The sequence below is a fragment of the Bifidobacterium kimbladii genome (assembly GCF_032193675.1).
Lineage (GTDB): Bacteria > Actinomycetota > Actinomycetes > Actinomycetales > Bifidobacteriaceae > Bombiscardovia > Bombiscardovia kimbladii.
This window is the reverse complement of the sequence record NZ_JASTZZ010000002.1, coordinates 115,344-173,014: the sequence shown is the minus strand read 5'-3', so window position 1 is coordinate 173,014 and position 57,671 is coordinate 115,344. Positions and strand designations below refer to the sequence as shown.

General features: G+C 58.9%; 48 protein-coding genes and 2 tRNA genes (2 of these 50 cut by a window edge). 26 read left to right on the top strand and 24 right to left on the bottom strand.

Annotated features, from left to right (window positions below; translation table 11 throughout):
* Window positions 1-74: the end of an MFS transporter gene (locus tag QRX41_RS04040; RefSeq protein WP_313838866.1), read on the top strand. The gene continues 1,330 nt to the left of window position 1, outside the view; the window shows 74 of its 1,404 coding nt (coding positions 1,331-1,404); the start codon falls outside the window, past its left edge; its stop codon occupies window positions 72-74.
* Window positions 75-104: 30 nt separating this feature from the next.
* Here QRX41_RS04040 and QRX41_RS04035 read toward each other — a convergent pair whose 3' ends face one another.
* Complete coding sequence (locus QRX41_RS04035) at window positions 105-1,121, bottom strand: YdcF family protein (protein ID WP_313838864.1); 1,017 nt, start codon at window positions 1,119-1,121, stop codon at window positions 105-107.
* Window positions 1,122-1,477: 356 nt separating this feature from the next.
* Here QRX41_RS04035 and QRX41_RS04030 point away from each other — a divergent pair, with 356 nt between their 5' ends.
* From QRX41_RS04030 to QRX41_RS04020, 3 genes are read left to right on the top strand one after another with little or no spacing between them, the layout of a single operon-like run.
* Window positions 1,478-2,296 (top strand): (Fe-S)-binding protein, encoded by an 819-nt coding sequence (locus QRX41_RS04030; protein ID WP_313838863.1) that lies wholly within the window; start codon window positions 1,478-1,480, stop codon window positions 2,294-2,296.
* Window positions 2,293-3,798, top strand: coding sequence for a LutB/LldF family L-lactate oxidation iron-sulfur protein (locus QRX41_RS04025; protein ID WP_081709296.1), 1,506 nt, complete (start codon window positions 2,293-2,295; stop codon window positions 3,796-3,798). Before QRX41_RS04030 ends, QRX41_RS04025 begins: the two co-directional genes overlap by 4 nt.
* Complete coding sequence (locus QRX41_RS04020; protein WP_045923943.1) at window positions 3,795-4,499, top strand: LutC/YkgG family protein; 705 nt, start codon at window positions 3,795-3,797, stop codon at window positions 4,497-4,499. The genes QRX41_RS04025 and QRX41_RS04020 overlap by 4 nt, the downstream gene beginning before the upstream one ends.
* A gap of 108 nt (window positions 4,500-4,607) precedes the next feature.
* Here the strand turns inward: QRX41_RS04020 and rimM are convergent, their stop codons facing one another.
* The 5 genes from rimM to QRX41_RS03995 form a co-directional block, all read right to left on the bottom strand.
* On the bottom strand, window positions 4,608-5,213 hold the full coding sequence (gene rimM / locus QRX41_RS04015) for a ribosome maturation factor RimM (protein ID WP_045923944.1): 606 nt from the start codon (window positions 5,211-5,213) through the stop codon (window positions 4,608-4,610).
* Entirely contained in the window at window positions 5,210-5,443 is a 234-nt protein-coding gene (locus tag QRX41_RS04010) for an RNA-binding protein (protein ID WP_015021362.1), read from the bottom strand. Before QRX41_RS04010 ends, rimM begins: the two co-directional genes overlap by 4 nt.
* A 35-nt stretch (window positions 5,444-5,478) precedes the next feature.
* On the bottom strand, window positions 5,479-5,937 hold the full coding sequence (rpsP, locus tag QRX41_RS04005; protein WP_045923945.1) for a 30S ribosomal protein S16: 459 nt from the start codon (window positions 5,935-5,937) through the stop codon (window positions 5,479-5,481).
* A gap of 215 nt (window positions 5,938-6,152) precedes the next feature.
* The gene (locus tag QRX41_RS04000) at window positions 6,153-8,468 is read right to left on the bottom strand and encodes a glycoside hydrolase family 31 protein (RefSeq protein ID WP_045923946.1); all 2,316 of its coding nucleotides are present in this window, start codon (window positions 8,466-8,468) and stop codon (window positions 6,153-6,155) included.
* Window positions 8,469-8,496: 28 nt separating this feature from the next.
* Window positions 8,497-9,876, bottom strand: a complete 1,380-nt coding sequence (locus tag QRX41_RS03995; RefSeq protein ID WP_197071124.1) for an SLC45 family MFS transporter — start codon at window positions 9,874-9,876, stop codon at window positions 8,497-8,499.
* A 158-nt stretch (window positions 9,877-10,034) separates the two neighbouring features.
* Here QRX41_RS03995 and QRX41_RS03990 point away from each other — a divergent pair, with 158 nt between their 5' ends.
* A complete protein-coding gene (locus tag QRX41_RS03990; RefSeq protein ID WP_045924248.1) occupies window positions 10,035-11,057 on the top strand; it encodes a LacI family DNA-binding transcriptional regulator in 1,023 nt (340 codons plus the stop codon).
* A gap of 17 nt (window positions 11,058-11,074) precedes the next feature.
* Here the strand turns inward: QRX41_RS03990 and QRX41_RS03985 are convergent, their stop codons facing one another.
* Together QRX41_RS03985 and ffh are read right to left on the bottom strand one after the other, a co-directional pair.
* Window positions 11,075-12,082 (bottom strand): endonuclease/exonuclease/phosphatase family protein, encoded by a 1,008-nt coding sequence (locus QRX41_RS03985; RefSeq protein ID WP_313838857.1) that lies wholly within the window; start codon window positions 12,080-12,082, stop codon window positions 11,075-11,077.
* A 165-nt stretch (window positions 12,083-12,247) separates the two neighbouring features.
* Complete coding sequence (ffh, locus tag QRX41_RS03980; RefSeq protein ID WP_045923949.1) at window positions 12,248-13,864, bottom strand: signal recognition particle protein; 1,617 nt, start codon at window positions 13,862-13,864, stop codon at window positions 12,248-12,250.
* Window positions 13,865-14,447: 583 nt separating this feature from the next.
* Here ffh and QRX41_RS03975 point away from each other — a divergent pair.
* From QRX41_RS03975 to QRX41_RS03960, 4 genes are all read left to right on the top strand, one after another.
* Entirely contained in the window at window positions 14,448-15,761 is a 1,314-nt protein-coding gene (locus tag QRX41_RS03975; RefSeq protein ID WP_045924249.1) for an ABC transporter substrate-binding protein, read from the top strand.
* 107 nt (window positions 15,762-15,868) lie between these two features.
* Complete coding sequence (locus tag QRX41_RS03970) at window positions 15,869-16,807, top strand: carbohydrate ABC transporter permease (protein WP_045923950.1); 939 nt, start codon at window positions 15,869-15,871, stop codon at window positions 16,805-16,807.
* 32 nt (window positions 16,808-16,839) lie between these two features.
* Window positions 16,840-17,709 carry a carbohydrate ABC transporter permease gene (locus tag QRX41_RS03965; protein ID WP_156147915.1) on the top strand — a complete coding sequence of 290 codons (870 nt, stop codon included), beginning with the start codon at window positions 16,840-16,842 and terminating at the stop codon, window positions 17,707-17,709.
* Between the two features lie 49 nt (window positions 17,710-17,758).
* A complete protein-coding gene (locus tag QRX41_RS03960; protein ID WP_045924250.1) occupies window positions 17,759-18,892 on the top strand; it encodes a glycoside hydrolase family 172 protein in 1,134 nt (377 codons plus the stop codon).
* A gap of 52 nt (window positions 18,893-18,944) precedes the next feature.
* Here QRX41_RS03960 and QRX41_RS03955 read toward each other — a convergent pair whose 3' ends face one another.
* On the bottom strand, window positions 18,945-19,961 hold the full coding sequence (locus tag QRX41_RS03955; protein WP_045923952.1) for a LacI family DNA-binding transcriptional regulator: 1,017 nt from the start codon (window positions 19,959-19,961) through the stop codon (window positions 18,945-18,947).
* Window positions 19,962-20,038: 77 nt separating this feature from the next.
* Window positions 20,039-21,637, bottom strand: a complete 1,599-nt coding sequence (cysS, locus tag QRX41_RS03950) for a cysteine--tRNA ligase (RefSeq protein WP_313838855.1) — start codon at window positions 21,635-21,637, stop codon at window positions 20,039-20,041.
* Between the two features lie 91 nt (window positions 21,638-21,728).
* Between cysS and QRX41_RS03945 the strand changes: the two genes are divergently transcribed.
* Window positions 21,729-22,454: a type 1 glutamine amidotransferase gene (locus QRX41_RS03945; RefSeq protein ID WP_313838854.1), complete on the top strand. Its 726-nt coding sequence runs from the start codon at window positions 21,729-21,731 to the stop codon at window positions 22,452-22,454.
* A 2-nt stretch (window positions 22,455-22,456) separates the two neighbouring features.
* On the opposite strand, the gene QRX41_RS03940 is transcribed toward QRX41_RS03945, so the two are convergent.
* The 9 genes from QRX41_RS03940 to coaD all read right to left on the bottom strand — a co-directional run bounded on the left by QRX41_RS03940 (window position 22,457) and on the right by coaD (window position 30,853).
* Window positions 22,457-24,403: an ABC-F family ATP-binding cassette domain-containing protein gene (locus QRX41_RS03940; protein WP_313838852.1), complete on the bottom strand. Its 1,947-nt coding sequence runs from the start codon at window positions 24,401-24,403 to the stop codon at window positions 22,457-22,459.
* A gap of 54 nt (window positions 24,404-24,457) precedes the next feature.
* Complete coding sequence (locus QRX41_RS03935) at window positions 24,458-25,117, bottom strand: sugar O-acetyltransferase (RefSeq protein WP_313838850.1); 660 nt, start codon at window positions 25,115-25,117, stop codon at window positions 24,458-24,460.
* A 30-nt stretch (window positions 25,118-25,147) separates the two neighbouring features.
* A complete protein-coding gene (ilvN, locus tag QRX41_RS03930; protein ID WP_015021375.1) occupies window positions 25,148-25,702 on the bottom strand; it encodes an acetolactate synthase small subunit in 555 nt (184 codons plus the stop codon).
* Window positions 25,703-25,716: 14 nt separating this feature from the next.
* Window positions 25,717-27,657 carry an acetolactate synthase large subunit gene (locus QRX41_RS03925; RefSeq protein ID WP_198189623.1) on the bottom strand — a complete coding sequence of 647 codons (1,941 nt, stop codon included), beginning with the start codon at window positions 27,655-27,657 and terminating at the stop codon, window positions 25,717-25,719.
* A 217-nt stretch (window positions 27,658-27,874) separates the two neighbouring features.
* Window positions 27,875-28,636 (bottom strand): ribonuclease III, encoded by a 762-nt coding sequence (gene rnc / locus QRX41_RS03920; RefSeq protein WP_313838848.1) that lies wholly within the window; start codon window positions 28,634-28,636, stop codon window positions 27,875-27,877.
* 142 nt (window positions 28,637-28,778) lie between these two features.
* On the bottom strand, window positions 28,779-28,973 hold the full coding sequence (gene rpmF, locus QRX41_RS03915) for a 50S ribosomal protein L32 (RefSeq protein WP_015021378.1): 195 nt from the start codon (window positions 28,971-28,973) through the stop codon (window positions 28,779-28,781).
* A 64-nt stretch (window positions 28,974-29,037) separates the two neighbouring features.
* Entirely contained in the window at window positions 29,038-29,658 is a 621-nt protein-coding gene (locus QRX41_RS03910; protein WP_144085334.1) for a YceD family protein, read from the bottom strand.
* Window positions 29,655-30,347 carry an SPFH domain-containing protein gene (locus QRX41_RS03905; RefSeq protein ID WP_313838845.1) on the bottom strand — a complete coding sequence of 231 codons (693 nt, stop codon included), beginning with the start codon at window positions 30,345-30,347 and terminating at the stop codon, window positions 29,655-29,657. The genes QRX41_RS03910 and QRX41_RS03905 overlap by 4 nt, the downstream gene beginning before the upstream one ends.
* The gene (coaD, locus tag QRX41_RS03900; protein ID WP_045923959.1) at window positions 30,344-30,853 is read right to left on the bottom strand and encodes a pantetheine-phosphate adenylyltransferase; all 510 of its coding nucleotides are present in this window, start codon (window positions 30,851-30,853) and stop codon (window positions 30,344-30,346) included. The genes QRX41_RS03905 and coaD overlap by 4 nt, the downstream gene beginning before the upstream one ends.
* A gap of 62 nt (window positions 30,854-30,915) precedes the next feature.
* On the opposite strand from coaD, the gene QRX41_RS03895 reads away from it, so the two are divergent.
* Window positions 30,916-31,227 (top strand): DUF3039 domain-containing protein, encoded by a 312-nt coding sequence (locus tag QRX41_RS03895; protein ID WP_024627652.1) that lies wholly within the window; start codon window positions 30,916-30,918, stop codon window positions 31,225-31,227.
* 25 nt (window positions 31,228-31,252) lie between these two features.
* On the opposite strand, the gene QRX41_RS03890 is transcribed toward QRX41_RS03895, so the two are convergent.
* Both QRX41_RS03890 and QRX41_RS03885 read right to left on the bottom strand, forming a co-directional pair.
* The gene (locus QRX41_RS03890; RefSeq protein ID WP_313838842.1) at window positions 31,253-32,272 is read right to left on the bottom strand and encodes an aldo/keto reductase; all 1,020 of its coding nucleotides are present in this window, start codon (window positions 32,270-32,272) and stop codon (window positions 31,253-31,255) included.
* Window positions 32,272-33,618, bottom strand: a complete 1,347-nt coding sequence (locus tag QRX41_RS03885; RefSeq protein ID WP_313838841.1) for a nicotinate phosphoribosyltransferase — start codon at window positions 33,616-33,618, stop codon at window positions 32,272-32,274. Before QRX41_RS03885 ends, QRX41_RS03890 begins: the two co-directional genes overlap by 1 nt.
* Window positions 33,619-33,724: 106 nt before the next feature.
* Here QRX41_RS03885 and QRX41_RS03880 point away from each other — a divergent pair, with 106 nt between their 5' ends.
* From QRX41_RS03880 to QRX41_RS03865, 4 genes are all read left to right on the top strand, one after another.
* Window positions 33,725-34,363, top strand: coding sequence for a Pr6Pr family membrane protein (locus tag QRX41_RS03880; protein WP_033511228.1), 639 nt, complete (start codon window positions 33,725-33,727; stop codon window positions 34,361-34,363).
* Between the two features lie 66 nt (window positions 34,364-34,429).
* Window positions 34,430-35,194: a ribonuclease PH gene (gene rph, locus QRX41_RS03875; protein WP_313838835.1), complete on the top strand. Its 765-nt coding sequence runs from the start codon at window positions 34,430-34,432 to the stop codon at window positions 35,192-35,194.
* Between the two features lie 36 nt (window positions 35,195-35,230).
* A complete protein-coding gene (rdgB, locus tag QRX41_RS03870; RefSeq protein WP_313838833.1) occupies window positions 35,231-35,917 on the top strand; it encodes an RdgB/HAM1 family non-canonical purine NTP pyrophosphatase in 687 nt (228 codons plus the stop codon).
* 457 nt (window positions 35,918-36,374) lie between these two features.
* The gene (locus QRX41_RS03865; RefSeq protein ID WP_313838831.1) at window positions 36,375-39,062 is read left to right on the top strand and encodes a hypothetical protein; all 2,688 of its coding nucleotides are present in this window, start codon (window positions 36,375-36,377) and stop codon (window positions 39,060-39,062) included.
* A gap of 42 nt (window positions 39,063-39,104) precedes the next feature.
* On the opposite strand, the gene QRX41_RS03860 is transcribed toward QRX41_RS03865, so the two are convergent.
* Complete coding sequence (locus QRX41_RS03860; RefSeq protein WP_313838830.1) at window positions 39,105-39,407, bottom strand: hypothetical protein; 303 nt, start codon at window positions 39,405-39,407, stop codon at window positions 39,105-39,107.
* A gap of 71 nt (window positions 39,408-39,478) precedes the next feature.
* Between QRX41_RS03860 and QRX41_RS03855 the strand changes: the two genes are divergently transcribed.
* The 3 genes from QRX41_RS03855 (at window position 39,479) to QRX41_RS03845 (ending at window position 48,900) form a co-directional block, all read left to right on the top strand.
* Complete coding sequence (locus tag QRX41_RS03855) at window positions 39,479-42,340, top strand: hypothetical protein (protein WP_313838828.1); 2,862 nt, start codon at window positions 39,479-39,481, stop codon at window positions 42,338-42,340.
* 1,447 nt (window positions 42,341-43,787) lie between these two features.
* Window positions 43,788-45,554: a hypothetical protein gene (locus QRX41_RS03850; RefSeq protein WP_313838826.1), complete on the top strand. Its 1,767-nt coding sequence runs from the start codon at window positions 43,788-43,790 to the stop codon at window positions 45,552-45,554.
* 460 nt (window positions 45,555-46,014) lie between these two features.
* Window positions 46,015-48,900 carry a hypothetical protein gene (locus QRX41_RS03845; protein WP_313838824.1) on the top strand — a complete coding sequence of 962 codons (2,886 nt, stop codon included), beginning with the start codon at window positions 46,015-46,017 and terminating at the stop codon, window positions 48,898-48,900.
* Between the two features lie 53 nt (window positions 48,901-48,953).
* On the opposite strand, the gene QRX41_RS03840 is transcribed toward QRX41_RS03845, so the two are convergent.
* Together QRX41_RS03840 and QRX41_RS03835 are read right to left on the bottom strand one after the other, a co-directional pair.
* Window positions 48,954-49,034: transfer RNA gene (locus tag QRX41_RS03840), tRNA-Leu, on the bottom strand.
* 40 nt (window positions 49,035-49,074) lie between these two features.
* Window positions 49,075-49,147: transfer RNA gene (locus QRX41_RS03835), tRNA-Thr, on the bottom strand.
* A 122-nt stretch (window positions 49,148-49,269) separates the two neighbouring features.
* On the opposite strand from QRX41_RS03835, the gene QRX41_RS03830 reads away from it, so the two are divergent.
* The 8 genes from QRX41_RS03830 to QRX41_RS03795 all read left to right on the top strand — a co-directional run.
* Window positions 49,270-50,394 (top strand): mannose-1-phosphate guanylyltransferase, encoded by a 1,125-nt coding sequence (locus QRX41_RS03830; RefSeq protein WP_313838822.1) that lies wholly within the window; start codon window positions 49,270-49,272, stop codon window positions 50,392-50,394.
* Between the two features lie 129 nt (window positions 50,395-50,523).
* Window positions 50,524-52,221, top strand: a complete 1,698-nt coding sequence (gene pgi, locus QRX41_RS03825; protein WP_024627418.1) for a glucose-6-phosphate isomerase — start codon at window positions 50,524-50,526, stop codon at window positions 52,219-52,221.
* A gap of 222 nt (window positions 52,222-52,443) precedes the next feature.
* Window positions 52,444-52,815 carry a 50S ribosomal protein L19 gene (gene rplS / locus QRX41_RS03820; RefSeq protein ID WP_313838820.1) on the top strand — a complete coding sequence of 124 codons (372 nt, stop codon included), beginning with the start codon at window positions 52,444-52,446 and terminating at the stop codon, window positions 52,813-52,815.
* Between the two features lie 145 nt (window positions 52,816-52,960).
* Window positions 52,961-53,725, top strand: coding sequence for a signal peptidase I (gene lepB / locus QRX41_RS03815; protein ID WP_052692699.1), 765 nt, complete (start codon window positions 52,961-52,963; stop codon window positions 53,723-53,725).
* A gap of 7 nt (window positions 53,726-53,732) precedes the next feature.
* Window positions 53,733-54,440: a ribonuclease HII gene (locus tag QRX41_RS03810; RefSeq protein WP_313838818.1), complete on the top strand. Its 708-nt coding sequence runs from the start codon at window positions 53,733-53,735 to the stop codon at window positions 54,438-54,440.
* Window positions 54,441-54,489: 49 nt separating this feature from the next.
* Window positions 54,490-55,611, top strand: coding sequence for a LacI family DNA-binding transcriptional regulator (locus QRX41_RS03805; protein WP_313838816.1), 1,122 nt, complete (start codon window positions 54,490-54,492; stop codon window positions 55,609-55,611).
* 102 nt (window positions 55,612-55,713) lie between these two features.
* On the top strand, window positions 55,714-57,327 hold the full coding sequence (locus QRX41_RS03800) for a xylulokinase (protein WP_313838815.1): 1,614 nt from the start codon (window positions 55,714-55,716) through the stop codon (window positions 57,325-57,327).
* A 64-nt stretch (window positions 57,328-57,391) separates the two neighbouring features.
* Window positions 57,392-57,671, top strand: partial view of an L-ribulose-5-phosphate 4-epimerase gene (locus tag QRX41_RS03795; RefSeq protein ID WP_045923976.1) — the 5' portion only. The gene runs 413 nt beyond the window's last position; the window shows 280 of its 693 coding nt (coding positions 1-280); it begins with the start codon at window positions 57,392-57,394; its stop codon lies off the right edge, out of view.

Here is a 57,671-nt window from a genome sequence, read left to right as displayed (position 1 = left end):
GCATCCTCCTGGTGGCATGGTTCCTGGAGCGCAGCCTGGCCGATCAGGATAGGGATGGGATTCAGGTTGCATGACCTCTGATTCCTTCTGAAGGGTTGATGGTGTTAATGCAGGACTGAAATGCCGATCCAGACGGCCCAGCCTATCGCAAGGACCAGGTAGGGCCACCAGTGCATGCGGGTGATGGCCACGAACTCCCGGATGAAGGCGGTCGGCCAGTAGTAGCCCTTGGTGTGTGAGCCGATTCCGTCGGCATTCAGTCCGACCTTGCTGGCGTATTCGCTGGCCCGGAAGACGTGGTAGTCGCTGGTGACCAGGGCCACCCGGTAATGCTCAGGTCCGGTGCCCATCTCGTAGCGGTCGTCCAGGATCTGCTTGGAGTAGCGCAGATTCTCCAGGGTTGTGGTCGACCTGTCCTCCATGATGATGGCCTCGCCTGGCACCCCGCAGGAGTTGCGCAAATACTGAGCCATGGCCCTTGCCTCGCTGATGACCTCATCGGGGCCCTGTCCGCCGGAGACCACGAAGCGCCCCAGGCGCCCCTGCCGCTTCCAGAGGTCTACAGCCTTGTCCAGCCGTCCTCGGAGCAGGGGCGTAGGTTCTTCGCCGCGCAGACCCGCTCCGTGGATGATGATGTAGTCGTAGCGACGCTTGCGGGGCAGCAGCCTGTAAAAGCTGGAATAGAGCAGCAGGGCCAGGAAGGAGAAGAAGAACCAGGTGGCTTCCAGGTTGATCAGTCCAGCCAGCTTCTGCATCCATGAGGGGGCGCCAAAGCCTGCTAGGAGGGGCGAAAGAAACATGTAGGCCACCACGGCCAGCGCCAGCAGCCCGGGCAACAGAGTGGTCAGGGAGATTCCCTCATGTCGGATGACGATGACCGTGTTGGCCAGCAGGAAGCAGATCACCAGCAGGGGAGAGGCAATGAGCAGGATGACCAGGGGCAGGATCAGCCAGCGCATGCCGAACTGCAGAAGAAGCGCTCCGCCCAGGGTCAGCAGCAGGAGCAGAAACCAGATGGCATTGCGGAACTGCCGTGGCTCCTTGTGCAGGTCCCAGAGGAAGAGCAGGCCGAAGATGATGGCGGGTGCATAGAGCAGGAGGAGCTGCAGGTAATTGGTCATGCCGTGATTCCCCTTCCCGAGGACGAACTGGCAGGGTTGTATTCCACTGTAGCGAATAGATGAGCCGCCGCTCGTCCTTGACATGCCACCGCTTCCCAGCCTGCCGTGGTACCATATATGTGGCAAATCTCACACGTTCAAAAGCTGAGGGTGGGCGATTCCCGACGGTGCGAATTCCAAGTCGAGACCATGATAATGATGGGTTCTCTCAGGATTGCACATCGGTGCCTGCATGGGCGTGGTTGGTCGCAAGGCAGCGATGCGTTGGGAGGATCAGGGGTTCAAGTGATGTTGGGTTCCTCCGCGCTCAGGAGATGGTTCGGACCTGGCGTACAAGGCTGTAGAGAGGTGTGGTAATGAAAGTAGTGATATTCTCCACCTGCGTGGTGGACCTCATGTTTCCGAACGTGGGGAAGGCCATGGTGGAAGTGTTGGAGCGGTTTGGCTGCGACACCTACCTTCCCAAGGAGCAGATCTGCTGCGCCCAGCCCACCTTCAACAGCGGGTATGTCAAGGAGAGCATGCAGGTCATGCGCAACGAGGTCGATGCCTTGCTGAGCGTGGATGCCGACTACATCGTGGGTCCAGCGGGCTCCTGCGTGAATATGCTCAAGGAGCTGCCCTTCCATCTCAAGAACGACCCGGTCTATGCCGCCAAGGCCCAGACCATGGCTGACAAGACCTATGAGTTCTCGCAGTTCCTCTATCGTGTGCTGGGTGTGCTGGATGCGGGCGCTGAGCTTGATGCCGTGGCCACCTACCACCGCTCCTGCCACATGACCCGGTTGCTGGGGGAGCGGACCAGTCCCTTCGCCCTGCTCGACCATGTCAAGGGCCTGACCATGATCCCCCTGCCCCATATCGAGAACTGCTGCGGATTCGGTGGCATGTTCTCCATGAAAGAGCCTGAGATCTCCAAGCAGATGGTGGATGAAAAGGTGAACGACGTGCTCAGCACCAAGGCCAGCGTCCTCATCTCCTGCGATCCGGGCTGCCTGATGAACATCGGCGGCCGATTCAACCGGCGTGGCGAGAAGATCACCATCATGCACCTGGCTGAGGTGCTCAATCACAACGTGGACATGAGCCGCGTCAAGTATGTGGAAGGCCGCTCTGCTGGCGATGGGGCTGTGGGTTCCGTCAGGGCTGCCAAGGAAGAGGGGGCTCTGGTATGAGCAGCATGGTCAATGGCAAGAAGGCCGCGCAATATTTGCGGACCAGCAAGGCTCCCTTCCTGACCAGGGTCAAGGAGTCCGAGCAGGACCAATTCGCCCAGCAGGCCGTGGCCAAGGCCCAGGATGCGCAGTGGGTCAAGCGTGAGGCCGCCCGACAGGAGCTGGGCAACTGGGAACAGTGGCGAGACCTGGGCGAGCAGATTCGCCAGCATGTCATCCGCTACCTGCCTGACTACCTGGAGGAGTTCTCCGACAACGTGGAGAAGCGCGGCGGCCATGTCTTCTTCGCCCAGACCGACGATGAGGCTGCCCAGTACATCAAGCAGATCGCCATCGAAAAGAAGGCCAAGCACGTCGTCAAGAGCAAGTCCATGGTGACCAGCGAGATCAACCTGGACCCCACGCTGATGACTGTGCCCGGCCTGGAGGTGCTGGAGACCGACCTGGCCGAGTTCATCCTGGAGGAGGACGACTGGGACCAGCCCACACACCTGGTCTTCCCCGCCCTGCACAAGAACCGCGAACAGGTTCGGCAGGTTTTCGAGAAGAAGCTGGGTTACAAGGGTGACAACGACCCCCAGCACATGGCTCGGTTCTCGCGCAAGGTTCTGCGCAAACACTTCCTCGAGGCGGACATGGGCATCACCGGCTGCAACTTCGCCGTGGCAGACACGGGCATGATCAACCTGGTGACCAACGAGGGCAACGCCGACCTGGCCATGTGCATCCCCAAGACCCAGGTGGTGGTCATGGGCATGGAGCGCCTGGTGCCGACCATGAAGGAGGCCGAGACCATGGACAACATGCTGGCCCGGTCCGCCGTCGGCCAGAAGCTGACCTCCTATTTGACCTACACTGCGCCGCGCACCGGCCAGGAGTCGGACGGACCGGACGATGTCTATGTGGTCATTCTGGACAACGGCCGCTCCAACGCCCTGGGGACGGTTTTCGAGCCCATTCTCCAGTGCATCCGCTGTGCCTCCTGCCTGAACGTCTGCCCCATCTACCGGCACATCGGCGGTCATGGCTACGGATCCATCTATCCGGGTCCTGTGGGCTCGGTGCTCTCGCCGGTATTGGATGGTGGCTACGACGACTTCGGGGACCTGCCCTACGCCTGCAGCCTGTGCGCAGCATGCACGGCCACCTGCCCGGTCAAGATCCCCCTGCATCAGCTCATGATCGAGCACCGGCGGATCATGATGGACGACCAGTCCCAGGCCAATCTGATCGATGACACGGTCATGAGGGTCATGGGTCTGGGCACCGGCCACTCCTCGCTCTTCCGCACTGCCCTAGGGGTGGATCACACCATGCTGACCCCCATATCCAAGAAGCAGCCGGAGACGGCCAAGAACCTCTTCGCCAGCGATCGGCACGTGGAATGGATGCCCTTCGTCTTCGGCGGATGGACCAAGGTTCGTGATCTGCCGGATCCGCCCAAGCACGGGCAGAACTTCCGCAGTTGGTTCGCTCATCACAAGAAGGAGCAGCAGGCATGACCGATCGTGAGGTATTCCTGGACTACCTGGCTAAGAAGAGCGGACGGCCCCGCCACCAGCTCAAGGATCATCCTCTGGTGCCGGTCAACGACCTGCCGGAGACCACCCTGTCCGGCCACACCCAGGACGAGCTGCTGGAGATCGCCCGGAAGAGCAGCGAGGCTGTCCATGTGGACTTCCGCACCTGCACCAAGGCCGAGTTGCCCACCGCATTGGACGAGTTCATCGATTCACGCAAGGACGACAGCGACCATGTGATGCTGCCCACCTCCGACCTGTTTGCAGATTTCGGCCTGGAGGAGTGGAGGGACGGTTTGAACCCGCCCGCTACTTTCTGGAAACCTGGAGCCAGCCGCGAAGAGAACATCAAGACCGCCGACGAGTCCGGTACAGCCATCGCCTTTGCGGACTTCCTGCTGGCCGAGTCCGGCACCATCACCGTGGCTACCACCCCGGGTCAGGGCCGTGCCTTCCACTTCCTGCCGGTGCACTATCTGAGCATCATCCGCAAGTCGAAGATCCTGCCCCGAACACGGCAGGCCATGGACTACTACGACCCGGCTCTGGTCTCGGGCGAGCTCAAGACCTCCAACATCAACTTCATCACCGGCCCCTCCAACACGGGCGACATCGAGATGGTGATCGTGGTGGGCGTACATGGCCCCCTGGATATGACATATCTGGTGGTTGAAGACATGTAGCTCTAATAACATTTCCTGCTTAGGCAGGGCGCATTTCCCATATGTGGGGGGTCAGCGGCTCGAAGAAGGACGCTGACCCCCCACATACGCTTCTGCTGAAAGACGGATTCAGACCAGGCCAGGCAGAAGCCCTCCAGGTGGGTCGATGGCCACGTACCCGTTTTCAATGTCAACCTGGGGTACCAGGGCTTCGACGAAGGGTATCAGCCCTTCCGCCTCCTCGTCGTCTTCTTTGGTGGTCATGCGGATCTGCAGCTGCTGCTGGGCTACGCCGTCCAGCACGTCGCTGACTTGGCCGACCACTCGTCCGGAGGGCTCGCCCAGAGAGTTGCCCGGAGCCATGCGAACCTCGAGTCCAATCAGATCCTCGGGATACCAGGCATCCTCCTGCGCCAGTTCCTCGGCTGGATCAGCCTGGACATACAGTTCGAGGCCGTTCAGCGCTTCGGAGGCGTTCCTGTCTTCCACGCCTTTGAAGAGGACGATCCAACGCTGTTTGAAGCGCCGGGAGGAGACCACCGTGAAAACCTGCCCGTCCTTGGTCTGCAACTGGGAGTCGGGGGCGAAGCGCCGCTCAGGCTCGTCGGTGTAGGCATATACATTGACCTCGCCCTTGAGTCCCTGGGCGCGGCCAATACGGCAGACCCTCAGCAACCTTCGCTGCTGAGGGTCCGGACCCTGCGGGCCGTGATTGGTGGACCGGCTGGGGCTCACCGGCGCACGTCCATGATGTCGACGCGCACCTTGTGGTCGGCCAGCGCCTGGATCACGGTGCGGATGGCGTTGGCGGTCCTGCCGCCCCTGCCGATCACGCGGCCAATATCCTCGGGGTTGACCCGTACCCGCAACAGTTCTCCGCGAGAGTTCTCGTGGGACTTGACCGACACGTCATCGGGAAAGTCCACGATGTTCCTGATCAGGTGCTCAACGGCCTGTGCAAGCATGATAGCCGGTCCTTCCAATCCTCAGTAAATATGCCTTACTCAGCTGCCTGCTCGGCCTGGGCGGCATCTGCCGACTCATCGGCCTTGGGGGCTTCCTTCTCCGCCTGGGCCTTGGCCTTGGCGTCAGCCTCGGACTTGGCAGCCTTGAGCTTCTGAGCTTCGTTCTGTGCCTGCTCAATGCGGGCCTGGGCATCGATCTCGGCCTGGGGCACCTTCAGAGTGCCTTCCTTGCCGGGCAGATCCTTGAACTTCTGCCAGTCACCGGTGATCTTCAGAAGGTTGAAGACAGGGTCACTTGGCTGAGCGCCCACACCCAGCCAGTACTGGGCGCGCTCGGAGTCGATCTTGATTGAAGAGGGCTGGGTGTTGGGATCGTAGGTGCCGATCTCCTCGATGACCTTGCCATCGCGCTTCTTGCGGGAATCGACCACGACCACGCGGTAGAAGGGGTAGAACTTCTTGCCCATTCTCTTCAGACGAATTCTGGTTGCCAAAACGGCTCTCCTTGGTACTTGGTGTGCCCGGCGGCGTCTCCATGTGGGGCATGGTGGCGCTCCTGGCGTGTTCCTCACGGCCGTCGGAATGAGAGGGCTCCTCCGGACATGAATAACAGCAAAAGTATACCTCAACCATAGGATTAAGGGTCTGCTGTGGCATATGCCTCAACAGACCCTTGGTTCGGTTTTCTCCAACCTGTTCTGACCTAGGTCTAAGCTTCGGCCTCCCTATAGACCGGGGCCTGGCTCTTGTCGTCCAGGATCAGGGTCATGGTTCGCTCAGGCAGGACCAAATGGATCCTTCGATAGAGAGGCTTGAATCCATAGTGGGTCACGGTAACCGAGCACTGGCCTTGGCTCTCCATGCGGATCTGATAGAGGTTGTAGGCCCCTTGCTCGTAGTCGAAGCTGTATCCGTCATCCTGATAGTGGGTGTAGTCGCCATGCTGGCCGAAGAGTCTGAACGTCATGGACTCCTCGGGCTGGTCGTCCATATGCTCCACCAGTCGACCCCAAGGCAGAACGGTGTCGGCCCTGACGAAGATCGGCAGCTGGTCCAGAGGAGCCTCAACCAAAATATCTCGTTGGCCGCCGAAAGTGACCATGGTACGCAGATCCACCCAGTCGCCCTTGGGCAGATAGACCATTCTTGAGACCTGCCCTTGCTCTACCACCGGTGCTACCAGAACCTGGTCGCCGACCATGTACTCATCGTTCAAGTTCCGGGTGCGCGCATCTTCTGGGTAATTCAGGACCAGGGGACGCATAACCGGCAGGCCGTCTTTCATCTGCTTGGCAAAGCAATCGTAGAGGTAGGGAATGAAGCGATACCTCAAGTGCAGGAAGTGCCGGTAAATGTCTAGGACCTCAGGGCCAAAGACCCAAGGCTCCTGGTCTCGTGCCTGGAGTGCGGAATGGTTGCGCAGAAGCGGGCTGAAAATGCCGGCTTCGATCCATCGGGTCAGCAGCTCCGGGGTTGTATCGGCGCTGAATCCACCGATGTCGGCCCCGACAAAGCTGAATCCGCTCATCCCCATATTGCAGAGCTGAGGGATCGACATTTGCAGATGCGGCCAGAGGCTTTGGTTGTCGCCGGTCCAGACCGTTGAGTACTTCTGCGTTCCCGCGTAGGCCGCGCGTGTGATGACGTAGGGCCGTCTGCCGGTGGCTTTTTTCAGGCCCTGATAGGTGGCCTTGGCCATGTTGTGGCCGTAGACATTGTTCATCCTGGCAAGGTCGGACTGCTGATCTTCATCGCTGAAGACGGTGTCTTCCGGTATCTCTCCGTCGAATACGGCGGGTTCGTTCATGTCTGTCCAGATGCCGGCTGCCCCGCTGTCGACCAGAAAACGGCAATGCCCGGCCCACCAGTCGCGGACTTCGGATCGACCGAAGTCAGGGAATACGGACTTGCCGGGCCAGACCCTGTTGACATAGACGCTGCCGTCCGGGTTGGTCGCGAAGTACCCCTTATCCAGACCCTCCTGATAGATCGGATAGTCGGGATCCTCTTTGACTCCAGGATCCAGGATGGGGATGACTCTGACTCCCCGTCTTTTCATATCCACCAGGAACCCGGCGGGATCCTTGAAGATATTCCTGTTCCAGGTGAAGACGCGGTAGCCGTCCATGTAGTCGATGTCGAAGTGGACAGCTTCCAGGGGAAGGTGATACTTGGCGAAGGTGTCGACGATCTGCTCCACCCGGTCCTGGCTCATGCTGTAGCCCCAACGTGACTGTTGGTAACCCAGCATCCAACGCTGGGGGAGAGGGACCCGGCCAGTCAGATAGGTGTAGTTGGAGACCACCTCCTTCAAGGAGGATCCGCCCAGTATGTAATAGTCCAGGTTTCCGTCGACGGCCGAGTAGAAGTAGTAGTCGGCGTTCTCCCTGCCCAGGTCAAGATGGCTCCGGTAGGTGTTGTCGAAGAAGATCCCCCAAGGGTGGCCTTTTTTCAGTCCGAAGAGGACCGGGACGGACTTATAGAGGTTGGTGAAGGTCTCGATGTGCGGGCGCGGCTCATCATAATTCCAGTTGTCGTATTGATAGGACCGCTTGTTCAGATACCCGGTCTTGTCGCCCAGTCCGTAGAATTGCTCGTCCGGATCCAAGGCCTTGACTACCTGGTAGTAGTGATCCTCAGTCTGGCTCACGCCGGAAACTTCGTGGCCTTCGGCCCGCATGATGCTCTGGTGGGCGGCATCAATCGTCTTGGCGATGGGACGTCTCTTGCCGCGGTAGTCCAGGATCAACGGATTGCCTTGAGCGTCGAAGACGTCCAAGAGCAGGTCAGGTCCGACTTTGACGGTCAGCTGCCCTGTAGACAGTTCCAGATGGTTGTCGACTTCCTTCAGATCGAAGGGAGTCTCCACCTTCTTCTCGCCTTCGATGGCGTAGGAGTTGGTATGTCGTCCCCGATCCTGAAAGACGCGGATGATTTGGTCCGTCAGCACGGTCAGGATCAATGCTCCCTGGTCGGAACTCAGGGTGATGGTCTGACCTTTCGCGGTGTAATGCAGGTTCGTCATGGCAGACGTATTCCTTTCGTAATGTTGCTTAAGCCTCGTTGGATTCGGGCTTCTGGCTCTTGATGATGTCCATCAGAGCTGCGCCAATCAGCCAGGAGATGCCTCCGATCAAGAGCATGGTCGGCATCGATCTGCCCACCAACGGGAAGATCGCGAAGCTGCTGACCGATGCGATTATCTGCGGGAGGCAGATGAAGATGTTGAAGAGCCCCATATAGGCACCATCATTGGCCCCGTCGGTTTCCGTAGTGAAAATTGCAAAAGGTTCGGCATGCATGGTCAGGAAGCAGATACCGATCAGTGTAAAGGAACCGATCAGGGCGTACTGGTTGTGGGTGAAAGCGGTCCAGATCATTCCCAGGCCGCCGCAGAGCAGTCCAATCCGGTACCAGAACTTGCGCTTGTACTGGCTGGTCCTGGACAGAACCAGGAATCCGTAGATGATGCCCACGATGGACTGGACGAAGGTGAGGATGCCATACCAGTTGCCGGCGGCCTGGAATCCCGCTGAGGAAGAGTCGGCCGTGTGCCAGACGTTTTGGGCGATGGCCCCGGTGGTGTAGGTCCAGAGGTACTGGACGCCGAAGTAGGCGAAGAACTGGATGACTGCAACCTGCCAGAATGTGCTGGGGGCCTCCTTGAGAAGGGTCCAGTAGGACTTCTGCGGCTTCTTCTCCTCATATTCGAAGTTATGGTATTGCGCGTAGGTCTTAGGATCGTATTCCTTGACCGAGAGGATGGTGTAGATGGAGGTGGCCAGAAGGACGGCCGCGGCGATGTAGAAGGAGAGCCGGACGGACATGGGGACCACTCCCTTCTTGTCGATGTTGGCAATGCCCAGCCCGGTCAGCAGGAAGGGGCAGAGGTTGGCCAGGACGCCTCCCAGATTGCTGAAGGACTGTTGCCAGGACCAGGCCTGGTCCTTCTGCTTCTCGTTGACCATGTCGCCGATGATCATGCGGAAGGGTTGCATGCAGGCGTTGTTGGACAGGTCCATGAGGACGATGGCTGCTGCTCCGAAGCATAGAGCAGTCAAGGATCCGTAGCCGAAACCAAAGGAACCGGAATTCGGCAGCAAGACCATGACGATGGCAGCCAGGGGAGCCGCCCAAAGCAGGATGGGCATCCGGCGGCCGAAGCGAGGGGACCAGTGGCCGTCAGAGAATCGTCCCAGGATTGGTTGAATGATCATTCCGATCAGGGGCGGCAGTATGAAGAAGAACCCAAGCTTGCTTGGGTCGGCACCCAGAGTCTGGAATATGCGGCTCATCTGTGAGGTCTGCAGGGAGAAGGCCATGTTGACGCCGCAGTAGCCGAAGGTGATGGCGAACATGGTCTTCATGGTGATATCCGGTAGCGAATGCCGTTTCTTGGTAGAGGCATCACTCGTCATTTGAGGTGCGCTCAAGGTATCTCCTTTGATCTTTTGTAAACAATTACTGTAAACGTTTACGGTATCAGTATACAGCCTCATTCATCTTTTTCATGCCCGGGCGTGTGGCTATGATGGCCGATGACGTAGCAAGTGGGTCCGGCATGGGTTCGGCAGAGGGAAAGATGGAGGTCATGGCTGAAGCTTCCAGAGTGACCTTAAAGGACATAGCCCAGCGGTTGGGGCTGTCGACGGCTACCGTTTCGCGTTCCCTTTCCGACACCGGTGAACACAGGGATCAGACGGTACGCTTGGTCAAGGAGACGGCCAAGGAGATGGGGTACATCCGCAACACGGCAGCGGCCGACCTCGTTCAGGGCAAGAGCCATGCTTTGGCTGTCATCCTCTCCAACACCAAGACCAATTTCGATTCTTCAATCATCGAGGGGATCGAACAATCAGCTGCGGAACGGAACCTGGATGTGTTGATTCTCCATGCTGGCAACGCTGATCTGCAAGCCCAGCGGCGGGCCATCACCACTGCGGTAGAGCGCGCCGTCAGAGGAATTATTCTGGTCTCCCTCGAGCTCCAGGAGTCATTGATCGCCACCATAGAGCAGGTGGGAATGGATTGCATATCGCTCTCATCCTTTGTGGGCGGCGGACGGCTGCCCTGCATTACTTCAGATGACTATCAGATGGGGTATGAGGCCACCCAATTTTTGATTGACCAAGGTCACCGACGGATCGGGTTGGCGGGCATTCCTAAGCATGGTTCAATCACTCTGCGCATCAGCGGGTACCGGCAGTGCCTGGAGGATAACAGCATTCCTTATAGGGAAAGTCTGGTTTTCCGTGGGGGATGTCTCTACCAGGATGGGATAGCCGCCATGAAGCGCTGTCTAAAGACGAAAGAACAGATCACTGCCCTTATCGGTGCCAGCGACCTGGTGGCTATGGGTGCCATCAACCAGGCCAGGGACCAGGGGTTGGATGTGCCCGGTGACGTGAGTGTCATGAGCTTTGACGGCACGGACATTGTAGAAATGGTCAGGCCCACCATAACCAGCGTCACCCAGGCCTTTTACCGTATGGGAGTGGAGGGAGTCAAGGCCCTGCTGTCCGGAGACAAGCCGGGTTCGCGTTTTCTGCCTTTCCGGATAATCAGCAGGCAGTCCACCGGACCGGGCCCTTGCCTGCACGGTGATCATAAGTGAGCAGCCTCTGCTCAGGCTCACAGGCGCAGTTGAGCCAAAAGGCCACAGTGGTCGGTGTGCGGGACTTTCATGACCTTCATCGATTCGACCCTGATGCCTTGGCTGACCAGGATATGGTCGATTTCGATCAGCGGCGGTAGAAGTGCCTGGCAATGCGGAAAGGTCGGATGCGGCCCGCAACCTAGGGAAAGGGAGGCATCACGCAACCTGCCGGACTGCAGCATGGCACGAAAGGTGGGGTGGTGCAGGTTGGCGTTGCAGTCGCCCATGATGACGGTGAATGCGGGCGATTCCATGTCTGGGGCGGCCGCCGTCTTTTCGCTGTTCAAGAGAGCCAGGCGCTCAATGCCTAAGCCCCATTGTCTGGCGCCGCGTTGGGGCGACTTGGGATGGACTGAAGCCACGCGGATTGTTCCAGCTTGGGTATGCAAAAGCATCAGAGGAACGGCTGAAGCTTCCAAATCAAGGCCTGATGGTTGATGCCATATGGGCTCCAGACGAGAGAAGAGGGCGTTCCTGCCGCCATTGTCATTCTGGGTCTGCGGCCCCTCCACCAGGTATGGCATGATCTGCCTCATCCCTGCTTTCTGAAGATGAGTCAGCAGCGTCGAGTTCACTTCCTGCAGGGCTAAAACGTCGACATCATGGCTTTGAACCTGCTCCATGATGGTCTGCGCATCCGCCTTGCCATAGCGGCAGTTTAGCGTCATGACTCTCAAGGAAAGGGCTGGATGGCTAGCGGCTGGAGCCAGGTCGCGAGTTTCTGTGTGGACCTGTGCTGAATCAGGCGTGACCTGATTGAGCTGGTTTGATTTGGGACTGTCTGCATAGGCATCTGCTTTATTACTAGTATCGGTGCGATGCCTATTGTTTGACAGTAGCCCAGTTCTGTACCCCGAGCCCGTTGGAGAGGACAGGTGAAACCTGTATTGAAGTCTCCACAAGGTGACCAGGGTCAGCTCAATCAGGGCCAGGGCAGACTGTGGCCAGGCCTGGATCACAATGGCGCAGACCAAGATGGCCAACAGGGGAACGGCCAAGAGGTCGATCAGAGCGATCAGCTCTACCAGAGGGCGGTGCCAGTCAGCTCCGGCAGGGAGGAAGCGCAGGGCCATCCACAAGGCGATGAGCCCCAGGAGAATCCAGAGAAGGGTGTTCACGTGCCATTGTCTCCTGCAGGAGAGAGGGGTTTAGCGGCCGCCGAAGAGACCGCCCAGTCCACCGCCAAGGTTGGGCGGCAGGTCCGGCAGGCCTTCAGGCATCTGCGGAGTTTCGGGGCGCTTGGCGAAGGCGGAGCCGCCGGAGGATTTGCCCTTGCCGGACAGGCGCTCGCGTAACGCCTTCTCTTCGGCCTCCCGCTTCATAGGATTGCCTGAACGGGAGCCCTTGCGGCCTTTCTTGCCCTTTTTGCCCTTCTTGCCGCCGCCAGCGCCCATGCCGCCCATGCCTGGGATCGAACGGCTGCCATTGGTCATCCGCTTCATCATCTTGGCCGCCTGCTCGAACCGCTGCAGCAGGCCGTTGACAGCCGAGACCGTAGTGCCGGCGCCATAGGCGATCCGGGCCCGCCGTGAGCCGTCGATGATGCTGGGGTCGCGTCGTTCCTGGGGAGTCATCGACTGGATGATGGCCTGGGTCCGGTCCACCTCCTTCTCATCGAACTGCTCAAGCTCCTTGCGGTGCTGGGCCATGCCCGGGATCATGCCCAGAATGCTCTTGAAGGAGCCCAGCTTGCGAACCTGTTGGAGCTGCTCCAGAAAGTCGTCCAAACCGAAGCTGCCCTCGGACATCTTCCCGGCGGCCTTGCGGGCCTCCTCCTCATCGAACTGGCGCTGGGCCTGCTCGATCAGGGTCAGGATGTCACCCATGTCCAGAATGCGGGAGGCCATCCGGTCGGGGTGGAAGACCTCGAAGTCCTTGAGGCCCTCGCCGTTGGAGTCGAAGAGGATGGGCTTGCCGGTCACCGAGGCCACCGACAGGGCCGCACCGCCTCGGGCATCGCCGTCCAGCTTGGACAGGACCACGCCGGTGAAGTCAACACCTTGGTCGAAGGCTTTGGCTGTGGCGACTGCATCCTGGCCGATCATGGCATCGATGACGAAGAGGATCTCGTCGGGGTGAACGGCATCGCGGATATTGCGGGCCTGCTCCATCAGCTCCTGATCCACGCCCAGCCGACCGGCCGTATCAATAATGACCACGTCGTAGAGCTTGTCCTTGGCCACTCTGATCGAGTCGGCTGCTACCTTGACCGGATCGCCTGTGACCTGTCCAGGGGCTGCCAGTTCGGATCCGGTGGTCTGCACGCCTGGTTCGGGAGCGTATACCGGCACTCCCGCGCGTTCGCCGACGACCTGGAGCTGGGTGACCGCATTGGGCCGCTGCAGGTCGGCCGCCACCAGCAGGGGGGTGTGCCCGGCGTCCTTGAGCCAGTAGCCCAGCTTGCCGGCCAACGTGGTCTTGCCGGCACCCTGCAGGCCAGCCAGCATGATGACTGTGGGCGGGTTCTTGGCGAAATTGAGCGGTCGATCCACTCCAGCGCCCAGAATGTCAGTCAGTTCGTCGTAGACGATGGAGACTACCTGCTGGGCCGGGTTCAGGGCCTTGGAGACCTCCTCGCCCAGGGCGCGTTCCCTGATGCGCCCGGTAAAGGAGCGCACCACGTCCAGGGAGACATCGGCATCCAGGAGGGCGCGGCGGATCTCGCGGATTGTGCCGTCGATGTCGGCCTCGGTCAGCTTCCCCTTGGAACGCAGATGGGTGAAGGCCTGGGAGAGCCGGTCGGTCAAAGATGAAAATGCTGCCATAATGCCCCAAGTCTACCTGTCAGCCGGGAGATTGGCCGGCAGCTCCGTAAGGCCTGCGCCATCAGCCGAGTGACAGCAGAGGTGGGGGGGGGGCACGGCCGACATGTGGGTGCGTCACACTTTCCCTGAGCTTCGAAGTGACTATTGCCATCCCATCTTGATCGTCGGATCACCTGCATCAAAAAAGACTCTAGTAACAGCTGGTTTGTAGTTTTCGGGCGATCAGATGCTGCAATACAACCAGATGGGCACACTCTGCTCAGTTGTTTTTGGTTACCCCCCTCCCCCTATTTGAAACGTTCGGACAAGGTGCGGGACAGGGGGACTCCTCCTACCTCTTAGTGGATTTGATTGCTCAGTACCAAGAAAGTGTCTCGATTTAAACCTCTAAGGAAATGTCTAGCAAAGTAGAGTGGTCATTTTGACAGCATGGGGTGCCGTGTTATAATTGTCGAAACGATTCGATTACTTCAGAGATGATGAGAATCGCATAAGAGGAAAGAGCTGAATGTTGTTACGGATTGATCCCTCATAACAACATGCCCATTGAAAAGATAAATTCCAGCCAATGGAGGAGTGGAATATGAAGACATGTAAATTGCTCGGTGCTTGCTTAGCGATGGCGCTAGCTTCTACGCCGCTTGCGGGGTGCGGGTCTAATAGCAGTTCTGCAGAGTCGACGGGTAAGCCAGACAGCATCTTGGTCTGGGATTATGGTGAGCCGGCAAGCGGGCAGGATAGAGGCTGGCATCGTGCAGCTGAGATCTTTACCAAAAAGACTGGAATCAAGGTGAAATTCGAGGTCAAGTCTTTCACTCAGATAGCCCAGAATGGCAGCCAGTTTTTGAATTCAGATCAAGCACCCGACGTCATGAAGTCAAACAGGGGTAATGGTTCTGCTGGAGTGCTGTCTACGCAGAACCTGTTGACTGATTTGAAACCGTATGTGAAGAAATATGGATGGGACAAGAAAGTTACCGGTCAGGCGGCGGCTGTAGGCAAGTATGACAAGAGAGGTGTTATGGATGGGGATACCTGGTATGGCATTCCCTCGTATGCGGAAATGCAGCGTGTGTACTACAACAAGGACATATTTGCCAAATACGGTTTACAGATTCCCAAGACCTACAGTGAGTTTACCCAGGTGCTCCAAGCATTTAAGGATAAGGGCGTGACTCCCATTACAGCGGATGCTGGTGAATTCGGCGTTTTATGGTTGTGGTGGCAACTGGCTATGACCAAGGCAGACAGAAAGTTCGTTGATGACTGGCAACTATACAAGCACAAGGTCAATTGGCGTAGTGAGCCGCTGACATTTGCTACAGATACCATCAAGGATTGGTTTGATAAGGGGTATATCTCGCGAAACGCCACCGGGATGAAGGCGGAAGATACCACTACCGCTTTTATCCGTGGAGAATATCCGATTTATCAGACGGGCAGCTGGAATCAGAACAGGTTCATGGAACAGATCAAGAACTTTGACTGGACGGCGGCCATTTTCCCAGATTCAAAGATGGTCGAGGGGTGCGCCGGCAATCTTCTGGTGATACCGGAAAAAGCCAAGCACAAGGATCTGGCTGCACAATATATCGACATTGTGCTTTCTGATGAGATCCAGAATTTCATTGGTAACCATGGTGGTGTGCCTGTCCATGCTGATTCTAGTGCCATTACAGATACCAAGAGTCGCGAACTTGTGCAGGAATACAACGATGCTGCCAAGGCGAACCGCATGAGTTACTATCCAGATTATCCAGCGCCGAATCTTACCGATGCTATGCCCGCCGCTTTCCAGGAACTGGTCAACGGGACCAAGAAGCCCTCGGAAATCCTTCAAACGCTTCACAAGGATTATGACGATGGAGTCTCGCAAATGGGTCTTGATGACAACTGACAAAGAACTCTTTATGCCGGGTGCTTTAAACGCGTGAGTGCCCGGCTTTGTGACAGCCCCGAATCCAAGTTATTCGGTTTTGTTCGGGGCATTTAGGAGATGTAATCGTGTCGTTACGTAAAGACCACAGGACCGTCGCCCATTCGCGCATCCCCGGAAGTCGGCCATCGCGATTCGTGCCCTACCTGCTGCCGGGGCTGATAGGTATCTTCGCAATAGTCATCGTGCCAATCGGATGGAATATATATCTGAGCTTTACGAGGTGGAGGGGAGTCGGGCCCACCCGTTGGATAGGCGGCAAAAACTGGCGACGCCTCATGAGTGACAAGACTTTTTGGGTGTCTTTCAGCCATTCTTTATGGATCATCGTCGCTATTGTAGTGATACCAACGATACTGGGCTTATTGATCTCATCGGCTTTGACGGATGTAATTCAGAAGAAGTTCGGTCCACGTGCATCCTCATCGCTTAGAGCGCTCTACTATCTGCCCCAGGTTCTGCCAGTGGCTGTGGCTACGATCATTATGGGCTGGATATTCAGGCCAGAAGATGGAGCAGTCAACGATCTGCTGGCTAAGGTGGGTCTGAGTTCGCTGCAGCAGAATTGGCTGGGCTCGACAAAAACCGCTTTGCCGGTATTGATGATTATTCTGATATGGATTCAGCTAGGGTATCCAATCGTCATTTTCATGTCCGGCCTGCAGCGTGTGGATCCTGAATTGTATGAGGCTGCCAGCCTTGATGGTGCTAACTGGTGGCAGAAATTCCATGTTGTCACATTGCCATCGATTGTTCCCGAGTTATTGGTCGTGGTGCTGACTTCGACGATAGGCGCGCTCAAAACATTTGCCCCTGTATTCCTTCTGACCAAAGGCGGCCCTGGCACGTCGACAATGGTCCCTTCATATTACTCATACAACCAGTTCTTCCAGATACAACAGGTGGGTTACGGGGCGGCCATTTCTACAGCTCTTACGGTAGTCATCATTATCTTCTCGATTGCTTTCACTGCAGTGCAGAAGCATGTCGAGAAGAACATGGATTAATTCATCCTTAAGGAAGCAAAATGAGTAGTCAAATGTCAGAGCAAATTGCTGATACCGCACCATTGGGCCACGCTAAACATATAAGGTCATGGGGGAATTGGGCAGCGCTTATATTGCTGGTGCTGGGGGCCGTAGTGATGCTGTTCCCCCTTGTGATCCTGGCCTTGAACGCTTTCAAGACCACAGAGGATTACAACATGACGGGCCCCCTTTCATTCCCGGCGCATATGAGTCTTGAGGGGGTGATTTCCTTCTGGAACACCACTGATTTCCCAATGAAGTTTGCGAACTCCTTGCTTATATCGTTGGTTGTTTCAGTGGTTGGGGTCTTGTTGTCGGTTTTGAACTCGTTCGCCCTCGGAATAGGACGAGTCAAAGGAAATACTGTGATTCTGCTTTTTATCATGTTGGCAAACATGGTGCCGCAAGAGGCACTACTGTACCCGCTGTATATCATGTTCAAGGCTATCGGGCTATACAACACCCAATGGTCGATGATCATCATCTTCACTATTATTCAAAGTGCATATGGGACATACCTGCTTTCTGCTGTTTATGGCACTTTTCCACAGGCGATCCTAGAGGCGGCCACTGTTGATGGTGCATCTCGCTGGCAGACGCTTTTGCGAATTGTCCTCCCGGTTTCTTGGCCTACTATCAGCGTACTGTTCGTTTTCTTCTTCATTTGGACTTGGAATGAATATATGATTCCCATGGCTTTCCTGATGAGTGACAGTGTTCAGACGGTCCCCTTGGCGCTGGCGACTATGCAAGGTCAGCATACTATGGCCGCCACTGATCTGGCTGCTGCGGCCTTGCTTAGTATAATTCCCACGATCGTCTTCTTCGTCTTCTTCCAGAGGAAGCTGTCCCAAGGAATCGTTGCGGGGTCGGTTAAGTAGAACATCGAAGAAAATGATCTCCAAGTTGGAGCATCTTCAGGAGGACAAAATGGTTATTAACAACCGTGGGGGAGCGATCGGAATGGATGCACTCGTGTTCCCCTCGAATGAGCGATCTCGTTGCATCAATGCTGAAAATCCGAACGGTGATAAAGGCAAGGCAGCCATGTCGGCCAGCCAGCTGGGTGTTGCGCGCAAGGGAACTCCCTGCTTGAAAAATATTGCTCCGGGGAGCCGTACGGTTCTTGCAGACATTAAGGGATCAGGCGTCATACGTCATATTTGGATGACAGTTACTGATTCGACCTCGCCCACAGGTCCCAATGTGCTGCGTAATCTAATATTGGAGTGCTACTGGGATGGAGAAGACAGTCCATCGGTCTGTTCGCCTCTTGGGGACTTCTTCTGTTGCGGTCATGCCCGAGCTTGCAGAGTTGAATCCATGCCGATGGCCGTCTATCCAAATAGGGGATTCAACTGCTTCTTTCCCATGCCGTTTCACAGTGAGGCTAGGATTATCCTGAGGAACGAGCATAACGAGGCGATTCCTGCTTTCTTCTATCAGATTGATTATGACGAGGTTGATGATCTTCCCACGGATGCCATGACTTTTCATGCGCAATGGCGGCGTCAGAAAATCACTCAATTGGCCCATGACTATACCATCCTTGACGGTGTAAGCGGCACTGGCTCGTATGTAGGAACATATTTGGCTTTGACAACTCTTGAGAGCCGTTGGTGGGGAGAGGGCGAGATCAAGATTTACCTTGATGGAGACGGCCAGTATCCTACATGGTGCTCAACTGGATGTGAGGACTATTTTGGTGGAGCTTGGAGTTTTGCGGCCCACGATGCCGACGGCAAGATGGTTGAACAGACCTACTGTGGGACTTATATGGGTTTCCCCTTCCGCTCAAGCAATCTGAGCAGCAAGCGTCAGAGCGAGTATTGGGATACATCCAGCCCGGTCATGCGTGGTTTGTATCGCTGGCACATTCCCGATCCCATTCATTTCAATCACGATATCCGTGTCACCGTCCAACAGATTGGTGTGGATGAAAATGGGTATTTCGAACGGCAGGATGATATAGCGAGCGTAGCCTATTGGTACCAGTGTGAACCCCACGATCCATTCGCAGATGAGATAACGCAGGTAACGGAGCGTGATCGGCGTCCTCGCTGATACTGAAAAGCGGCTGAACTGAGATTATGGCTAGTTCAGCCGCTTATTGTGCTCATTCGATGGTGGGAACTGATTGACGCTGGATCAGCAGCGGGTCTTGGAGCTTGACCTGCCCTGCAACATCTTGATTGCCCTCGATTGCCTTTGTCAGCATGTCTGATGCAGCTACACAAAGTGTATCCGGTGTTAGAGGCATCTCGGAGATGTGCAATGCTTTCAAGGTTTCGCTTGGGGTGTCAGCTGCGCAGGACATTACTGCTACGTCATCTGGTATGGATAGGCCGCTTTCTGCTATTCGACCTAAAACCGCATCCAAGACGACTGGTCTGATCTCGCTTATCAGACCATTGGCCTTATGCGTCGCCATAGCTTTGAGGACCCGATTCGCATATTGGGTTTGATTGGCTACTCCATTTGATATTTCATGAAACTCGGCATTATATTGGGCGGCCCATTTGCGCAAACTAGCTAGCAGGATGAGTCGGTATCCAGAGCGTCGACGATAATCCTGGTCCGGGCCTTTGAGGAAAATCAAACGGCGGCGGCCCGCTTGAACCATGTTTTCGATGGCGATTCGACCCATCTTCTCAAAATCCAAATCAATACAGGCACAGTTTTCATGGCATCGGGGAAGGCCGATGGCCACGCATGGTCGTTTATATGTAGATGCCTGTGCAGCGCGAATATCATCATTCACAATATCCATAAGGACAACGCCATCTGCGAGATTTCCTAAGGTGACTCGGCGAATATCCTCTACACCATTTTCAGCAGTCAGTAGCAAGGAGTCATATCCGCGTAAATGCTCCTGGCGAGCGAATTCAATGAAATAGTCAGCATAGGCCGTACGGTTCTGCCCTAAACGAAGGGGAGCGCTAATAGCGACTATGTGTTTATGCTCTGCACGTAGCATGCGTGCACCTGCATTAGGTGTGTATCCCAGTTTTTTGACCGCGTCCATTATGCGTTGGTACGTGGTTGCAGATATTGGCCGCTTTCCTGAGAAAGCGTAGGAAACAGTGCTGACGGAAACCCCTGCCATTTTGGCGACATCGCGAATATCGGTCATGATTTCCTCTGGTATTGGATTTTAAGGCTACGACCGATGGCTTTTGGCACTCCGGTCGACTCTGCAAGTGCATGCAGTCAGCAATTCGAGGTCCACGTCGGTCCGCTGGAAGTGTCCATGATGGTGATACCACTTGCCGCAAGCTCTTCACGGATCTGATCAGCTAACTTGAAGTCCTTAGCCTTTCGGGCTCTTTCTCGACTATCGAGCCGCGCGCGTACCAACGTGTCCAACGCCTTTTCACATGAACCTGCTAATTGCGATTTACCGTTATGGTTCCACTGCTCCGATAAGGGGTCAAGGCCAAAGACATCCAACATGCCGCGCACGGACAGGAGAGCTTGGGAGACCTGGGTCATAGATGAATCTTTGTTGACTCTTTTCGAGTTGCTTAGCTGATCCATGATTGTATTGGTGCGCCGAATCAGCGCGAATACAGATGCGAGGGCTTCCGATACGTTGATGTCGTCATTCATGGCCTGCACGAAGTCTTCTGGCAGATCATCCGCACTCAGCTCCGTCACGCGGGCGCGCTCGGGCTGCGCTCCAAGGATCCGACCGGCCCGGTCCACAAAGTTGCTGATGCGCTCGTAGGCGCCCTCGGCCTCCTGCAGGGACTGGTCGGACCATTCCAGCATGGACCGGTACTGCACCGACACCAGGGCGTAGCGCACCACCCAGGCCGGATGCTGCGACAATACCTGGTCCACGGATAATCCGTTGCCCAGGGACTTGCTCATCTTCTCGCCCTTCTGGGTCACCCAGGCCGTGTGCATCCATCGGTGGGCGAACCCCCAGCCGGCCGCGTGCGACTGGGCCATCTCGTTCTCGTGGTGAGGGAATCGCAGGTCCAGTCCGCCTCCGTGGATGTCGAACTCCGCGCCCAGATAGCGGTGGCTCATGGCCGAGCATTCCAGATGCCAGCCCGGCCGACCTGTGCCGAAGGGGGTTTGCCAACGAGCCGTGGGCGGATCGGTGGGTTTGGGTGCCTTCCATAGGGCAAAGTCGCGAGGGTCGCGCTTGCCGGGCTCCTCATCGGCATCGGCAGCCTGGTCATCGGTGTCGACACTGGGTCCCAGCCGGTCGTTGGCGGCGGCCTGTTCGTCGGCTGGCTGGGTGCCGGTCTGCTGATGGGTCAGGGCTCCGTACTCGGGCCAGGAGGCCACGTCGAAGTAGACGTTGCCTGATGGGCGGCCCTGTTCGTCGGGCACCACATAGGCATGGCCGCGGTCGATGATGCGCTGGATCAGGTCGATCATCTCGGGGATGTGCCCGGTGGCTCGAGGCTCGTAGGTGGGTGGCAGGACTCCCATGGTCTCATAGGCATGGGTGAATTCGCGCTCGTAAATGTAGGCCCGCTCCCACCAGCGCTGGCCGTTGGCCGCCGCCTTGGTCAGGATCTTGTCGTCGATGTCCGTCACGTTGCGGATCAGGGTCACCTGGTAGCCCAGCCTGAGCAGCCAGCGCCTGATCACGTCGAAGGCCAGCGTGGTTCTGATGTGGCCCAGGTGGGGCGAGCTCTGCACCGTAGCCCCGCACACGTAGATGCCAACCTTGCCCGGTTCGATAGGCCGGAAGGGGGTCACCTGGTGATCAGCCGTGTCGTACAGACGCAGACCAGCTGCGGCGAGGCTGACTGAAGCCTTGGAATCATGCGGTTGCGAACTCGTATCCATATCCTTGAGCCTACCAAGGCTTGCTGACCGTCCAAGAGGAAATGCCGAGCCTGCAGACCCGGTCCGGCGGCATGTGTGCAAGAATGGAATCATGGCGAAACCAAGGGTGCTGATAGTCCAGCATGTGGATTGGGAGAAGCCGGGTCGCATTCTCGACAACCTCCAGGAGTGCGGGCTGGACACCGAGATCACCAATATCGTGGACGAGAAGAAGCCCAAGCTACCGCGCTCGCGTGAGTTGGCGGGACTGGTCATCATGGGCGGGCCCATGTCGGCTGACGATTACGCGCATCACCCTGGGCTCAAGGCTGAGACCAAGCTGGCCAAGGCGGCAATGGCTGCCAACAAGCCCATTCTGGGGATTTGCCTGGGTCATCAGATTCTGGCGCGGGCCCTGGGCGGCACCCTGATGCGGGATCAGGAGCCCGAATACGGCATGGGGCCCATCCGCTGGGTGGGGCAGGACGACGACGTGGCCATGTGGAGCAAGAACACGGATGTGCTGCACTGGCATGCCGACCAGGTCACCCTCCCGCCGGGGGCCAAGCTTCTGGCCCGCTCCCAGGCAACCAAGGTTCAGGCTTTTCGGCTTGGATCAGCCTTGGGCCTGCAGTTCCACCTGGAGGTGACGGCGCCCATCTTCGAGGAGTGGATGCAGGTGCCGAGCATGGTCGGCACGATGAAGAAGTCCAAGATCGCTAAAATGCGCGAAGAATTTATCAACGGGATGCCGCAGATGCAGCCTCTGGCCGATGCCATCTTCTCTGCCTTTGCGGCCAGGTGCTCAACTCAGGCCGCCCAGCTGGCCGCCGCCTGAGGCTACTCCAGCTCCTCCCCGATGGTCAGCCACTCCTCCTCTAGCTGGTCCGACTGCCCGGTCAGATCCTTGAGTTTGCTGTTGAGCTCGTTGAGACCCTGGTAGTCGCTGGGGTCATGCTCAGCCATCTGTCGTTCAAGATCCTTGCGTTGATCAGCCAGCTTGGCCAGCTTGCGCTCGATGGCAGAGGCCTGCTTGCTCAGATTTCGCTTGGCAACACGTTCGGCCTTGGCCTGGTTGTGATTCCCGGTCTCCTTGGCTGATGCCTGATCCGGTGCATCCGCAGCTCCCCGGTCGGCCGACTCGACCATGTCCAAGTAGTCCTGGACACCGCCGGGCAGGTGAACCACCTTGCCGTTGATCAGCGCAAACTGCTGGTCGGTCACCCGCTCCAGCAGGTAGCGGTCATGGGAGACCACGATCAGGGTGCCCGGCCACGAATCCAGCATGTCTTCCATGACGGCCAGCATGTCGGTATCCAGGTCGTTGCCTGGCTCGTCCATGACCAGCACGTTGGGCTCGTCCAGCAGGATGAGCAGGAGCTGCATGCGGCGCTTCTGTCCGCCAGAGAGGTCGCCGATCCTGGTCATCAGCTGGGAGCTTTCAAAGCCCAAGCGCTCCATCAGCTGGCTGGGGGACACCTCCTTGCCCTCCACCAGATAGGTGGGCTTGTACCGGCTGAGGACCTCCTTGATCCGATAGCGACCCAGTTTCTCCAGCTCGTCCAGACGTTGGGTCAGCACCGCAAAGCGGACTGTCTTGCCCACCTTGACGTGTCCTGCTGTGGGAGCCACGCTGCCGTCAATCAGACCCAGCAGAGTGGACTTGCCGGCTCCGTTGGCGCCTACGATGCCAAACCGGTCGCCAGGGCCGATCAGCCAGGTCACATCGTCCAGGACCTTGTGCCCGCTGATGGTCAGGGTGTCGGCCGCTGCAGTGCCCGGACGGTCCTTGCCGGGATCGGCGGCCACAGTCACTGATCCCATCAGAGGGCGTTCGGCATGGGGGGAGGGGACCCGGTCGTTCTGGTTTCCGTCGGCATCAGAGTCGGCCCCTGGATAGATCTTGGTCACGTCGACCAGGTCCACCACCTGCTTGCCCAGGCGGGAGGTGGCCATCCGCTTAAGCTCCAGGCTGTTGCGCATGGGTGGCACGTCGGCGATCAGCTCCTGCGCGGCCTTGACATGGAACTTCTGCTTGGTCGAGCGGGCCCGGGCGCCTCGGGTCAGCCAGGCCAGTTCCTTGCGGGCCAGGTTGCGGCGCTTGGTCTCGGCCAGATCCGCCTGGCGCTCGCGTTCCACCCGCTGGAGCATGTAGGCACTGTAGCCACCCTCAAAGGGGTCGATGGTGCCGTCGTGCACCTCCCACATGGAGCTGCAGACCTCGTCCAGGAACCAGCGGTCGTGGGTGACCAGCAGGAGGGCTCCGGAATTCTTGGCCCAGCGGTTCTTCAGATGCTCGGCCAGCCAGTGTATGGTGAGCAGGTCCAGATGATTGGTCGGCTCATCCAGGGCCAGGATGTCCCAATCCCGGAGGAGCAGCCGGGCCAGGTCCACCCTGCGGCGCTGACCGCCGGACAGGGTGCCCACCTTGGCCTCCAGCTCCATGCCCCCCAGAAGGGACTCGACGATTTCGCGGGATCTGGGGTCGGCAGCCCATTCGTAGTCTTGTCGATTCTCCAGGGCCGCCTGGCGGACCGTGTCTTCGTCCTTCAGAGGATCACGCTGGTCCAGCATGCCGAAGGTGAGTCCATTGCGCATGGTCACCCGGCCCTGGTCAGGTTCCTGGCTGCCTTTCAGCAGGTGCAGCAGGGTGGACTTGCCGTCGCCGTTTCGGCCCACGATGCCGATACGATCACCCTCGAAGATGCCCTGCGTCACATCGGTAAAGATGGTTTTGGTGGCGAAGGATAGAGCGACGTGTTCCAGACCGAGATCATAGATGGGCATGATTCCCCAATCTACCGCCAGCCTTGGATGGAATGAGCTCTGGGCTTTCAGGGGTTATTGGTCCTGGCTGTTTTCCTGGTCCCGCTGACGAATTCTGTCTAGATAGCCAGTTCTGTCCGCATCGGTGATAGGTCGCAGGACGGTGCAGGGGTTGCCGACCGCAACTACCTGATCCGGTATGTCATGGGTGACGATAGACCCCGCTCCGATGACGGCTCCACGGCCAATCCGCACTCCTCCCAGGACGACTACGTGGCCGCCCAGCCAGGCTCCCTGGCAGATTTTGATGGGTCGGGCCTGGCAGGCGCCAGCCTTTCGCTCTTCATAGTCCAGGGCATGGTTGGTGCAGAAGAGCCCTGCGCCGGGGCCTATCCACACGTTCCTGCCTATGGTGATCGGAGCGTTGTCCAGCATGACGGCCCCATAATTGATCAGCGTCTGGCTGCCGACTCGTATGTTGCACCCGACTTCGCATCTGAAGTCCGGATTGATGACGACATCCTGCCCTACCTGGCCCAGCAGGGCTTCCAGAATCCGTCGGCGTTCCTGCTTCTGTCCGGGGCCAATCCTGTTGTATTCCAAGAAGAGGTTCTCGGCCCGTTCCCTCTGGCGATCGATGTCGGGATGGGTGTCCTGATAGACCTGACCGGATACCATCCGCTTCCATTCGATTCGGCCGGTCCGGCTCATTCCCGCCGTCACATCGTCAGTCATGCGCACCACCTTCCATGATTACAGGATGAGTCAGCGGCCGGTGATCTGGGAGCCCAGCACCTTCTCGCTCAGGGCCCGGGGTCCCCGGGTGACGGCCACGGCACCCGACCGGACCAGCTCGATGATGCCAAAGGGTCGCAGCAGCCGCAGCAGGGCCTCGAGTTTGCCCTCGGCCCCGGTGGCCTCGATGGTCAGGGACTCGGGATGGACGTCAACCACGCGCACGCGGAAGAGTTTGACGATCTCCAGCACATCGGAGCGGTTGCGTTCGTTGGCTTTGACCTTGATCATGACCAGTTCGCGTTCCACGGCCTCGTCGCCCTTGAGTTCGACGATCTTGAGGACATGCAGGAGCTTGTTGAGCTGCTTGATGATCTGTTCCAGAGGGACGGCTTCCACATCTGCTGTGACCGTGATCCGGGAGATGTCGTCTCGCTCAGTGGACGAGACGGACAGGGAGTTGATGTTGAAGGCGCGCCGGGCGAACAGGCCGGCCACCCTGGCCAGGACGCCGGGGCGGTTCTCGACCAGGACGGAAAGGGTGTGCCGTTCGGAACCGGGCTTGGATGCTGGATAATTGGCCATGTGGTACCCCTTTCCTACTTGTTCATGCGACCGGCGGCGTCGCTGGCCATGGCTGCCCGGTCGGCTCCGGTCTGCTCATGCGGCTCGGGCTGCTCCTGCTCCGGACGGATGCCGGCCAGGGGCTGCACGCCCGGCTTGTAGATGATGGTGTCGTTGGAGGCGCCTGCCGGGACCATGGGCCATACCATGGCATCCTTCCAGACGCGGAAGTCGATCAGGACCGGTCGGTCGGTCACTGCGTTGGCCTTATCGATGGCCTCCAGGGCCTGTTCCTGGGTAAAGGCCCGCAGTCCCAGGCAGCCATAGGCCTCGGCCAGTTTGACGAAGTCGGGGATGCCGTTGCCGTCTGTGGGCTTGGCGCCGCCGTCCTCCAGGTTGGTCTGGGAGTAGTGGCTGCCGTAGAAGAGGGTCTGCCACTGACGGACCATGCCGTAGACCGAGTTGTTGAGTATGGCGATGCGGATGGGCAGTCCCGCCTGCCCGGCCGTGGCCAGCTCCTCAGAGGTCATCTGGAAGGAGCCGTCCCCGTCGATCAGCCAGACGGGCCGCGGATCCTCCTCTTCCCTGGTGCCGATGGCTGTTCCTATCGCGGCGGGCAGACCGTAGCCCATGGTCCCCAGCCCGCAGGAGGAGACCCAGGAGCGTGTGCGTTCAAAGTCGATGAACTGGCTGGCCCACATCTGGTGCTGGCCCACGCCGGACACCCAGATGGTATCCGGATCGGCCTTGTTGCTCAGGGTCTGGACCACCCACTGGGGGGCTAGGGTGCCGTCCGGGCTGGGCTCAAAGGTGGTGGGGTAGTCATGCCGCCAACCGTCGATCAGTCGCCACCAGGGCTTGAGGTCGGGCTTGCCCCAGGTGCGTTGGGCCGCCTTAAGCGCCGGGATCAGGTCGTCAAGCACCTGGCCCACGTCCCCGACGATGGGTACGTCCGCCTGCCGGTTTTTGCCGATCTCGGCCGGGTCGATGTCGATGTGGATGACCCGGGCCACTGGTGCGAAGTCCTCCAGGCTGCCGGTCACCCGGTCGTCGAAGCGTGTGCCCACGGCCACCAGCAGGTCGGAGTGCTGGATGGCCCCGTTGGCCGCCACCGTGCCGTGCATGCCAGGCATTCCCAGAACAGCTGGGTCGGAATCAGGCACGATGCCTCGCGCCGGCAGGGTGGTGACCATGGGGGCACCGGTAGCTCGCACGAGTTCCTGGACCTGCCGACGCGCGTCGGACCGGACGGCGCCGCCGCCTACATAGAGGACTGGTCTGTGCGACTGGACCAGGAGCCGGGCGGCATCGTCCAGGACGTGCCCGTGGGCCCGCGTCACCGGGTTGTAGCCGGGCAGGATCATCTCCTGGGGCCAGGAGTAAAGCATTTTGCCGTTCTGGGCCGTCTTGCTCAGGTCCACCACCACCGGGCCGGGCCTTCCTGAGCGGGCGATGTGGTAGGCCTCGGTCATGACCCGGGGGATGTCCTGGGCCTTGGTCACCAGATAGGAGTGTTTGGCCACCGGGTAGGTGATGCCCACGATGTCGGCCTCCTGAAAGGCGTCGGTGCCGATGGAATCCACGCCCACCTGGCCGGTCACCACTACCAGGGGAACCGAGTCCATCATGGCATCGGCTATGGGGGTGACCATGTTGGTGGCTCCGGGTCCGGAGGTCACCAGGCAGACCCCTACCTTGCCCGTGGAGACGGCGTAGCCCTCGGCTGCGTGGCCGGCGGCCTGCTCGTGACGGGTCAGTGTGAAGTTGAAGCGCACCTGCTCGTCGATGGCGTCGTAGGCGGGCAGAATGGCCCCTCCTGGAACGCCGAAGACCTGGGTGACCCCCAGATCCTCCAGGGACCGAATCAGCGCCTGGGCTCCCGTCATGGGCTCGCCCTGGGCGGGGACATCCTTGTCGTCATGGTCCCAGTTCTTGGGTACCGAGCTGAATGCTTGCAGAGGTGTCGGCAGACTCATGTTTCCTCTCGACCTCCAGACTGCGCGCCGACCTGCGGCCGTGCATGTCGAAATACGAACCTGTCGGAGCGTCGGCGGGGTGGGCGGACGATTCCCGATCAGGAGGAGGCACCTGTGCTGTTCGTGACGGCGTGCCTCCGGGTTATGCCCATAGTCTAAACAGGGGTCTGGTCGGGGCGTTGGCGCAGTACCGCATGCCGGAATTCCGACAGGAACTTCAGGCTGATTGCTCGGCGCGCAGAGTCGCAAGCAGATCCTGGTCGTCCAGCCGATTCCACCCTTGGGCGGCAGCAGCCAGCTGGGCCTTCCGCTTGCTGCTGGCCTGGCCCTTGCCGATCACGGTCCCGCCGTCCTCCAGGCGCAGTTCGGCGGTGAAGACCTGGGCGTATTCCGGCCCGGAGACCGTCATAGCGTACCGGGGCTCGCCCAATCCCAGCTGGTGGGCCTTGACGGTGATTGAGGTCTTCCAATCCAGTGCCGGCCCCTCGGTGGCCACCTCGGCCAGGGTGTCGTCAAGAAGGGTATGGACGGTGGTCCTGGCCCCCTCGATGCCGTGCTCCACAAAGACCGATCCGATCAACGATTCGACGGTGTCGCAGAGTATGGAGTCCTTGTCGGCCCCGCCGTTTTCGCTCTCTCCCCGGCCCAGAAGAATATACCGCCCCAGGTGCAGTTTCTCCCGGGCGATGGCCGACAGGGCCTCCTCGGAGACCGCCTTGGCCCGCATCTTGGCCAGCTGGCCTTCAGTCATGTCCGGGTGAACCTGGTATAGGGTCTCGGTGGCCACTAATTCCAGAACCGCGTCGCCCAGGAACTCCAGCCGTTCGTTGTTGGGCATGCCCGGGTGCTCATGGGCGAAGGAGCGATGGGTCAGAGCGTGTACCAGCAGCTCCGGGCTGATCCTGCCGCCCAAGGCCTGGAAGAGCTCCTCAGCCGCCTGGTTGCCGGGATTCGCCTGTTCCTGTTCCTCCTGCTGCATATGGTCTTCCTGATCCTTCCTGGAGTGCCCTGTCTGCATGGCCCCTCTCGCTTTCTCGGCCTTGCCGTCTGATGATATGGAAAAACCCCTGCCACCCGTCGATGGCCGGGGTTCTCTCATTGCGTGTCGATCGCTTATCGGCTCACTTGCTGAACTGCGAACGAATGGCGTCGCGGTAGACGCGCCCGCGGTACATGCCGCAGCTGGGGCATGCCATGTGCGGCAGCGCAGGAGCCCCGCAGTTGGGGCAGGTCACCGTAGCGGCGGCCTGGGTCTTCCAGTTGGCGCGCCGGGAATGGGTGTTGGCGCGCGAGGTCTTGTACTTTGGCAGTGCCATATTGTCCTCTGTTTCGATCGAATACTTCGAGCTTAAGCGTAGAGCAGTCTACCGCAACCTCCGGTCATTCGCCAGCCTGGCCGTTGTTGCCGGGGTTCTCCTCCTGCTCCAGACGCTGCTTGAGTCCCTCCAGGGCCGCCCAGCGGTCGTCCATTATCTCGTGGTGGTGATCGGGATGGTCGTTCAGATCCATGCCGCACTGGGGGCACAGGCCTCGGCAGTCGGGTCGGCACAGGGGTTGCAGGGGCAGGGCCTCCACCAGGGTGTCACGCAGCAGGGCTTCCAAGTCCATGAAAGCGCCCCCGCTGGCCAGAGGATAGGTCTGGCCGCTGGCCTCCTCCTGCTCGGCCAGAATCTCCTCCTTGCCATGGGTTGGCTCCGGTTCGGGATCCTTGTAGGGGAAGAAGACCACCGGATCGTCCTGGATGCTGGTATCCACAGGCCTCAGGCAGCGCGTGCATTCGGTCTTCAGCGGTACGCTGATGTGGGCCTGCAACAAGAGTCCATCCACCAGGGAGTCGATGTCGCCCTCCACATGCACGGGTGTTCCTGCCGGGATGCCCACTACCTGGTCGCCGATGCCCTCCGGAGCTGGAAAATCGCGGTCCACCCGGGTGCTCTGCCCTGCCCGCGTTGACACCTGGGCCACTGAAACCGCCCAGGGGGAATCCTCCGGTCTGCTCATCCCTGTGTCTCCTTTCCCTGATCCGAGGCTGACGCGTTCATGCTACGCGCTGCCTCCTGCTCACGCTGGTGGAGAACCTCCAGGCCGGCACGCACATCCTGGCTCATCTTGCCCAGCTGGGTGTCAAGCTCACCCATGACCTGGGCGGCATACCCATCGGCCCCCTGCACCAGGCGGTCCGCCTGGGCCTGGGCCGTGTCGATGATGGTCTGGGCCTTCTGCCGGGCTATAGCCACCACATTCTCCTGGCCTGCCAAGAAGCGGGCCTGCTCGCCGGCCTCCTTGACGATGTCTGCAGCCCGGCTCTGGGCGTCGGACATGGTGGCGTTGGCCTGGGTCTGCGCCGTATTCAGCCGACGCTCCGCCTCCCTCATGAGCGCCGAGGCCCGCTCCAGCTGCACTGGCAGCATTTTCTTGAGCTCGTTGAGGTCGTCGGTCAGCTCGTCTCGGTCAACCTTGACCAGTCCCGGACTGAAAATGGGGGCCTTGGCCTCATCAAGCATGGCCTGGATCCGATCGATAATGTCATAGACGGTGGTGAATTCCGATCGCGGGTTCCCGCTCTCGTTTCGATCCTCCTGCAGGTCGGGCAGGTCCTTCATGTCGACTGCGGACCTGGGAGCGCTCGCTCTGGTCGAGTCGTCGATAGGCTCGTCATCGTCCCTTTCCTGGGTCTGCTCGTTCATCATTGGCTCTTTTCCGTGTGCGGTGTGTCCCTGTGCAAGGTGTCTATCAGTGCATCCACGACGCTGTCGGGGACCATGCCGGTGATGTCTCCTCCATGTCTGGCCACGTCCTTGACGATGGTGCTGGAAATGTGCTCCCGCACCGGATCGGCAGGCAGGAAGAGCGTTTCCACCCCGGACAGCTTGCGATTGACCAGGGCCATGCCCAGCTCGGCCTCATAGTCCCCGTTCTGCCTGAGTCCCTTGACGATGACTGAGGCCCCCACCTTGCGGCAGTAGTCGGTGATCAGGCCATCGGTAGAGGCTACGGTGATGTTCGGGTATCCGTCCTCGTCCAGGGCCCGGCGGATCATGGCCACCCGCTCCTGTTCGCTGAACATGGGGGTCTTGGCAGCGTTGACGGCCACAACCACGTGGACCGTCTCGAAGAAGCAGGCGCAGCGTTCGATCACATCCATGTGGCCGGAGGTGACCGGATCGTATGAGCCAGGGCATACAGCGATAGTCATGATTCTCAGCGTAGCGCGTCATAGGGAGCGAACGTGCAGCTCGCCGCCGTACCATGGATGTCATGACTGCAAGCAAGAGCATTCGCATGGAGGATCCGGAGCGGGAGCAGAACCCCGACCAGGGCACTGGCACGGCCGTGCTGGACCGTCCGGACACTGAGACCGCCGAGAAAACCCGGCTGAACGATCAAGGCGATGCCGACAGGTTCGCCCACTACGTCTCCCGTGAGCGCATCGCCGAGTCCAAGCTGACCGGCCGACCGGTCGTGGCCCTCTGCGGCAAGGTCTGGGTGCCCAAGCACGATCCCTCCCAGTACCCGGTCTGCCCGGACTGCAAGCGCATCTACGAGCAGATGACCGGCGGCAGCCACTGAGCGCTACTGAACGGTCCAGGCTGCTTCAGGACTGCTTGTCCAAGGCGATCCGGTCGATCATCTCCAGTTCTTCCTGGCTGAAGTCGGCCGACTGGACGGCCTTGAGATTGTCCAGGATCTGCTCGGGCTTGGAGGCGCCGATGAGCACTGAGGTGACAGCTGGGTCCCTGAGCAGCCAGGCCAAGGCCATTTCTGCCAGACTCTGGCCGCGTTGGTGGGCCATCTCGTTCAAATCCTGAATTTGCTTCAGCCGCCGGGGGGTCAGTGCAGATTCCTTGAGGAAACGGCCGTCGGCCCGAATCCGGCTGTCCTCGGGAATCCCGTGCAGGTAGCGATCGGTCAGCAGCCCCTGGGCCAGCGGGCTGAAGGTGATCAGTCCCTTCTTCTCTTTCATCACGGCCTCTTTGAGCCCGTTGTCCTCGATGGTTCTGTCGAAGATGGAGTAGCGGTTCTGGTTGATGACGAAGGGGACGTGCATCTCGGTCAGGATGGCCGCAGCCCGTGCCATGGTCGGCCCGTCGTAGTTGGACAGTCCCAGGTAGAGGGCCTTGCCGCTGGTGACCGCCTGGGCCAAAGCGCCCATGGTCTCTTCAAGAGGCGTGTCCGGGTCGGGGCGGTGGTGATAGAAGATGTCCACATAGTCAAGTCCCAGCCGTTTCAGGCTCTGATCCAGTCCGGACAGCAGATGCTTGCGTGAGCCGAGGTTTCCGTAAGGGCCAGGCCACATTTCATAGCCGGCCTTGGTGGAGATGACCAGCTCCTGGCGGTGGCGGCTGAAGCACCGGCGCAGGATGATCCCCATGTTGCGCTCGGCGGAGCCCGGTTCAGGGCCGTAGTTGTCGGCCAGGTCAAAGTGGGTGATGCCGTGGTCGAAGGCTGTCGTGCATAGCTCCTGCATACGATCCAGGGGCGTGGTGTCGCCGAAGTTGTGCCAGCAGCCCAGGCAGATGGGTGGCAGTTTCAGGCCGCTGTCGCCACAGGGCCGGTAGGTTGTGGCATCGTACCGGCTCGGGTCGGGCTGGTAGGTTTCGGATTGCGTGTTCATCAGATGCTCCTCACTAAGGTGGGTAGGACCGGTTCGCCCTTCATCAGGCTGAGTGCGTTGATGGGCATCTCCTCCAGGGCCTTGGCCCGGTGCTCCCGGGCATCCAGGACTGCCTGCTCACCCTGGAACTCTGGCCTGCTTTGGCCATGGTCCACGTAGGTGACCAGCAGATCCCGCCAGTCCTGCTCAGGCGTAAAGGCTGCCAGCGCATCCTCAGCGCCCGAGATGACGTGCTCGGCATCGGCCACCCCGTTGTGATAAGAGCGGTAGGCCAGCTTGCGTCCCGGCACCGAGGCCTTGCCCACCGACTTCTTGGCGACGGCCTGCATGACCCCGTCGGAGTTCTCGCGCTCGGTCAGCTTGTAGACCATGGCGCAGGTGGGGGCTCCCGAACCGGTGACCAGCATGGTGCCCACCCCGTAGGAGTCCACCGGGGCATCCTGCAGGGAGGCGATGGCATACTCGTCCAGATCATTGGTGACGGTGATGGTGGCTTTGGTGGCTCCCAAGGAGTCCAGCTGGGCGCGGACCTGCTGGGCCAGCGAGCCCAGGTCTCCGGAGTCGATGCGGACCCCGCCGAGTTCAGGTCCGGCCACCTCGACGGCTGTCCTGACGGCCTCCTCGATGGAGTAGGTGTCGGTCAGCAGGGTGGTCCCCTTGCCCAGGGCCTGGATCTGCCCCTGGAAGGCCTCGCGCTCGTTGTCATGAAGGAGGGTGAAGGAGTGGGCTGCGGTTCCGATGGCCTTGAAGCCGTATCGCTTGGCCGCCAGCAGGTTTGAGGTCCCTTGGAATCCGCCGACTATGGCCGCTCTGGCCGCCGCCACGGCTGCGTATTCGTTGGCCCGGCGCGCGCCCATGTCCATGCAGGGCCGGCCCTTGGCCGCGGTGACCATACGGGAGGCTGCCGAGGCTACAGCGGAGTCGTAATTGAGTATGGACAGGATCAGGGTCTCCAGCAGGGTGCACTCGCCGAAGCTGCCTTCGACCTGCAGTAAGGGGGAGTCGGGGAAGAATATCTCGCCCTCCCGGTAGCCGCGGATGGTCCCGGTGAAGCGGAAGTGCTCCAGCCAGTCGATGGCGGTCTGGCTGACGATGTGACGGTCGGACAGGAAGCGAAGCTCGTCTTCGCTTAGGTGGAAATCCTCCAGCGCATCCAGAATCCGCCCAGTGCCTGCCACCACTCCGTATCGGCGCCCCGCCGGCAGGTGTCGGGTGTAGACCTCGAAGACGGATCGTCGTCCGGCCGTACCGTCCTGCAAGGCGGCATCCAGCATGGTGTATTCATACATGTCGGTCATCAGAGCCGTAGAGGTTCCGGTGTCCTTGCTATTGTTTTCAGCGTTCATATCTTCCCCTTTGTGGGTGGAAAAGCCCTTGGTTGGCCCCCAGTCTAATCCTCTGCCGACCTACTGGCTCGCCCTGCCCTCCCAAGGTCGGGCTAAGCTGATCCGCATGAGATTCGTCGTGGGCATCTACCGATTGCTGATCGCCTTTTTCTGCCTGGGCGGCACCTACGAGGCCTGGCTGCTGGGAATCGGCAACAAGTGGGTCTATTTTACTTTCCAGACCAATATCGCCCTGGGTCTGGTCATGCTCTGGGCCGGAGCGGCCACCCTGCTCAAGGGCATCCAGCCTCCCGCCTGGCTCAAAGGATGTCTGACGCTCTACATCGTCATCACCGGGCTGGTGGCCATCCTGGTTCTGGGGCTGAACAGCACGGACTACCAGCTGGTCCTGGGCATCCGGACCACATGGATGATTCACGTCATCAGCCCCATCCTGGCATCGGTGGACTTCCTCTTGTTCGACCCTCATCGTCGTTTCCACTGGCACAACGTGCTGACCTGGCTGATCTATTTCCCCTTCTACGTAGCCTTTGTGCTGATCAGGGCCGCCATCTGGCCCCATTCGGGACCGGAGGCGGGCGGTAACCCTTATCCCTATGCCTTCTTGGATCTCGGGCACTTGGGATGGGCCCAGTTGACGGTCAACATGGCTGAGTACCTGGTCGTCTTCTTCGCCCTGTCGCTGGTCATCTTCCTGATTGATCGCATTCTGCCGGCCAAGACACCGCTGACCATCGATCGGTAGACGGTTGACGGAATAATAGGGACCAGACCAGGGGAGCCTGGGCGGAACGGGAAAGGATCATCACTGATGGTTGCTATCAAGGACATGCTCCAGGAGGGTGCCGTACTGCGGCCTGACGGCAGGGCGGCTGATGAGTTGCGACCGGTCGTCATCACCAGGCATTGGACGGAGGCCCCCGAGGGATCGGTGCTGATCGAGTGCGGCAAGACCCGGGTCATGTGCACGGCCTCCTTCACGCCGACGCTGCCCCGTTGGCGCAAGGACTCCGGCCTGGGCTGGGTCACGGCCGAGTACGCCATGCTCCCCAGGGCCACCAGCGACCGGACTGCACGCGAGTCAGTCCGAGGAAAGGTCGGTGGCCGCACCCAGGAGATCAGCCGGCTGATAGGCCGTTGCCTGCGTGGCGTGGTGGATATGAAGGCCTTGGGCGAGAATCAGATCCAGCTTGACTGCGATGTCCTTCAGGCCGATGGCGGCACCCGTACAGCCTCGGTCACCGGCGCCTATGTGGCCATGGTCGATGCCCTCCGATGGGCCCAGGACCACCATCACATCCGCAGTGCCGACAAGGTGACCAAGGATTGCGTCTCGGCCGTCTCGGTGGGCATCATCGATGGCAAGCCCATGCTCGACCTTCCTTATCTGGAGGACAGCAGGGCCATGACCGATATGAACGTGTCGATGACCGGCGCCGGCGACTTCATAGAGGTACAGGGAACAGCGGAGCATCGCCCACTCACCCGTCAGGAGCTCGGCCTCTTGCTGGATCTGGCGACCAAGGGGAACAAGGAGCTTCAGGCCGCTCAGCGCAAGGCTCTGGCATCTGACTGACGCCCAGGGGCAGGCATTTCAGCGAGGAGGATCGGTATGGGGCAGGCCAGAAAAGTGGTTGTGGCCACGCACAACGAGGGCAAACTGCGTGAGCTTCGTCGCATCCTCGACGGTTTCCTGTCCGTTGAGGGTCAGAGGATCGAGCTGGTTTCGGCCGGCCAGTTGGGCCTGCCCGATCCGGTAGAGACCGGCACCACGTTTCAGGAGAACGCTCTTCTCAAGGCTGGGCAGGCCGCCCGTGAGTCCGGTCTGCCCGCGCTGGCGGACGACTCGGGGCTGGTCGTTGATGTGATGGGCTCTGCCCCGGGGATCCTTTCGGCAAGGTGGAGCGGCCGCCATGGCGACGACCAGGCCAACTTGGACCTCTTGCTGAACCAGCTGAACGACATTCCCGATAATCACAGGGGAGGGCGGTTTGTCTGTGCTGCCGCCTTGGTCGTTCCGGATGTGCCGGGGTATGCCGTCCGGGGGCATCAGGTGACCAGGATCGGCGAGATGCCCGGAAGCGTCATCCGCCAGGCACGAGGGGACAACGGGTTCGGCTACGATCCGATCTTCGTGCCCCGCGATCAGCCTGGGCGCGCCAGCGGCCAGCTGCCGCTGACCTCGGCGGAAATGACCGCGGATGAAAAGAACGCCATTTCGCACAGGGGCAAGGCCCTGGCGGCCATCATGCCGATTCTCGTCAACTGGGTGCTGGGCGATGGCCATAGCAGAGGCTGATAAATCTTTATAGATTCACTTCATAGATCCAGTGCGGTGGACGGTCACGAAATATCGATAATCATGCCATGAGGTGCCAGTGCGCCTGAAGCATGTAAAGCAATCGCCAGGAAGAGATTATTTTATCTCTGTGATAGAGTCGGCGGTATTGGGGATAACCAAAAGCAAAGTCTATTAGGCATAGCGCACGATTCTATCGGGATTTGGGGGTTTCGTATTGAAGCGATTGCAAGAACGGAACAATAAGGGATCACTGCACGTAAGCCGTTCGATCATTGCCGTTCTGGTAACTCTTCTTGCGACGCTGGCCATGGTTGTTCCGCTGGGACTGAGCGCGCTTTCGGCCAATCAGGCCAACGCCATCGATGGACAGGACGAAACAGCCAACAGGAAACCCCTGCTCTACACGATGTTGGCTTACAACGACAAGAACGATTCGTATCAGGATGAGCTGCGCATGGACTTCATCCTGCGCGTGGCACATGGTGAGTTCAAACCGGATTGTGTGAAAACAGGCAGCGCTGATACCACTGGTTCTTGCAACTTATCCTTTATATATCAGTATAACGGAACACGTAATCCAGCACATTATCGCCGAGTAAAGTATCTCAACACTATTGCATCGGACGACACCTCTACCGGTGCTGAGCAATGGGCAAAAAACCAGGATGAGTTTTTCACGGTTCATAAGGTGATCAATTCAGGTTTGTATGATTTCCTGGTAGTTTCCATTGAAGGCGATATGGATCTCTTGAATAATGCTGGTGATATAAAAAATTATCTGCCGAAGGCTGAGATTGCTCCATATTTCCAAGCCGGCGGCCACGTAGAGCCCCTGACTGTCTATGCGATCGTAGGGCAACAGAAGGACGCACTGTCTTGCAACGGCGGCTCCTGGGCTTATGGGACCAATGATTGTGACCACTTTGACCCTAATACGATGAGCAATCTGCAAGATAGGTCAGCCAACATCATGGATGATTTGGCCAAACAGGGCAAGAGCATGAAGCTGTATATGGGGGATTGCTATGACGCCAGTTCTGATTCTAAAAGCCCTGATCTCAGGTGCAGCGGTCCCTATTCCTGGATAGGTTGGGACAACAACCCGGATCTTTATCTGAAGCATCAGTCTAATTGGGGCCTGGTGACTGACTATGGTCTTCCTGCCGATTCTGATCATGGAATCAATGCTGTTGGGCCCGGGGTGGCGCCGCCCCGCTCCTTCTTCGTGTATTGGGAAAACCCTCGTGGAGGCAATGTCGGCAAGGGCATATGCTCCGAGACCACGTCATACTACTATCAATGGGTAGGCCTCAAAGACAGCCAATGGGTGCCTGTCGATGATCTGACCCCTGAGCCGATCCTGGTGGAGGGTCAGAAGCCGAGCCCGAACACGCTAACTACTACTAATGGGACCCAAGGCACGGCTGACTCTTATTCGGCCTTTAATTTGCCTAAAAAACCGAATAATTCCAATGAGATGTTTGCCACGGACAAGAACGGCCAGCCTATGCCCGCTCAGAATGCTGATGGCTCCATTGACTTCAAGAAGGCCAAGGAAGACCAGGATCTTGACGGCTACTTCAAAATGGTTACCTGGCCTGTGACCAAGAACTTGAATGACACCGGCACCGACAACAACTGCAACGTCAATCCCGAAGTATACAACCCCATGCGCAAAGGTCTTGCGGGCATAACAGATGATATGGATGCTTCGCAGAAGAGCCAGAATTTGGACTCGGGTTGGACCATTAATACCGCCTTCTATAAGTACGATGTGCCTCGTCCCGATGATCCGACGATCACCAAGATTGAGAATGGTGCTGACGGCGCCCTGGATGCTTCGGGAAGCGTCTATACCGGCAAGCTTGATCCGGTGGTCAGCGGTGAGTGCACTCCTTCCAAAAACAGTGCGCATCCGAATGTTGTGACGCTCTACGGTGAGGATCCCAGCAAACCCTTTAACGATGGTCAGGGTGCAAACAATGACGATCTGGTAAAATCTGCGGACACTTGGGGATTCAAGCTGGGCGAGGCTGAGTGCAAGGCCGACACTGGCAGCAAACAAGGAGGCTCCTGGCAGATACAGGACACCAATAAGCAATACCCATCACCAGACCCTGGCAACAAATTCGACGGGTACAGGCGCTATCACGCCTGGGTGACCGAAACAACCTCTGGGTTCGGCCTGACCTCCTACTTCTCGAATATTGGCACGGCTTATTTCGTCTCCGGTGAGAGCGTGCCGGATGCGAGCAAGTTCTCGGTGACTGTGCCTCATACCGTCAATGGGAATCTGCCGTCGAATGTGGTCGTCACGTTCAAGGGTGAGGTGTCGCCTGTGTATACGGCCTGGTCGTCGGGCGGGCTGGGGATGACTGATTCCAGGATGGCTATTTCGATGAAGCAGAATGCTGCCTCGGACTGGACGCCCCTGTTGACCACTCCGGCCAACACCTTCCAGAGGGATGCGACGGTCGGCGCTGCTCCTTCCGTCACTGACCCCACATCAGGTCTCGCGCTGAACCTGACCAAGACGGAGGCTTCCACCTGGTCCTGGTCGCTGAATATCCCTGCTGACAAGTTCACCGGTTACAACGGTGACGACGAAACGCAGACCTATACTTTCCATGTTGAGATGATCAACCCGATGAACATTCATTCAGACCCAGCGTCCATCGAGCGGAAGATCGACATGACGCCCACCACACTGACCATTGACCGCCATGACGTCTTCCAGGTAGCGGGCAGGGCCTATAAGTATGTCAATGGAAACACGAAGGTTCCTGAGACCAAAGGCACCCTGGTCCATATAACCTGGCCCGGCAAGACCAATAGCAGCACTGATGTCGCAGTGGGAGATCAGGGTTCATGGCAGGCGACCCCGCCTGAGGGCGTCAATCAGGGGCAGTTCTCTGCTCAGGTGCTTTCGGATGATGCCGAGGGCCCTGATGCGCAGGGTCGGTTCCAGGGCGGGAACCAGTCGGCCTCGGTGTCGCATGAGCTGGACTTCCGTCCTTCGACCTCCTCCCTGCCTCTTACCGGCGGTTGGCCGCTTTCCGTGCTCAGGATCCTGCTGCTGATGGCATTGGGCCTGGTGGGGTTCGTGGCCTGCCTGAGGAACAGGCAGGAAAGCCGGCACTGACCTCGGTCGTATAAGACAGGGACCGCTCTCATCCTTACAATTTCATGGAGATGAGCGCGGGCCCTGTTTTTTAATTCCCGTGTTGCTGCCGTTGCCAAGGCAGTATTCGCCCCCAATCCGGAACGACCCGAAGAAGACAACATATTGCTTCTTACCAGCTGGGTGCTGGTCCTGCATGGTCGAGAACTTGAACCGCCGCAAAACACCCGATTTGAATCCCAGATTTTGCCCTTCATTTCTGTAGCCTTGAAAAGGCAAAGAAAATTTATATGCATTGTTGTGCTCTATGTGCAGTTGCCTTAATTGGGGGTAGGTCAAAAGCAGACTTGATTTGTTCTGGAGCATGATTTCATTGTGGTTTGGGGGGTATTGTATTGAAGCGTTTGCAAGAACGGGGCGCTAAGGGTTCACAAGGTGTGAACCGTCCGATAATTGCCGTTCTGGTAACCCTTCTGGCGACGCTGGCCATGGTTGTTCCGCTGGGGCTGAGCGCTTTGTCGGCCAATCAGGCCAACGCCATTGATGGGCAGGACGAAACGGCCAGCAGGAAGCCCAAACTCTATAGGATGTTGGGCTACAACAACAAGATTGATTCCTATCAGGATGAGCTGCGCATGGACTTCATCCTGCGGGTAAAACACAACGAGTTTGACCCTTCTTGCGCCGACGCCACTTCTGGTGCCGATACCAAGGGCAATTGTAATCTGGCCTTTGTCTATCAGTACAAGGGGTCAGATGACACTTCCTTTTATCGCAGAATAAAGTATCTGAACACCATAGCCTCAGCATCATCCTCGGATCAGCCCTGGTCCGGAGCCTACAAGTGGGCGCAAAATCAAGATGAGTACTTCACCGTGCACACCATAATAAACTCCGGTTTATATGACTATCTGACCATTTCCATTGAGGGTGATCTGGCGCTGAAGAATTCTGCTGATGCGTCATATTACCAACCTGGTGGTGCCAACGAGCCGGTGAATATCTACGCAGTCGTTGGTAAACAGGACGATGCACTGTCCTGCCTGCGCCCTAGCAACTCGTGGAGTTGGTCTAGCGGAATCGATAATTGTCGCAATTTTGACCCTGACACCATGATCAATGCGCCGGACAGGGTATCCAACATTACTTCAACTTTAGCGGCGAACGACAAGAACTTCACCCTATATATGCAAGAATGCCTTGGCACGGGTGCTGATCTTCAGTGCAGCGGCCCGTATTCTTGGGTTGGTTGGAACAGCAACCCAAATCTCTACGGAGGCAATCAGGCTAACTGGGGCATGGTAACCGATTACGGTTTTCCTGACTACAAGAGCAATGCTACTGGGCCAATCGCCGGCACTGCTCCGGGAACAGCTCCGGCACGGTCGTTCTTTGTGTACTGGCTCAATGTGCGCGGCAGTACCAAAGCTAACCCTGATGGCATATGTTCTGAGACCAATTCCTACTATTACCAGTGGGTGGCTCTGAAGGATAGCGAGTGGGTGCCAGTTGATGAGCTGACCCCTGAGCCGGTTCTGGTGACAGGCCAGCAGCCGTCTCCCAATACGGCGACTTCCACGACCAGCAAGGCGGCCCAAGTCAGTAAGTATTCGGCTTTCAACTTGCCCAAACAGCCGGATAATCCCAATGAGATGTTTGCCACTGACAAGAACGGCCAGCCTATGCCTGCCCAGAAGGCTGATGGCGGGATTGATTTCAAGGAGGCCAAGGAGAAGCAGGATCTTGACGGCTATTTCAAGATGGTCACCTGGCCTGTCACCACGAACCGGGACGGCAGCGCTTGTACCGTCAGCCCTGAAGTGTACAACCCTGATCAGAAGGGCCTCGTCGGTATACGTGACGGCATGAACAGCTCGGATATAGAACGGAATATTTCAGCGGGCTGGACGATCAATAGTGCCTTTTATAAGTATGATGTGCCTCGCCCCGATGATCCAACGATCACGAAGATTGAGAACGATGCCGGCAGCGCTCTGGATGCCTCGGGCAGTGTGTATACGTCGAAGCTTGATCCGGTGGTCAGTGGTGAGTGCACGCCTTCAAAGGATTCCGCGCGTCCCAACAAGGTTGTTCTCTACGGCGAGGACCCAGCCAATCCGATTGCGGAGGGGCAGGGCACGAATGGCGATGACCTGGTGAAAACCGCGGACACGTGGGGGTTCAGGCTGGGCGAAGTTGAATGCCAGGTCGATCCCAAGAGCAAGCAGGGAGGGTCCTGGCAGATACAGGACACCAACAAGCTGTATTCGTCGCCGGGCCAAGGCAACAAGTACAGCGGCTACAGGCGTTACCATGCCTGGGTGATCGAGTCTATCTCCGGATTCGGTTTGACCTCCTACTTCTCGAACATCGGGACGGCCTATTTCGTTTCGAGTGAGAACGTGCCGGATGCGAGCAAACTCTCGGTCACTGTGCCTCATACGGTCAACGGGAGCCTGCCGGCGGATTCGGTCGTTGTGTTCAAGGGTGAAGTGTCTCCTGTATATACTGCCTGGTCCTCAGGAGGGCTGGGGATGACGGATTCGAGCATGGCTGTTTCGATGAAGCAGAAGACCGCCTCGGACTGGACGCCCCTGCTGACCACTCCGGCCAACACCTTCCAGCGGGATGCAGCAGCCGGCACCACGTCTTCCGTCGCGGATTCCGCAACGGGCCTTACGCTGGGATTGACCAAGACGGCGGCTTCCACCTGGTCTTGGACGCTGAACATCCCTGCTGACAGGTTCAGCGGCTACGACGGCAGCGACGAGACGCAACTGTATGATTTCCGCATTGAAATGGTCAACCCGATGAACCTCCGTTCGGGCCCGGCATCCATCGAGCGGAAGGTCGACATGACGCCCACCGCGTTGGCCTTGGAGCGGTACGACGTCTTCCAGGTGGCAGGCAAAGCCTATAAGTATGTGGATGGGGACAGGAAGGTTCCTGAGACCAAGGGGACCATGGTGCATGTGACCTGGCCCGGCGGCAGCGGCACGGATGTCGTTGTGGGGGATCAGGGTTCATGGCAGGCGACCCCGCCTGAGGGCATCAATCAGGGGCGGTTCTCTGCTCAGGTGCTTTCGGATGATGCCGAGGGCCCTGATGCGCAGGGTCGGTTCCAGGGCGGGAACCAGTCGGCCTCGGTGTCGCACGCGTTGGAGTTCCGTCCTTCCAACTCGGCTTTGCCTCTTACTGGCGGATGGCCGCTTTCCGTGCTCAAAATCCTGCTGCTGATAGCCCTCGGTCTGGCCGGCTTCGTGGCCTGCCTGAGGAACAGGCAGGAAAGCCGGCACTGACCCCGGCAGCATCAGACAGGACCCGCCCCCGCCCCATGAAGTTGAGAGGATGAGTGGGGGCCCTGCCGTTGCCAGTAACCCCTACCCCTAATTCAGACTGTCCTTAGTCAAGATGGTGGACGGTCGCGAAACACCCTTTCTGAATCCCAGATCACGCTTTCAGTCTCGGTACTCTTAAAGCATGTAAAGGGGACAAGAAGATGCCATAAGTGAGGATACGGTACTTGTGCTCCAGGGTTTCGTGGCCTGCACCGGGGACCAATCAAGCGTGCAGTCCATCTGATTCTGGAGATGGTTGCATTGAGGTGTGGGGGGTAGCGTGTTGAACCGATTGCAAGAAGGGGTCAATGAGGGTCCACGGCATGTGGATCGCCCTATAGTGGCTGTTTTGATAACCCTTTTGGCGACGCTGGCCATGGTTGTTCCGCTAGGGCTGAGCGCGCTTTCGGCCAATCAGGCCAATGCCATCGATGGGCAGGGCGGGACGGCCAGCAGGAAGCCTCTGCTCTATAAGATGTTGGCCTACAATGACAAGATTGATTCATACCAGGATGAGCTGCGCATGGACTTCATACTGCGCGTGAGACATAACGATTTCAATCCGCAATGCGTTCCGATGCGTGATACTTCTCCCTATGATTCAGTAAAGTGCAATCTGTCTTTCGCATATCAATATGAAGGAGCGCAAAGTCCGTCCCACTATACCCGGATTCGGTACCTGAATACTATTTCAACAAATCCCAACGACCCCACTGGCGGTGCTGAGCAATGGGCGGAAAATGAGGATCAGTTCTTTACGGTTCATAAAGTGATCAACTCTGGTTTATATGATTTCCTGGCTGTATCCATAGAGGGTGATTTGTCCTACATGGATACCTCCTTGGATCCGAAATATTATGTGACTGGCGGTTATCCGGAGCCTTTGAACGTCTTCGCAATTGTTGGTCAACAAAACAATACGCTCTCGTGTGGAGGTTCGCCATGGGACTACACTACGAATGACTGCACATCCTTCGATCCGAGCTCTATCGGCAGCAACGTCCAAGACAGGGTCGCCAATATCACTGCAGACCAGGGTAAGGGCATCAAGCTTTACATGGGCAACTGCCTAGGTAACAGTCCCCACCCTCAGTGCAGCGGACCTGCTTCTTGGGTTGGCTGGAATGGTAATCCCCCTCTTTATGGTGGTCACCAGGCCAATTGGGGCATGGTAACGGATTATGGATTTCCTATAGGAGCCAATCCGGTTCCAGGAGTAGCGCCCCCCAAGTCCTTCTTTGTATACTGGTTCAATTTGCGTGGAAATAACAGCGCTGGTGGAATATGTTCCACGACCAACTCCTATTACTACCAATGGGTGGCGCAGAAGAATAGCCAATGGGTGCCTGTCGATGCGCTGACGCCTAAACCGGTGCTCGTAACTGGTCAGAAGCCAGCAGTAAACGGCTTGACCAATTCCTGGGGTCTTCAATATCAGGTCAATGACAATACGGCTTACAACGTCGATCCGACTGACCCCAAGTATGCGAATACCACCAACGTGCTTTTTGCGACTGATAAGGATGGCCAGCCTATGCCTGCCCAGAAGGCTGATGGCGGGATTGATTTCAAAGAGGCCAAGGAGAAGCAGGATCTTGACGGTTATTTCAAACTAGTTACTTGGCCTGTCACTACTAATGCCGATGGCACCCAGTGCAAGCCGACGGCAAGCACTCCTGAAGTCACCACTAAGATATATGACCCTCAACAGGATAGCCTTGTTGGGATAACAGACGATATGTCTACAGCCCAGAAAAACACGAATCTGGATGCAGGATGGGCTATCGATACTGCCTTCTATAAGTATGATGTGCCTCGTCCCGATGATCCGACCATCACCAACATTCAGAATGACACCGATGGCTCCTTGAATGCCTCAGGAAGCGTCTATACCGGCAAGCTTGATCCGGTGGTCAGCGGTGAGTGCACTCCCTCCAAAGACGACACGCATCCCAACACGGTTACTCTGTTCGGCGAGGATCCCGGCAATCCTTTCAAGGAGGAGCAGGGCAAGAGCAGTGACGACCTGGTGAAAAGCTCGGACTCCTGGGGGTTCAAGCTGGGAGAAACGGTGTGCAAGGTCGATCCCAAGAGCAAGCAGGGAGGGTCCTGGCAGATACAGGACACCAATAAGCAGTATCCGTCGCCGGATCCCGGCAATAAGTACAACGGTTACAGGCGCTATCATGCCTGGGTGACCGAGTCCGCCTCCGGGTTCGGCCTGACCTCCTTCTTCTCGAACATAGGAACAGCCTATTTCGTCTCCAATGAGAATGCTCCGGATGGCAAGCTCTCCGTCACAGTGCCCCACACGAAAAACGGGATTCTGCCGGCAAACTCGGTCGTCACCTTCAAGGGCTCGGTTTCGCCTATATATACGGCCTGGTCCTCGGGAGGGCTGGGAATGACTGATTCCAGGATGGCCATTTCCATGAAGCAGAACACTGCCTCGGACTGGACCAGTCTGGTGACCACACCGGCCAACACCTTCCAGAGGGATGCGGCGGTCAATACCACTTCGCCTTCCGTCACTGACCCCACATCGGGCTCTGTGCTCAAGGTCGTCAAGACAGGGGCTTCGACCTGGTCCTGGACCTTGACCATACCTGCTGGCAGGTTCACCGGCTACAACGGTGACGATGAGACAGAGAAGTATACCTTCCAGGTTAAGATGATCAACCCTCTGAATGTCCCTTCGGATCCGGTTTCCACCAACCGGACGGTTGATATGACGCCGACCACGCTGAGCTTGGAACGGTACGACGTCTTCCAGGTGGCGGGCAAGGCATATAAGTACGTCAATGGCAACACGAGGGTTCCTGAGACCAAAGGAACAGTGGTTCATGTAACCTGGCCCGGCAACAGCAGTACGGATGTTGTTGTGGGGAACCAGGGTTCATGGCAGGCGACTCCACCTGAGGGCATCAACCAGGGGCGATTCACCGCTCAGGTTGCTTCCGATGACGCTGAAAGCACTGATCCTCAAAGTGGCAACTTCCAGGGAGGAAACGAGTCAGCCGCGGTGTCGCATGCGCTGGAATTCCGGCCCTCCACCTCATCCCTGCCCTTCGCTGGAGGATGGCCGCTTTCCGTGCTCAAGATCCTGTTGATGTTGATACTAGGTCTGGCTGGCTTTGTGGCCTGCCTGAGGAATAGGCAGGAGAGCCGATACTGATTTTCCGGAGGCATAAGGCAGGGCCTGTGCTCATCTCCATGGAATGAGGAGGATGGGAGCAGGCCCTGCTTGTGTTTCCTGTGCGAGATGGGACTCGAGCCTAGACGTCTGAAGGCCACTGGTGGAAGAGTCGCTTGACAGAAGCGAACAGTCGACCTTTCCATGACAAAGTGGCCTCCACCTCCAACCCAGACCAGCCAGATGAAGACCATAAACTGTTGCGCAATACCGGTCGTGACACACCCTATCGGAATCCCAGCTAATGGTTGCAATTCCAGTGCTCGTGGAGCATGTATGGAAAAAGCGAAGATGCTATTTTTTTATCTCTATGATAGAGTCGAAGCAATTGGGGACAGATTAAAAGAACAAAGTTTAGCCGCTCTTAAGCATAATTGTAACTTGATTTGGGGGTATTGTATTGAAGCGTTTGCAAGAACGGATCGCCAAGGGTTCGCAGCATGTGAGCCGTCAGATTATCGCCGTTCTGGTAACCTTTCTGGCGACGCTGGCCATGGTTGTTCCGTTGGGGCTGAGCGCCCTTTCGGCCAATCGGGCCAATGCCATCGATGGACAGGACGAAACAGCCAGCAGAAAACCCCTGCTCTATAGGATGATGGCCTTCAACGATAGGATCGATGCCTACCAGGATGAGCTGCGCATGGACTTCATCCTGCGCGTGAAGCACAATGAATTTAAGCCGGATTGTGTCGGTGTTGGTGAGACTGACACCAAAAATCCGTCACAATGCAATTTATCTTTCATATATCAGTTTGTTGGTTCCGAAAATCCTGACTATTACAGACGCGTACGGAATATGAACACTATCACCCCGGATGATTATGTAGACAGCAATAAAAATGCCAACGCTTATGATGGTGCCTTAACCTGGGCCAAGAACCAGGATGAGTTCTTCACCGTTCATAAGATCATCAATTCTGGTTTGTACGACTACCTGACCATATCCATTGAGGGTGATATGAACATCAAGGATACGTCCAAAGATCCCGCAAAATTCGCGGTCGGCGGTCACCCCGAGCCCTTGAATGTCTTTGCCATCGTTGGTGACCAGAACAAGGCCCTGTCCTGCGGCAATTCTTCCTGGTCCTGGACTACCAATAACTGCACAAGCTTTGATCCGGCTTCCATGAGTGATTTACAGGCTCAGGATAGATATTCAAATATCACAGCGAGCTTGTCCCATGACAAACAGATGAAAGTGTATATGGGTTACTGCTTGGACAGCAAAGAGGATATGAAGTGCAGTGGCCCGTATTCCTGGGTCGGTTGGGACACCAACCCTAATCTCTATCAAAACAATCAGGCTAATTGGGGCATGGTGACGGATTACGGTTTTCCTGATTATAAGAGCAATGTTACTGGGCCAATCGCCGGCACTGCTCCGGGAACAGCTCCGGCACGGTCGTTCTTCGTGTACTGGCTGAATCCGCGTGGCAGTACAAATGACAATCCTGATGGCATATGTTCTGAGACCAATTCCTATTATTACCAGTGGGTGGCTCTGAAGGATAGCGAGTGGGTGCCTGTTGATGAGCTGACCCCTGAGCCGGTCCTGGTGACAGGCCAGCAGCCGTCCCCCAATACGGCGACCACCACGACCAGCAAGGCAGGCCAAGTCAGCAAGTATTCCGCTTTCAACGTGAGTCCGAAGGATCCTCAATATCTCGACAACCCCAACGTGCTTTTTGCCACTGATAAGGATGGCAATCCCATGCCTGCCCAGAAGGCTGATGGCGGGATTGATTTCAAGGAGGCCAAGGAGAAGCAGGATCTTGACGGCTATTTCAAGATGGTCACCTGGCCTGTCACCACGAATAGGGATGGCAGCGCTTGTACCGTCAGCCCTGAAGTGTACAACCCCAAGAGCGCTGGTCTTGTAGGGATAAACGATGGTATGTCCGCCGTGGAGAAGGATACGAATATCTCTGCGGGATGGACAATCAATACCGCGTTCTATAAGTATGACGTGCCTCGTCCTGATGATCCTACGATCACCAAGATCGAAAACGATGCTGATGCCGGTTTGGATGCTTCTGGAAGCGTGTATACGACCGAGCTTGAGCCGGTAATCAGTGGTGAGTGCATGCCCTCCAAGGATCCTGCGCGTCCCAACAAGGTCGTTCTCTACGGCGAGGATCCCAATAATCCCATTGTGGAGGGGCAGGGCACGAATGGCGATGACCTGGTGAAAGCCGCGGACACGTGGGGGTTCAGGCTTGGCGAGGCTGAGTGCCAGGTCGACACCGGCAGCAAACAAGGGGGTTCCTGGCGGATACAGGACACCAACAAGCTGTATCCGTCGCCGGGCCAAGGCAACAAGTACAGCGGCTACAGGCGTTACCATGCCTGGGTGACTGAGTCTGTCTCCGGGTTCGGCCTGACCTCCTACTTCTCGAATATCGGCACGGCCTATTTCGTCTCGGGCGAGGATGTCCCGGATGCCAGCAAGTTCTCGGTCACGGTGCCCCATACCGTCAACGGAAGCCTGCCGGCGGATTCGGTCGTCGAGTTCAAGGGTGAGGCGTCGCCTGTGTATACGGCCTGGTCCTCGGCAGGATTGGGAATGACTGATTCGAGGATGGTCGTTTCGATGAAGCAGAATGCTGCCTCGGGCTGGACCAGTCTGCTGACCACTCCGGCCAACACCTTCCAGAGGGATGCGGCGGTCGGCGCTGTTCCTTCCGTCGCTGACCCCACATCAGGTCTCACGCTGAACCTGACCAAGACGGCGGCTTCCACTTGGTCCTGGTCGCTGAATATCCCTGCTGACAAGTTCACCGGTTACAACGGTGACGACGAAACGCAGACCTATACTTTCCAGATTGAAATGGTCAACCCGATGAACCTCCGTTCGGGCCCGGCATCCATCGAGCGGAAGATCGACATGACGCCCACCACACTGACCATTGACCGCCATGACGTCTTCCAGGTGGCCGGCAGGGCCTACAAGTATGTGGACGGGGACAGGAAGATTCCTGAGACCAAGGGGACCATGGTGCATGTGACCTGGCCTGACAACACTGGCACGGATGTGGCTGTGGGGGACCAGGGCATTTGGCAGGCGGTCCCACCTGAGGGGATGAAGCAGGGGGATGTCGCCGTCCAGGTGCTTTCGGATGATGCCGAGGGCCCTGACGCGCAGGGCCGGTTCCTAGGCGGGAACCAGTCGGCCTCGGTGTCGCAGGTGCTGGACTTCCGGCCTTCGACCTCCTCCCTGCCGCTTACCGGCGGATGGCCGCTTTCCGTGCTCAGGATCCTGCTGCTGATAGCCCTAGGCCTGGTGGGCTTCGTGGCCTGCCTGAGGAACAAGCAGGAGAGCCGACGCTGATCCCCGCAACGTAAGACAGGGCCTGTTCTTGCGGGCCCTGTTCTTAATACCTGTGCGCGAGATGGGACTCGAACCCACACGTCCGAAGACACAGGAACCTAAATCCTGCGCGGCTACCATTACGCCACTCGCGCGTACGACATACCCTGCCGTTGAAAGGGCAGCTGGTGAAAGAGCCACTTGACAGAATCGAACTGTCGACCTTCTCATTACGAGTGAGACGCTCTGCCAACTGAGCTAAAGTGGCCTTCGCCTCCCGTCCGGACCTGCCGGAAGAAGACAACATGTCACATCATACTGGATGCGCGCGATAAAAACGCCTTGCACTTCGGGCCGAGGGTGTACAAGCTTCTTGACACAATGGAAGGCATGGATCTCAATGATTTCTATGCCGTCATTCCGGCCGGTGGCGTGGGCACCCGGCTCTGGCCATTGAGCCGCCAGGACCGGCCCAAGTTCCTCTATGATCTGTTGGGATCAGGCAGAACAATGATCCAGGGCACCTTTGACCGGCTGGCCGGCATCTGCGGGGCTGACCATGTGGTCGTCTCCACTGGCCAGCGGCATGTGGACCAGGTGCGTCAGCAGCTTCCGGATCTGGCTGAGGACGCGCTCTTCGCCGAGCCGGTTCCTCGCGATTCCACGGCGGCCATAGCCTTGGCGACTGCTGTACTGGCCCAGCGGCACGGCGGGGAAATCATCGTGGGCTCCTTTGCCGCCGACCACGTCATCCGAGACGACAAAGCATTCGCGGCCTCAGTGGAGCAGGCGGTGGCGGTGGCCCGGGCCGGTTATGTGACCACCATCGGCATCGCCGCCTCCCGTCCCTCCACCGCTTTCGGCTACATCCACCAAGGCCCCTCCCTGGCCGATCGTATTCCCGGGGCCCCTGATGCCCGCTTGGTCAGCGAATTCGTCGAGAAGCCGGATGCCTCTACGGCCCAGGCTTACCTGTCGACAGGGGAGTACCGGTGGAACGCCGGCATGTTCGTCATGCAGGCCCAAGTGCTTCTGGACTGCCTGCGTCGTTACAAGCCGGAGCTCCACGCCGCGGTCATGGCCATCGCCCAGGTCTGGGACCAGGGCGAGCAGGCCCGCAGCCAGGCCATGGAGGAGCACTGGCCGGGCATCGAGAAGATCGCCTTCGACTATGCCGTGGCCGAGCCCCTATCGGCGGCCGGCGGCGTGGCGGTTGTTCCAGGGGGCTTCGATTGGGATGACATCGGCGACTTCAATTCGGTGGCCGGCCTGCTGCCGTCCTCCAACAGGCGCAACATCAAGATTCTTGGGGATGCCGACCGGGTCATGTATCTGGATTCAGCAGGAGACATGGTCGTGCCAGGTTCGGAACGCACGGTCGCCCTTCTGGGTGTGGATGACATGATCGTCGTCGACACTCCCGATGCTCTCCTGGTGGCCCCCCGGGCCCGCAGTCAGGAAGTCAAGGACATGGTGGCCAAGTTGGCCCAGTACGGCTGTGACGACATACTTTGACAGCGATTCGGCTCAGTCAAGTAGATTGACTGATTTTGTTGTCTTCTGTCTGCTTTTGTGAGTAGTTTGGGTTACAGAACCGGGTGCTCGGTAGACCGGGCATCACCTCATGAAAGGACCCGAACAACCATGGCCATCAATCCTCCAGTGGACGCTACCAGCACCAAGGCCTGGGCGGCCTTGCACCAGCACTTCGACGACATGCAGCGCCAAGGGATCGATCTGCGCGCATGGTTCGCCAAGGACCCGCAGCGCACCGAAAAGCTCAGCTTCGAGCTGGGTGATCTCTATATTGATCTGTCCAAGAACCTGATTCAGCCCGAGACCCTGTCACTGCTGGCCCAGCTGGGCCGCGAGGTCGGCCTTGAGGAGCGGATCGAGGCCATGTTCAACGGCGAGCACATCAACAACACCGAGGACAGGGCCGTCCTGCACACGGCCCTGCGCCGTCCCGAGGAGGATCGCGGCCGGCTGATCGTGGACGGCCAGGATGTTGTCGGCGACGTCCGCGACACCCTCAAGCGCATCTATGCCTTTGCCGACCAGGTCCGCTCGGGCAGCTGGACCGGTCTGACCGGCAAGCGGATCACCACCGTGGTCAACATCGGCATCGGCGGCTCCGACCTTGGCCCGGTCATGGCTTACGAGGCCCTGAAGCCCTACGCGGATGCCGGCATCAGCGCCCGCTACATCTCCAACATCGACCCCAACGACCTGGCTGAGAAGACGCGCGATCTGGATCCGGAGACCACGCTCTTCATCATCGTCTCCAAGACCTTCACCACCCTGGAGACCCTGACCAACGCCCGCCAGGCCCGCGCCTGGCTTCTGAAGAGCCTGGGGGAGCGTGGCCTGCTGTCCAAGGATGGCGAGGACCTGTCGGCCGAGGCCATCCGTCGGCACTTCATCGCCGTTTCGACTGCCCTGGACAAGGTGCGCGACTTCGGCATCGATCCGGACAACGTCTTCGGCTTCTGGAACTGGGTCGGCGGCCGGTACTCGGTGGATTCCGCCGTGGGCACCTCCCTGGCCATCACCATCGGCCCCGAGCGTTTCGAGGAGTTCCTCAAGGGCTTCAACACTGTCGACCGCTACTTCCGCGCCACCCCCCTGGATCGAAACGTAGTTGCTCTGATGGGCCTGCTCAACGTCTGGTATGTCAACTTCTTCGGCGCCCACTCGCACGCCGTGCTGCCCTATGACCAGTATCTGCACCGCTTCCCGGCCTATCTGCAACAGCTGACCATGGAGTCCAACGGCAAGTCCGTGCGCTGGGACGGCACCCCGGTGACCAGCCTGACCGGCGAAATCTTCTGGGGGGAGCCCGGCACCAACGGTCAGCACGCCTTCTACCAGCTGATCCACCAGGGCACCCGTCTGATCCCCGCTGACTTCATCGCCTTCGCCAACACCCCCAACCCGGCCAAGGACGGCGACCAGGACGTGCATGAGCTCTTCCTGGCCAACTTCCTGGCCCAGACCAAGGCATTGGCCTTCGGCAAGACCGCCGACGAGGTCCGCGCTGAGGGCACTCCCGAGGCCATCGTCCCGGCCCGGGTCTTCACCGGCAACAGGCCCACCACCTCCATCTTCGGCGATGCGCTGACCCCGGCCGCCCTGGGTGAACTGATCGCCCTCTACGAGCACATCACGCTGACCGAGGGCACGGTCTGGGGCATTGATTCCTTCGACCAGTGGGGTGTTGAGCTGGGCAAGAAGCTGGCCCGCGAGATCACCCCGGCCATCTCCCGGGATGACCAGGCGCTGGCCGAGCAGGACCAGTCCACCAAGTCCCTGATCGCCTTCTACAGGGCCCACCGCCGCTGATGTCATGCCGGGCCCCAGCGGGTCCGGTTGGTGGTATATTATTGGACAGTTGTTTGCCGGAAGGGCAGCTGCCGCATGGGCTCCCTTCCTTTCAGGTCCAGCCGGATGCTCCGGCGGATCGGCACCCCCGACGGCAGACCGCCGGGTTCCGTCCAGGATCGCTTCCTTTGATGGTTGCGGTCCATGTCATGGGTCGATGTGCGGCGGCCATGGAGGAACAGCATGAACGCGATTCAGGAATTTGACGCCAGCCACATGAAGCCTGCGGAGCAGATCCCAGACTTCCGCCCCGGCGATACCGTCGAGGTCAACGTCAACATCACTGAGGGCAACAACTCCCGTATCCAGGCTTTCACGGGCGTGGTGATCGCTCGTCAGGGCTCTGGCGTGCGCGAGACCATCCTGGTGCGCAAGGTCAGCTTCGGCGTGGGCGTCGAGCGTCGCTTCCCTCTGCACTCCCCGCAGATTGACTCCATCAAGGTGCTGCGCCACGGCCGTGTCCGCCGCGCCAAGCTCTACTACCTGCGTGGTCTGTACGGCAAGGCCGCCCGCATTGTCGAGCGTCGCGACAACAAGGCCGAGTCCAACAAGTAGGCTCCAGCCAGGGCGACCCAGCCCAGGCCAGGCCGCTAACACCCGGGATGTAATGCTCCCGGGTTTTTCCATGCTTGGGTGTGTACGCTATGAGGCATGCGGAACCTTTTTGCGTGTGGGTTCCGGCGGATGACAAGGAGTGGATATGGCCTTTCGGGATGAGGAAGCGACCTCGTCGGGACTTTGGTACCCGGACGGCAGACAGGCCACCTCAGCCCCGGTGCCGCCCCGTCATGCCTTCGACCGCCCCGGTGGACGCGGCTCCACCAAGGGCAGCCACCCGCGTCTGGGCGAACGCGGTTTCCTGCCCGAGTTTCTGTTTGAGCTGGTTGCCCTCTTGGCCGTCGTTGCCGTCCTGCGCATATTTTTGTTCAGCATCTACGTCATCCCCTCCGGCTCCATGGAGAACACCCTTGGCATCGGGGACAGAATCCTGACCACTCACAGGCTGACCAGATCCATGGTGGCCCCTCGCCGTGGGGATGTGGTGGTCTTCACTGATCCTGCCAACTGGCTAGGCGAAGAGTCCACACCCAGCTTCCGTGGCAGTCATCTGGTCAAACGCCTGATCGGCATGCCCGGCGACACAGTGGCCTGCAAGGGTCATGGCGCCCCAGTCACTGTCAACGGCGTCGCCTTGGACGAGAGCTCCTACCTGCGTCCAGGAGTGGAGCCCAGCTCCTTTGCCTTCAAGGTCAAGGTGGACCCTGGGTATGTCTTCGTCATGGGTGACAACCGTTCCAACTCCGCCGACTCCCGTCTGCACAAGGACGACGGACACAATGGCCTGGTCCCCATGGACAACATCAAGGGCACTGCACTGCTGACCTATTACCCGGTGGGCAGCTGGAAGCTGCTCAACAACCAGCACAAGGTCTTCGACTCCGTGCCCGAGCCGACGCAGGACTGAACCGGCTATGAGGCGGATCCTGCCGACCCTGGCCGCTGAGGCTGCCTTGGCTGATCAGGGAGCCGAGTATGTGCTGGGGCTGGATGAGGTCGGCCGTGGAGCCCTGGCGGGTCCGGCCATGGTCGGTGTGGTGGCGGTCCGGTCCGCTGACCTGCATCATTTAAAGGTTCCTGACGGTGTGGCTGATTCCAAGATGCTGACCCCTGCGCGTCGGCTGGCCATGTACCGTGACCTGGAGGACTGGGCTGCCGGTTGGGCGGTGGGGGCCTGCTCCAATCATGAGATCGACCAGTGGGGCATCGTCCACGCCCTGGGCATCGCCGCCCTGCGCGCGCTGGCCGAATTGGAGCATGGGATGGACCTGGGGCCCGGCCGCCGTCTGGCTGCCATCCTTGACGGCCCCAATGACTACATCACCCCGGCCGCCGACAGCTTTGACGCCCCCGACCTCCCGGTTCTGCCCAAGGTTTCCACCCAAGTCAAGGGTGATGCCCACTGTGCCAGTGTGGCCTGCGCAGCAGTCATCGCCAAGGTCACCCGTGACCAGCTTATGGTCCGGTTGGCCGCCTCTGACCCTGCCCTGGCCCCCTACCAGTGGGAGCACAACAAGGGCTATGGGTCGCCTGCGCACCTGGAGGCCATTCGCCGTCTGGGACCCAGCCGTCTGCACCGGGTCAGCTGGCATTTGCCCTCGTCCGGTCCCGGCAGGGGCTAATATCGGAACGGTCGACACGGCTATCGTACGGCTATCGGAAGAAGGTCACATGCCCGCAGGCAGCGGGGGCAGGTCACGGTCCAAGCGCCCCTCCATGTTCGAGGTTGCCCGGCTGGCCGGGGTCTCCCACCAGACTGTGTCCAGGGTCATCAACAATTCCAAGGACGTTTCTCCGGCCACCCGGATCAGGGTTCAGCAGGCCATCAGGAAGCTGGGCTACCGACCCAGCAACTCTGCGCGGGCCCTGGCATCCAGCCGCAGCCGGACCATCGGACTGGTGGCCGGCGGTGTCAGTCTCTTTGGGCCTGTTTCGTCAATCACGGCCATCGAGACCGTGGCCCGTTCCCATGGTTTGTTCATGTCGGTCATGATGGTGGACGAGTCCGCCTGCACGCTTGCCGGATTCCAGGAACTCTGCGGCACCTTTCTGGAGCAGAATGTGGATGCCTTCATCTTTCTGACGCCGACCGACACCATGTTCCAGGCTGCCTGCCAGGTTGAGGTGAGCCAGCCCCGGGTCATCGTCACCTCCACGCATGGCATCACCAGCGTCGAAGAGGCCCTGAGTCGCCGACGGGGCGATGGGCAAATAGCCCTGACCGGAATCGACCAGTGGGGTGCCGTTCAGCGGTTGGCCCGACTGCTGGTCTCCCGGGGCCATAGGCGGGTGCTCTACATGGCCGGACCTGCGCAGTGGCGGGATGCAGCCACCCGGCTGGCCTCCTGGAAGGTGGCCTGCGCTCGCTGCCGCATACGAACAGCCGTGGTCCACGCCCGCAGCTGGGAGGCAGGGGAGTCCTACACGCTGATGAACCACCTGATCGATCAGCGGGGCATGAGCGGCACCTCCCTGCCCTCGGCCGTGGTCACCGCCAACGACAACCAGGCCGTGGGCGTGGCCCGGTCCCTGAAGGAGCATGGCATCCGCATTCCCAGTGACATCAGTCTGGTGGGCTTCGACGACGTACCTACGGTAGACAACATGTTTCCGCCGCTGGCCACGGTCCGTCCCCGCTTTGAGGATCTGGGGGTGGCCACCATGCGGCAGGTCCTGGCCCTGCTTCACCAGGGGCAGCCGGTGGACTTCCCGGTCACCCACCACGGTGTTGGACTGATCCAGGCGGATGTGATCCAGCGTCGGTCCCTGGGCTATGCAATCAAGCGCATCTGACCACTGTCGGACCGCATCCCGCGGGCTTGCCTGATGCTCTGGTCTCGGTTACAATCGTAACCAGACTATGTGAGCGTTAACATATCAGGCAAAGGAGCAGACATGGTTGTTGGCGAAGAAGGCGTCATCGTGAGTGAATTACAAGAGGGCTTGACCAGTCTGGGCATCGAATTCGGCTCCACCCGCATCAAGGCTGTGCTGATTGACCATGACTACCGGACGCTGGCCACCGGGGACGTCGAGTGGGAGAACCGGCTGGAGGACGGCCTATGGACCTACTCCATGGACCAGATTCATCAGGGTCTGCAGGCGGCCTATGCGGCCATGGCCGAGGATGTCCGTCGCCAGTACGGGGTGACGCTGACCAAGATCGGCGCCATGGGGATCTCGGCCATGATGCACGGCTACCTGGCCTTCGACAAGGATGATCAGCTGCTGGTGCCTTTCCGCACTTGGCGCAACACCAACACCCGCCAGGCCCACGAGGAGTTGTCGCAGGTCTTCAAGATCAATATTCCCGAGCGCTGGTCCATCGCCCACCTCTACCAGGCCATTTTGAACGGTGAAGAGCATGTGCCCAGGGTGGCCTACATCACCACGCTGGCCGGCTACATGCACTGGAGGCTCTCCGGTCGCAAGGTCATCGGCATCGGCGATGCTTCGGGCATGTTCCCCATCGACTCCTCCCGCAAGGAGTTCGACCAGGGTCTGCTGGACATCTTCTCCCGACTGCCCCAGGTCAAGGCCCAGCCCTGGGACATTCACGACCTGCTGCCTGAGCCGTTGACCGCCGGCAGCGATGCGGGCGCACTGACTGCAGAAGGCGCCGCCCTGTTGGATCCCAGTGGCCAGCTGCAGCCCGGCGTGCCCATGGCCCCACCCGAGGGCGACGCGGGAACCGGCATGGTGGCGACCAACGCGGTTCGTCCCCGCACCGGCAACGTGTCTGCAGGCACATCCATCTTCGCCATGGTGGTCCTGGAGCATCCCCTGCGTGACTTCCACCCCGAGGTGGATCCGGTCACCACGCCGGCTGGGGATCCTGCCGGCATGAGCCATGCCAACAACTTCACCTCGGATCTGAACGCCTGGGTGGGGCTGTTCGGTGACTTCGCCAAGGCCGCCGGTCTGGACCTGAAGGGGAATGCGCTCTACGCCACCCTGTTCAACCAGGCGCTCCAGGGAGACAAGGACGCCGGCGGGCTGATCAACTACTGCTTCTATTCCGGGGAGTTCCTGGCTGGCCTGGAGGAGGGCCGGCCGGTCTTTGCCCGTGGCCCCGAGGGGCGGATGACCCTGGCCAACTTCATGCGCGCCCAGCTCTTCTCGGCCTTCTCGCCGGTCACCATCGGCATGGATGTGATGACCCGCCAGGAGCATGTGGAGGTGGACACCATGGTGGGTCACGGCGGCATTTTCGCCACGCCCAAGGTAGCCCAGCGGATCCTGGCCGCCGCCTTCAATGCCCCCATCAAGGTCATGTCCACCGCTGTGGAGGGGGGCGCCTGGGGCATGGCCGTCCTGGCCGACTATCTGGGCCATGCCGACCAGACCCTGGCCGACTACCTGGATGCCAATGTCTTTGCGGGTGTCCAGTCCACAACAGAACAGCCGGACCCGGCTGATGTGAAGGGCTTCAGAGCCTTCTTCGACCGCTTCACCAAGGGGCTGCCCATCGAGCAGGCGGCCGTGAAGACCATCCCCCTGCAGGGATGAGACCGGGAGCTGAAAACGTCAAGCGGCCGGATCAGCGGGATCGGGCCGGGAAAAGGAGTTGCTGATGGTGTCCTTGGCTGATTATTCGCCCGAGGTGCGCGACGAGGTGAAACTGGTGCGCGAGCAGGTGGCCACCCTGCATGCGCAGCTGACCAGGTGGAATCTGGTGGTCTGGACGGCGGGCAACGTCTCGCAGCGTCTGCGCTCCGCCGATCTGATGGTTATCAAGCCCTCGGGGGTGCGCTATGAGCACCTGACCCCGGGATCCATGGTGGTCACCGATCTGGATGGCAATGTGGTTGACGGTGCCGAGGCTCCCTCTTCGGACACGCTGTCCCACGCCT

Excerpts from the sequence above, each read along its gene's own strand:
- QRX41_RS03860 (WP_313838830.1), bottom strand. The coding sequence starts at position 39,407 with ATGCTCCAGAACAAATCAAGTCTGCTTTTGACCTACCCCCAATTAAGG.
- QRX41_RS03805 (WP_313838816.1), top strand. The coding sequence starts at position 54,490 with ATGCCCGCAGGCAGCGGGGGCAGGTCACGGTCCAAGCGCCCCTCCATG.
- QRX41_RS04025 (WP_081709296.1), top strand. The coding sequence starts at position 2,293 with ATGAGCAGCATGGTCAATGGCAAGAAGGCCGCGCAATATTTGCGGACC.
- rpmF (WP_015021378.1), bottom strand. The coding sequence starts at position 28,973 with ATGGCACTGCCAAAGTACAAGACCTCGCGCGCCAACACCCATTCCCGG.
- QRX41_RS04000 (WP_045923946.1), bottom strand. The coding sequence starts at position 8,468 with ATGACGAACCTGCATTACACCGCGAAAGGTCAGACCATCACCCTGAGT.
- QRX41_RS03955 (WP_045923952.1), bottom strand. The coding sequence starts at position 19,961 with ATGACCGATATTCGCGATGTCGCCAAAATGGCAGGGGTTTCCGTCAGC.
- QRX41_RS03935 (WP_313838850.1), bottom strand. The coding sequence starts at position 25,117 with ATGACTGACGATGTGACGGCGGGAATGAGCCGGACCGGCCGAATCGAA.
- ilvN (WP_015021375.1), bottom strand. The coding sequence starts at position 25,702 with ATGGCCAATTATCCAGCATCCAAGCCCGGTTCCGAACGGCACACCCTT.
- QRX41_RS03800 (WP_313838815.1), top strand. The coding sequence starts at position 55,714 with ATGGTTGTTGGCGAAGAAGGCGTCATCGTGAGTGAATTACAAGAGGGC.
- QRX41_RS03895 (WP_024627652.1), top strand. The coding sequence starts at position 30,916 with ATGACTGCAAGCAAGAGCATTCGCATGGAGGATCCGGAGCGGGAGCAG.
- QRX41_RS04020 (WP_045923943.1), top strand. The coding sequence starts at position 3,795 with ATGACCGATCGTGAGGTATTCCTGGACTACCTGGCTAAGAAGAGCGGA.
- QRX41_RS04010 (WP_015021362.1), bottom strand. The coding sequence starts at position 5,443 with ATGCTTGCACAGGCCGTTGAGCACCTGATCAGGAACATCGTGGACTTT.
- rph (WP_313838835.1), top strand. The coding sequence starts at position 34,430 with ATGGTTGCTATCAAGGACATGCTCCAGGAGGGTGCCGTACTGCGGCCT.
- QRX41_RS03960 (WP_045924250.1), top strand. The coding sequence starts at position 17,759 with ATGGTTATTAACAACCGTGGGGGAGCGATCGGAATGGATGCACTCGTG.
- rnc (WP_313838848.1), bottom strand. The coding sequence starts at position 28,636 with ATGCAGCAGGAGGAACAGGAACAGGCGAATCCCGGCAACCAGGCGGCT.
- QRX41_RS03925 (WP_198189623.1), bottom strand. The coding sequence starts at position 27,657 with ATGAGTCTGCCGACACCTCTGCAAGCATTCAGCTCGGTACCCAAGAAC.
- rdgB (WP_313838833.1), top strand. The coding sequence starts at position 35,231 with ATGGGGCAGGCCAGAAAAGTGGTTGTGGCCACGCACAACGAGGGCAAA.
- QRX41_RS03880 (WP_033511228.1), top strand. The coding sequence starts at position 33,725 with ATGAGATTCGTCGTGGGCATCTACCGATTGCTGATCGCCTTTTTCTGC.
- lepB (WP_052692699.1), top strand. The coding sequence starts at position 52,961 with ATGGCCTTTCGGGATGAGGAAGCGACCTCGTCGGGACTTTGGTACCCG.
- QRX41_RS03965 (WP_156147915.1), top strand. The coding sequence starts at position 16,840 with ATGTCAGAGCAAATTGCTGATACCGCACCATTGGGCCACGCTAAACAT.
- coaD (WP_045923959.1), bottom strand. The coding sequence starts at position 30,853 with ATGACTATCGCTGTATGCCCTGGCTCATACGATCCGGTCACCTCCGGC.
- QRX41_RS03940 (WP_313838852.1), bottom strand. The coding sequence starts at position 24,403 with ATGCCCATCTATGATCTCGGTCTGGAACACGTCGCTCTATCCTTCGCC.
- QRX41_RS03885 (WP_313838841.1), bottom strand. The coding sequence starts at position 33,618 with ATGAACGCTGAAAACAATAGCAAGGACACCGGAACCTCTACGGCTCTG.
- QRX41_RS03830 (WP_313838822.1), top strand. The coding sequence starts at position 49,270 with ATGGATCTCAATGATTTCTATGCCGTCATTCCGGCCGGTGGCGTGGGC.
- QRX41_RS03810 (WP_313838818.1), top strand. The coding sequence starts at position 53,733 with ATGAGGCGGATCCTGCCGACCCTGGCCGCTGAGGCTGCCTTGGCTGAT.
- QRX41_RS03890 (WP_313838842.1), bottom strand. The coding sequence starts at position 32,272 with ATGAACACGCAATCCGAAACCTACCAGCCCGACCCGAGCCGGTACGAT.
- QRX41_RS03865 (WP_313838831.1), top strand. The coding sequence starts at position 36,375 with ATGGACTTCATCCTGCGCGTGGCACATGGTGAGTTCAAACCGGATTGT.
- QRX41_RS03990 (WP_045924248.1), top strand. The coding sequence starts at position 10,035 with ATGGCTGAAGCTTCCAGAGTGACCTTAAAGGACATAGCCCAGCGGTTG.
- QRX41_RS03945 (WP_313838854.1), top strand. The coding sequence starts at position 21,729 with ATGGCGAAACCAAGGGTGCTGATAGTCCAGCATGTGGATTGGGAGAAG.
- cysS (WP_313838855.1), bottom strand. The coding sequence starts at position 21,637 with ATGGATACGAGTTCGCAACCGCATGATTCCAAGGCTTCAGTCAGCCTC.
- rplS (WP_313838820.1), top strand. The coding sequence starts at position 52,444 with ATGAACGCGATTCAGGAATTTGACGCCAGCCACATGAAGCCTGCGGAG.
- QRX41_RS03905 (WP_313838845.1), bottom strand. The coding sequence starts at position 30,347 with ATGATGAACGAGCAGACCCAGGAAAGGGACGATGACGAGCCTATCGAC.
- pgi (WP_024627418.1), top strand. The coding sequence starts at position 50,524 with ATGGCCATCAATCCTCCAGTGGACGCTACCAGCACCAAGGCCTGGGCG.
- ffh (WP_045923949.1), bottom strand. The coding sequence starts at position 13,864 with ATGGCAGCATTTTCATCTTTGACCGACCGGCTCTCCCAGGCCTTCACC.
- QRX41_RS04030 (WP_313838863.1), top strand. The coding sequence starts at position 1,478 with ATGAAAGTAGTGATATTCTCCACCTGCGTGGTGGACCTCATGTTTCCG.
- QRX41_RS03910 (WP_144085334.1), bottom strand. The coding sequence starts at position 29,658 with ATGAGCAGACCGGAGGATTCCCCCTGGGCGGTTTCAGTGGCCCAGGTG.
- QRX41_RS03975 (WP_045924249.1), top strand. The coding sequence starts at position 14,448 with ATGAAGACATGTAAATTGCTCGGTGCTTGCTTAGCGATGGCGCTAGCT.
- QRX41_RS04035 (WP_313838864.1), bottom strand. The coding sequence starts at position 1,121 with ATGACCAATTACCTGCAGCTCCTCCTGCTCTATGCACCCGCCATCATC.